General features: G+C 63.7%; 38 protein-coding genes. 19 read left to right on the forward strand and 19 right to left on the reverse strand.

The features are described from left to right. Positions 1-2,006: autotransporter domain-containing protein (locus J4P02_RS20665; RefSeq protein ID WP_426193666.1), on the forward strand; the 2,006-nt coding region annotated here is incomplete at its 5' end. 317 nt (positions 2,007-2,323) lie between these two features. Here J4P02_RS20665 and J4P02_RS20670 read toward each other — a convergent pair. The 6 genes from J4P02_RS20670 to J4P02_RS20695 all read right to left on the reverse strand — a co-directional run bounded on the left by J4P02_RS20670 (position 2,324) and on the right by J4P02_RS20695 (position 9,219). After that, positions 2,324-3,724, reverse strand: a complete 1,401-nt coding sequence (locus J4P02_RS20670) for an aspartate aminotransferase family protein (protein WP_426193668.1) — start codon at positions 3,722-3,724, stop codon at positions 2,324-2,326. Next, entirely contained in the window at positions 3,721-5,175 is a 1,455-nt protein-coding gene (locus tag J4P02_RS20675; protein WP_426193670.1) for an APC family permease, read from the reverse strand. The genes J4P02_RS20670 and J4P02_RS20675 overlap by 4 nt, the downstream gene beginning before the upstream one ends. Before the next feature lie 428 nt (positions 5,176-5,603). After that, entirely contained in the window at positions 5,604-6,761 is a 1,158-nt protein-coding gene (argE, locus tag J4P02_RS20680) for an acetylornithine deacetylase (protein WP_426193672.1), read from the reverse strand. Continuing rightward, entirely contained in the window at positions 6,754-7,431 is a 678-nt protein-coding gene (locus J4P02_RS20685) for a DUF1028 domain-containing protein (RefSeq protein WP_426193674.1), read from the reverse strand. The genes argE and J4P02_RS20685 overlap by 8 nt, the downstream gene beginning before the upstream one ends. 64 nt (positions 7,432-7,495) lie before the next feature. Further along, entirely contained in the window at positions 7,496-7,906 is a 411-nt protein-coding gene (locus tag J4P02_RS20690) for a RidA family protein (protein WP_426193676.1), read from the reverse strand. Next, positions 7,906-9,219 (reverse strand): flavin-containing monooxygenase, encoded by a 1,314-nt coding sequence (locus tag J4P02_RS20695; protein ID WP_426193678.1) that lies wholly within the window; start codon positions 9,217-9,219, stop codon positions 7,906-7,908. Before J4P02_RS20695 ends, J4P02_RS20690 begins: the two co-directional genes overlap by 1 nt. 358 nt (positions 9,220-9,577) lie before the next feature. On the opposite strand from J4P02_RS20695, the gene J4P02_RS20700 reads away from it, so the two are divergent. The 8 genes from J4P02_RS20700 (at position 9,578) to J4P02_RS20735 (ending at position 31,555) form a co-directional block, all read left to right on the forward strand. Then, positions 9,578-10,675: a carboxynorspermidine decarboxylase gene (locus J4P02_RS20700; protein WP_426193680.1), complete on the forward strand. Its 1,098-nt coding sequence runs from the start codon at positions 9,578-9,580 to the stop codon at positions 10,673-10,675. Positions 10,676-10,704: 29 nt separating this feature from the next. Then, positions 10,705-11,949 carry a saccharopine dehydrogenase family protein gene (locus J4P02_RS20705; RefSeq protein ID WP_426193682.1) on the forward strand — a complete coding sequence of 415 codons (1,245 nt, stop codon included), beginning with the start codon at positions 10,705-10,707 and terminating at the stop codon, positions 11,947-11,949. A 211-nt stretch (positions 11,950-12,160) separates the two neighbouring features. Further along, the gene (locus tag J4P02_RS20710; protein ID WP_426193684.1) at positions 12,161-13,900 is read left to right on the forward strand and encodes a dipeptidase; all 1,740 of its coding nucleotides are present in this window, start codon (positions 12,161-12,163) and stop codon (positions 13,898-13,900) included. 375 nt (positions 13,901-14,275) lie between these two features. Further along, positions 14,276-15,904 (forward strand): TolC family protein, encoded by a 1,629-nt coding sequence (locus tag J4P02_RS20715; protein ID WP_426193686.1) that lies wholly within the window; start codon positions 14,276-14,278, stop codon positions 15,902-15,904. After that, positions 15,897-16,703: an efflux RND transporter periplasmic adaptor subunit gene (locus J4P02_RS20720; protein WP_426193688.1), complete on the forward strand. Its 807-nt coding sequence runs from the start codon at positions 15,897-15,899 to the stop codon at positions 16,701-16,703. The genes J4P02_RS20715 and J4P02_RS20720 overlap by 8 nt, the downstream gene beginning before the upstream one ends. Positions 16,704-16,750: 47 nt before the next feature. Beyond that, positions 16,751-18,163, forward strand: a complete 1,413-nt coding sequence (locus J4P02_RS20725; protein WP_426193690.1) for an efflux RND transporter periplasmic adaptor subunit — start codon at positions 16,751-16,753, stop codon at positions 18,161-18,163. A gap of 4 nt (positions 18,164-18,167) precedes the next feature. Then, positions 18,168-20,336: an HlyD family efflux transporter periplasmic adaptor subunit gene (locus J4P02_RS20730; protein WP_426193692.1), complete on the forward strand. Its 2,169-nt coding sequence runs from the start codon at positions 18,168-18,170 to the stop codon at positions 20,334-20,336. A 251-nt stretch (positions 20,337-20,587) separates the two neighbouring features. Continuing rightward, positions 20,588-31,555, forward strand: coding sequence for an Ig-like domain-containing protein (locus J4P02_RS20735; RefSeq protein WP_426193694.1), 10,968 nt, complete (start codon positions 20,588-20,590; stop codon positions 31,553-31,555). A gap of 55 nt (positions 31,556-31,610) precedes the next feature. Here J4P02_RS20735 and J4P02_RS20740 read toward each other — a convergent pair whose 3' ends face one another. Then, positions 31,611-32,096 carry a sigma-70 family RNA polymerase sigma factor gene (locus J4P02_RS20740; RefSeq protein WP_426193696.1) on the reverse strand — a complete coding sequence of 162 codons (486 nt, stop codon included), beginning with the start codon at positions 32,094-32,096 and terminating at the stop codon, positions 31,611-31,613. A 601-nt stretch (positions 32,097-32,697) separates the two neighbouring features. Between J4P02_RS20740 and J4P02_RS20745 the strand changes: the two genes are divergently transcribed. Beyond that, positions 32,698-33,750, forward strand: coding sequence for an EAL domain-containing protein (locus J4P02_RS20745; protein WP_426193698.1), 1,053 nt, complete (start codon positions 32,698-32,700; stop codon positions 33,748-33,750). Here the strand turns inward: J4P02_RS20745 and J4P02_RS20750 are convergent. From J4P02_RS20750 to J4P02_RS20780, 7 genes are all read right to left on the reverse strand, one after another. Next, positions 33,747-34,700: a fatty acid desaturase family protein gene (locus J4P02_RS20750; protein WP_426193700.1), complete on the reverse strand. Its 954-nt coding sequence runs from the start codon at positions 34,698-34,700 to the stop codon at positions 33,747-33,749. The genes J4P02_RS20745 and J4P02_RS20750 overlap by 4 nt on opposite strands. After that, complete coding sequence (locus J4P02_RS20755; RefSeq protein WP_426193702.1) at positions 34,687-35,298, reverse strand: phosphatase PAP2 family protein; 612 nt, start codon at positions 35,296-35,298, stop codon at positions 34,687-34,689. Before J4P02_RS20755 ends, J4P02_RS20750 begins: the two co-directional genes overlap by 14 nt. A 63-nt stretch (positions 35,299-35,361) precedes the next feature. After that, positions 35,362-36,459, reverse strand: a complete 1,098-nt coding sequence (locus tag J4P02_RS20760; protein ID WP_426193704.1) for a hypothetical protein — start codon at positions 36,457-36,459, stop codon at positions 35,362-35,364. Further along, the gene (locus J4P02_RS20765) at positions 36,456-37,190 is read right to left on the reverse strand and encodes a hypothetical protein (RefSeq protein ID WP_426193706.1); all 735 of its coding nucleotides are present in this window, start codon (positions 37,188-37,190) and stop codon (positions 36,456-36,458) included. Before J4P02_RS20765 ends, J4P02_RS20760 begins: the two co-directional genes overlap by 4 nt. Then, the gene (locus J4P02_RS20770) at positions 37,187-38,206 is read right to left on the reverse strand and encodes a hypothetical protein (protein ID WP_426193708.1); all 1,020 of its coding nucleotides are present in this window, start codon (positions 38,204-38,206) and stop codon (positions 37,187-37,189) included. The genes J4P02_RS20765 and J4P02_RS20770 overlap by 4 nt, the downstream gene beginning before the upstream one ends. A 43-nt stretch (positions 38,207-38,249) precedes the next feature. Next, the gene (locus tag J4P02_RS20775) at positions 38,250-39,311 is read right to left on the reverse strand and encodes a glycosyltransferase family 2 protein (RefSeq protein ID WP_426193710.1); all 1,062 of its coding nucleotides are present in this window, start codon (positions 39,309-39,311) and stop codon (positions 38,250-38,252) included. Between the two features lie 128 nt (positions 39,312-39,439). Next, the gene (locus J4P02_RS20780) at positions 39,440-40,021 is read right to left on the reverse strand and encodes a TetR/AcrR family transcriptional regulator (protein ID WP_426193712.1); all 582 of its coding nucleotides are present in this window, start codon (positions 40,019-40,021) and stop codon (positions 39,440-39,442) included. 551 nt (positions 40,022-40,572) lie between these two features. Here J4P02_RS20780 and J4P02_RS20785 point away from each other — a divergent pair. From J4P02_RS20785 to J4P02_RS20820, 8 genes are all read left to right on the forward strand, one after another. Further along, entirely contained in the window at positions 40,573-41,613 is a 1,041-nt protein-coding gene (locus tag J4P02_RS20785; RefSeq protein WP_426193714.1) for an SDR family oxidoreductase, read from the forward strand. A 35-nt stretch (positions 41,614-41,648) separates the two neighbouring features. After that, a complete protein-coding gene (locus tag J4P02_RS20790; RefSeq protein WP_426193716.1) occupies positions 41,649-43,163 on the forward strand; it encodes a class I adenylate-forming enzyme family protein in 1,515 nt (504 codons plus the stop codon). Then, positions 43,153-43,764: an HAD family hydrolase gene (locus J4P02_RS20795; protein ID WP_426193718.1), complete on the forward strand. Its 612-nt coding sequence runs from the start codon at positions 43,153-43,155 to the stop codon at positions 43,762-43,764. Before J4P02_RS20790 ends, J4P02_RS20795 begins: the two co-directional genes overlap by 11 nt. A gap of 3 nt (positions 43,765-43,767) precedes the next feature. After that, a complete protein-coding gene (locus J4P02_RS20800; protein ID WP_426193720.1) occupies positions 43,768-45,537 on the forward strand; it encodes an FAD-dependent monooxygenase in 1,770 nt (589 codons plus the stop codon). A gap of 95 nt (positions 45,538-45,632) precedes the next feature. Beyond that, on the forward strand, positions 45,633-46,694 hold the full coding sequence (locus J4P02_RS20805) for a phosphopantetheine-binding protein (RefSeq protein ID WP_426193722.1): 1,062 nt from the start codon (positions 45,633-45,635) through the stop codon (positions 46,692-46,694). Between the two features lie 41 nt (positions 46,695-46,735). Then, positions 46,736-50,110 carry a beta-ketoacyl synthase N-terminal-like domain-containing protein gene (locus J4P02_RS20810; protein ID WP_426193724.1) on the forward strand — a complete coding sequence of 1,125 codons (3,375 nt, stop codon included), beginning with the start codon at positions 46,736-46,738 and terminating at the stop codon, positions 50,108-50,110. 43 nt (positions 50,111-50,153) lie between these two features. Continuing rightward, on the forward strand, positions 50,154-50,600 hold the full coding sequence (locus J4P02_RS20815; RefSeq protein ID WP_426193726.1) for an SRPBCC family protein: 447 nt from the start codon (positions 50,154-50,156) through the stop codon (positions 50,598-50,600). Positions 50,601-50,639: 39 nt separating this feature from the next. After that, positions 50,640-51,332, forward strand: coding sequence for an outer membrane protein (locus J4P02_RS20820; protein WP_426193728.1), 693 nt, complete (start codon positions 50,640-50,642; stop codon positions 51,330-51,332). Between the two features lie 311 nt (positions 51,333-51,643). On the opposite strand, the gene J4P02_RS20825 is transcribed toward J4P02_RS20820, so the two are convergent. The 5 genes from J4P02_RS20825 to J4P02_RS20845 all read right to left on the reverse strand — a co-directional run bounded on the left by J4P02_RS20825 (position 51,644) and on the right by J4P02_RS20845 (position 56,269). Next, positions 51,644-53,476, reverse strand: coding sequence for a long-chain-acyl-CoA synthetase (locus J4P02_RS20825; protein ID WP_426193730.1), 1,833 nt, complete (start codon positions 53,474-53,476; stop codon positions 51,644-51,646). A 137-nt stretch (positions 53,477-53,613) separates the two neighbouring features. Continuing rightward, on the reverse strand, positions 53,614-54,276 hold the full coding sequence (locus tag J4P02_RS20830; RefSeq protein ID WP_426193732.1) for an iron-containing redox enzyme family protein: 663 nt from the start codon (positions 54,274-54,276) through the stop codon (positions 53,614-53,616). Between the two features lie 69 nt (positions 54,277-54,345). Beyond that, on the reverse strand, positions 54,346-54,744 hold the full coding sequence (locus tag J4P02_RS20835) for a nuclear transport factor 2 family protein (RefSeq protein WP_426193734.1): 399 nt from the start codon (positions 54,742-54,744) through the stop codon (positions 54,346-54,348). Positions 54,745-54,782: 38 nt separating this feature from the next. Then, a complete protein-coding gene (locus tag J4P02_RS20840; protein WP_426193736.1) occupies positions 54,783-55,559 on the reverse strand; it encodes a hypothetical protein in 777 nt (258 codons plus the stop codon). 188 nt (positions 55,560-55,747) lie between these two features. After that, positions 55,748-56,269 (reverse strand): HIT family protein, encoded by a 522-nt coding sequence (locus tag J4P02_RS20845; RefSeq protein WP_426193738.1) that lies wholly within the window; start codon positions 56,267-56,269, stop codon positions 55,748-55,750. Between the two features lie 386 nt (positions 56,270-56,655). Here J4P02_RS20845 and J4P02_RS20850 point away from each other — a divergent pair, with 386 nt between their 5' ends. Then, positions 56,656-57,618 (forward strand): GNAT family N-acetyltransferase, encoded by a 963-nt coding sequence (locus J4P02_RS20850; protein WP_426193740.1) that lies wholly within the window; start codon positions 56,656-56,658, stop codon positions 57,616-57,618. Positions 57,619-57,671: the final 53 nt, after the last annotated feature.

Consider the following 57,671-nt stretch of genomic DNA (forward strand, 5'->3'; position numbering starts at 1 on the left):
GCGGCAGCAGCAACCTGACCATCACCAGCACCGACAACAACGGCGCCACCGGCTCCCAGGCCTATACCCTGCAGATCAATGGGCTGGCGCCAGTGGCCGGTGCAGTCAGCGCCACGGTGGCGGCCAATAGCAGCAACAACAGCATCACCCTCAACCTCAGTGGCGGTGCTGCCAGCAGCGTTGCGGTGTCCACCGCCGCCTCTCATGGCACGGCTACCGCCACGGGCACCAGCATCACTTACACCCCAACTGCCGGTTATTCCGGCAGCGATACCTTCGCCTACACCGCCACCAATGCCAGCGGCACATCGAGCCCGGCTACTGTGACCATCACCGTCAGCGCGGCCAGCTTGAGCATCAACCCGGCCAGCCTGGGCGCGGGTACCACCGGCACGGCCTACAGCGCCACCCTCAGCACCTCCGGCGGCACCGCGCCCTATACCTACAGCATCAGCAGCGGCGCCCTGCCCGCAGGCTTGACGCTCAATACCAGCAGCGGGCTGATCAGCGGCACGCCCAGCGCCAACGGCGTCGCCAACCTGAGCATCAGCGTCACCGACGCCCATGGTGCCAGCGGCACACGGGCCTACTCGATCAGCATCAGCGCCGTGCCGATCACCGTACCGGCCAGCAGCCAGATCCTCGCCGCGGGCCAGGAAACCACAGTCGACCTGACCCAGGGCGCCACCGGCGGCCCCTTCAGCCATGCGACCCTGGGCACTGTCACCCCGGCCTCGGCCGGGCGGGTGACGATGCGCGGCCTGTTCGCGATGCATTTCGTGCCCTCGGCGGCCTTTGCCGGCACCGCGGTGGTCAGCTTCAACCTGCACAACGGCGCTGGCTCCAGCGCCGCCAGCACCGTGAGTTTCATCATCCAGCAGCGTCCGGACCCGTCCCGCGATGCCGAGGTGATCGGCCTGCTCAATGCCCAGAGCCGCGCCGCCGAGCGCTTTGCCAGCACCCAGATGGACAACTTCAACCAGCGCCTGGAGCAGTTGCATCAAATGCGCTGCGACCGCAACTCGTTCAATGCCAGCCTGCGCAAGGACGGCAGCAATGTACCCCTGGGCGAGATGGCCAAGGCCATCGAACAGCAACTGGGTGCCCCGGCGAACCAGAGCGAAGAGCGCAAGCGCCAGGCCGCAGCCGCGGCGCAGGACGACTGCCAGCCAGAAGCCCTGGCGTTCTGGAGCGACGGTTTCATCAACACTGGTTCGACCCATGCCCGCGGCGCCCAGGACAACAGTTTCACCACCATGGGCCTGAGCGCCGGTGCCGACTATCGCCTGGCACCCGGTATCATCGCCGGGGTCGGTATCGGCTACGGCACCGACCGCAGCGAGATTGGCGAACACAAGACCCGCAGCGACGCGGACGCCATAGGCATCGCTACCTACCTGAGCCTGAACCCGGCCGCGCAGTTCTACCTCGACGGCTTGCTGGGCTATAACCGCATCAGCTTCGATTCGCGCCGCTACATCACCGGCAGTGCCAACGACTACGCCCGTGGTTCGCGTGATGCCGACCAGTTGTTCGCCTCCCTCACCGCCAGCTACGAGTACCGTCAGGGGCCGCTGTCGCTGACGCCCTATGGCCGCTTCAACGCCAGCAGCACCCGCCTGGATGCCTTCAGGGAAAGCGGCGGCGGCCTCTATGGGCTGTCCTACGAGGAGCAGCGTCAGCAGAACTTCACCTCCTACCTGGGTATGCGCAGCGGCTACGACCTGATGACCCGGGTCGGCGTTGTCACGCCCAAGGTCGGGCTGGCCTGGGGTCACAACTTCAGCACCAGCAGCGACTACAAGATGCGCTACACCGACCAGGGCAGCGACGGCATCCTCTACCGCCTCAAGCCCGATGCCCAGGACAGCGACTTCGCCAGCCTGGACATGGGGGTGGACTTCAACCTCGGTCGTGCCTGGCAATTGGGCTTCTCCTACAAGACCGCCCTGGGTGCCGATGAGCGCAACGACAGTTTCCGCCTGGGCCTGAACGGAAAATTCTAACGACCGGGCACAGGCTAAGGCTCGCCAGCCGGGGGATGCAGCAGGAAATGCCTCCCCCGCAAGCACAGGCAAAAAACCCGCCGCAACCAGGCTGCGGCGAGTGCTTGAGTTGAAAGGACGAGTGTTTTTTTCGATTGTCGACGGTGGTCGAGCGCTGCAACCTGAGCTGCAGCGCGTTGAGTGGCGAGGGAGCTTGCTCCCGCTCGGCTGCAGAGCAGCCGTAACCCCCGATTCTTCCTGATGCACCGCACCGGCAGGTATGGGCCGCGCTGCGCACGCCAGCGGGAGCAAGCTCCCTCGCCACGGGTGGCTGGCGCTTAGCTGCTGGGCAGAATGCCGTTCTCGATCTCCTGGGTGGTGCGTTCCACGGCGCGGCGGGTCTTGTCCACCAGTTCGTCGATATCGCCGCGGGTGGCCACCAGGGCCGGGGCCATGATCATCCGCCCCAGGGTCGAACGAATGATCAACCCCTCTTCAAAGCCCAGGGTCCGGCAACGCCAGGCGATGTCGTTTTCGTTGGCGAAACGCTTGCGGCTGGTCTTGTCCTCGGCAAACTGCAAGGCCGCCACCAGCCCCGTGCCCTGGATCTCGCCAATCAACGGATGCTGGCCGAACACTTCCCGCAGGCATTGCTGCAGGTAGGGGCCGGTGTCGTGCTTCACTCGGGTCACCACCCCCTCATCGCGCAGGGCCTTGAGGTTGGCGATTGCCACCGCCGCCGCCACCGGGTGCCCGGAATAGGTCAGGCCATGGGCGAACACCCCGCCCTGCTCCACCAGCACCTGGGCGATGCGCTTGCCCAGCACCAGGCCGCCCATGGGGATATAGCCCGAGGTCAGGCCCTTGGCGATGGACAGGGTGTCGGGCTCGAAACCGAAGTGCTGGTGGGCGAACCATTCGCCGGTGCGGCCGAAACCGCCAATCACTTCGTCGGCGCACAACAGCACGTCGTACTGGCGGCAGATGCGCTGGATTTCCGGCCAGTAGCTTTCCGGCGGGAAGATCATGCCGCCAGCGCCCTGGAACGGCTCGGCAATAAAACCGGCGACGTTCTCGGCCCCCAGTTCGAGGATCTTTTCCTCCAGCTGGCGAGCGCAGCGCAGGCCGAACTCGGCAGGCGTGAGGTTGCCTTCATGGGCGAACCAGTAAGGCTCGTCGATATGCGCCACATCCGGAATCAGCCCGCCCATCTCGTGCATGAACTTCATCCCGCCCAGGGCCGTGGCCGCCAGGGTCGAGCCGTGGTAGCCGTTCCAGCGGCCGATCATCACCTTCTTCTGCGGCTGGCCGAGGATCTGCCAGTAACGCCGCACCGTGCGGATCAGCACCTCGTTGGCCTCGGAGCCGGAGTTGGTGTAGATGGCGTGGCTGTAGTGCCCGGGCAGCAGGCTGAACAGCAGCTCGGAAAGCTCCACCACCGCTGGGTGGGTGGTGTGGAAGAACAGGTTGTAGTACGGGAGTTGCTCGAGCTGGGCGCTGGCGGCGGCGGCCAGGTCCTTGCGCCCGTAACCGAGGTTGGTGCACCAAAGCCCGGACATGCCGTCCAGGTAGCGCTGGCCGTCGTTGTCCCACAGGTGCAGGCCCTGGCCACGGACGATCACCCGCGGGCCTTCGGCGTTCAGCGCCTTCTGGTCGAGAAAGGCATGGATATGGTGCGCGGCGTCCAGCGCCTGGTAGTCCTGGGTGCTGCGCTGCGGGTTGGGGATGGAAGCGCTCATGGTCGTTCTCCTGCAGGGTAAGCGGGTTCAAGGGAGGATTCGGTAGCCGCAACGGGAGTGCCTGGCAGCAGCGGCTCGGGGACGAACAGCGGCTTGCCCATCACCCACTTGATCCACACCACGGCAATCAGCGAGATCACCCCGAGCACCACCCCGGCGCTGCCGAAGATCCGCGCGGTCATCTCCGGCGATGGCGACACGTGGTAGATCGCAAACAGCATGCCGACGATGCCCAGCACCTGGGGCCAGGGGTAGAACGGCGAACGGAACGGCCGCGGCGCATCGGGGTAGCGTCGGCGCAGGGCGATCACATCGATATGCACGATGATGTAGGCCAGCAGCCAGGCCAGGGCCGCGGCAAGCAGCAGCAGGCTGATGGAATCCGGGTCCTGGCCCAGCAGCAGGATCGGCAAACCGGTCAAGGCGGCGATAAACAGCACCGCCACCCAGGGCGTGCGGCTGCGCGAACTCAGGCGCTTGAACTGGGGAAACGCCTGGCCGTTCTGGGCCATGCCGTAGAGCATGCGCGGCAAGGCCGCCAGGGACGAGTTGACGGTGCTGCAGGTGGCGGTGAGCACCGCGCCCACTAGGCACAGCTTGCCGGTTTCGCCGAACACCGAGGTGGCGAACAGAAAATGCGGCAGCGGGTCGCTGGCCAACTGCTCCCGGGGCACGCACAACAGGGCACCGAGGCAGTACAGGGTGATCACCAGGAAAATGATGCTCAGGCCGATGATCATCGAGCGCGGGATATTGCGTTCGGGGTCGCGGGTTTCCTCCACCAGCGGGCAGACGAACTCGGCGCCGACAAAACCCCAGATGGCCATCGCCGCCAGGGCCAGGGCGCCCACTTGCATGGGGTTCCAGCCCTGCTCCAGGGGCAGTTGCAGGTCGGCCTGGGCACTGCTCAGGGCCCCCAGGCCGAGGGTCAGCAGGATCACCACCATCACCACCGCCAGCAGGGTTTGCAGCCGGGCGAAGACATCGATGCCCAACAGATTGAGCAAGGTGAAGCTGGCAAGCACCCCATAGGCCACCAGCATCGGCGGCAATGCGCCGGGGTAGACCTTGCCAATGATCAGGTCCAGCAACAGCAACTCGGCGGACAGGGCGAACATCGCCACCACCATGTAGCCGGAGAAGGTCGCGAGTATCGCCGGGAAGTGCCCGATGGCCACCTCGGTGTAGCTGCTCAGGCTGCCGGCCCGGGGCACCAGCAGTGCCAGTTCGGAAAACGACAAGGCATAGGTCAGGGCCAGCAGATAGGCCAGCGTCAGCGGCATGAAGAAGCCCAGCCCGGCCATCCCCGCCCCTTGCAGCATCAGCACCATCACCCCCTGGGACACCACCAGGCCGACGGCCACCGAGACCAGCGAGCCCAGCCCCAGGACCCGGCGCAAACCACCGCTTGGCGTGGGGCTCGAGGCCCCGATGGAGACATTTGCAGTCATGCCACACACTCCCTTTCTTATTGTTGTGGGCCTGCCACCGGGGTGGCAGGTGCAACGACCTGGTTGTCATTGGGTGCAGGGGGATGGTGCGTCACCGCGGGCCAGAGGAAAAATACTAAAAATATGCTCCAGTCCCATGAAAAAGCTCGGCAGCCAAAGTGGCGACCAAGGTGCAAGGAAGGCTGCGCCTTCCAGCGCGAGCAAGCTCGCTCGCCACCGGGCTTGTAAGCGCTTGCAGCTGGCAACTGCCCTACTGTGGCGAGGGAGCTTGCTCCCGCTCGGGCGCGCAGCGGCCGCAAACCCTGAATCCGCGAGCCACCTGACAGACCACGGATTCAGGCCCTGGGAAGGCTGCGCCTTCCAACGCGAGCAAGCTCGCTCGCCACTGGGCTTGTACAAGCGCTTGCGGCTGGCAACTGCCCTCCCGGTCATCCTTCCAGCCAGTCGCCCAGGCGCAGCAGCATGGCGTCGCAGGCGTGCAGCTGTTGCAGGCTGATGAACTCGTCCGGCTTGTGGCCCTGATCCATGCTGCCCGGGCCACAGACCACCGTAGGGATGCCGGCCTGATGAAACAGCCCGCCTTCGGTGCCGAAGGCCACCGTGGCAAATTCCCGCGTGCCGCACAGCAGCGCCAGCAGTTCTGCGGCCTCGCTGTCGGCGGCGGTGGCCAGGCCCGGGTAGGCACTCAGGGGTTGCAGCTCGATACCGCAGTCGGCGTGCACGGCCTGCATTCGCGGCAACACCTCAGCCACTGCGTAGCCTTGCAATTCATCCACCACGGCCTGGGCGTCGGCATCGGGCAAGGTGCGCACTTCGAAATCGAACTGGCACTCTTGCGGCACTATATTCAGCGCCCGACCACCCTGGATCAGACCGGTTTGCACGGTGGAATACGGCGGGTCGAAACGCGGGTCGTGGTGCTCGGGTTGCGCCAGCCGGTCGCCGATCTCCCCCAGCTTGCCGATCAGCCGCGCGGCGTACTCGATGGCATTCACTCCATAGGGCGCGTAGGCCGAATGGCAGGCCGCGCCGCGCACCTGGCAACGCATGGCCAGCTTGCCCTTGTGGCCGAGTACCGGACGCAATTCGGTGGGCTCGCCGATCAGGCACAGCAGGGGTTTGTGCGGCCGCTGCTGCAATCGTTCGAGCATTGGCCGCACGCCCAGGCAGCCCACCTCCTCGTCGTAGGAAAACGCCAGATGCACCGGCAGGCGCAAGCGGCGCCGGAGCAACCCCGGCACCGCTGCCAGCACCGAGGCGATAAAGCCTTTCATGTCGGCCGTGCCGCGGCCGTACAAGCGCCCTTCGCGCTCGCTCAGGACAAACGGCTCGACACTCCAGGCCTGACCATCCACCGGCACCACATCGGTGTGTCCGGACAGCACCACCCCGCCACGGTCCTCCGGGCCAATGCTGGCAAACAGGTTGGCCTTGGTCCCCTCCGAGTTGTAGATCAGCTCGCTTTGCACCCCGTGGCTGGCCAGGTAGTCGCGGATGAAACCTATGAGTTCCAGGTTGGAATCGCGGCTGACGGTGGCAAAACCCACCAGCCGCGCCAGCAACTCGCGGCTGCTCGGCTCATTCATTGCCCGGCACTCCATAGCTGGGGGCCGCGGTGGGGTCCAGGGCGCGGGTCAGGTAGTCGTGCATCTGCGGGCGGTAGGCCTGCCACAACGCGGACAGCTGGCCGATGGGGTCTGCATCGGCCCAGTCCACCCGCAGGTCGACAATGGGCCAGGTCAGGTCGTCCACCACCATCAGCGCCGCCGAATGCACCGGCCCGGCCTCGCCACCGGCCGCCATGGCGCCGTGCATGGCCGCCAGCAGCCGCTCGATGAGAATCCCCGGGGTGCTTTCAAAGGCCTGCACCATGGCTTCTATCACCCCCTGGTTGGCCAACAGGTTGCCGGCAGCCACGCACTGCTCGCCGGCCAGGGCATTGTGCGTGCCCAGGGCCTGCTGGCCGCTGAACAACGCGGTGCGGCCCTGGCCGTCGATCACCGTGACCTGGCGGTACTGGCTCCAGCCATTGCTGGCCAGGGCCTTGTCCAGGGCTGCGGCGGGATCCAGCCGCTGGTTCTCCAGCAGATCGAGGATCTGCGGCCCCAGGGCCGGCAAGGTGACGTTCTGGGTCGCCACCGCGCCAACGCCGGCCCGCACCCAGGGGCAGCGGGCACCGACGGCGATGCTCGAGGAACTGATGGCAATGCCCAGCTGGCCGGTTTCGGCGCAGCGTCCAACGATGGAAAAGGTCATGCAAACTCCTTGGCCCGCTCGGGCCGCTGGGCCGCCCGGGCTCGCGCCGTGGGCAGCCGTGGGTTTATTCGGGAATCACCGCGATCACATCGATTTCCATCAGCCACTGCGGCTGGCCCAGGGCAGCCACCACCAGCCCGGTGGAGATCGGGAATACCCCCTTGAGCCACTTGCCCACCTCCTGGTACACCGGCTCGCGGTAGCGCGGGTCGGTGAGGTAGGTGGTGGTCTTGACGATATGCGCAAGCTCGCTGCCGGCCTCTTCCAGCAGTTGCTTGACGTTCTTCATGGCCTGCTCGGCCTGGGCCCGAGGGTCGCCCAGGCCCACCAGGTGGCCGTCGAAATCGGTGCCGACCTGGCCGCGCACATACACCGTGTTGCCGGCGCGCACTGCCTGGCACAGGTCGTTGTCCAGGGTCTGGTTGGGGTAGGTGTCGCGGGTGTTGAACATGCGGATACGGGTATGAGTCGACATCAGTGGGCTCCCACGTGGCTGAGGTCAGGGCTCGGCGCCACGGCGGCTGCCGAGGTCGGCCGGGATAGGTTGTAGGCCTGGTACTTGCGCTGGGTGGCGATGTGGTCGGCGATATGCTTGGCGTCGTGCCACACCCCCCAGATAAACGACGAGCCACGGCGCGACAGCCAGGGCAGGCCGAGGAAATAGACGCCCGGCTCGCGGGACACGCCGCGCTGGTGCAGGGGCTTGCCCTGCTCGCTGAAGGTATCCACCTGCAACCAGGAAAAATCCACGGCGTAGCCGGTGGCCCAGATGATGGAGGCGATGCCGGCGGCGGCCAGGTCCAGTTCCAGGATCGGCCGCTTCACGCAGTCCGGGTCCGGCAGGCGCCGGCGTGCCTCGGGCTCGGGGGGCAGGTCCAGGCCGTTGCGGGCGATATAGGCATCGGCGGCGTCCAGCAGGGCCAGGTAGTTCTCGTCGCCCCGGGCCAGGTTGTCCAGCAGGTCGGGGCGGAAGGTCACGCGCTCACCGTCGAAGGCCTGGGTCAGCCCCACCAGGGTGATGCCCTGTTGGGCCAGGGCACGAAAATCAATGGTCTGGCCACCCCGGGCGCCACTCACGGCAATGGTCACGTGCTCGCGGCCGGGCTTGGCGATCTCCGCGTCCCATTCGCCCAGCACCCCGAGCCACCAGCAGAAATCCCGCTGGCGGTAGGAACGCGGCGGCCGATCATGGGCGCCCACCGAGAGGTAGACCTGGCGCCCCGCCCGCTGCAGTTCATCGGCGATCTGCACCCCGGACGACCCCGCCCCCACCACCAGCACCGCGCCTTCGGGCAACTGCTGCGGGTTGCGGTAGGCCGCGGAATGGAGCTGCTGCACCCGACCGCCCTGGGGCGCGATCGGCGGAATCACCGGGCGCTGGAACGGCCCGGTGGCGGCCACCACCCGATTGGCCTGGATCAGCCCTTCGGAAGTTTCCACAGTAAAGCCCGGGCGACCGATATTGCGCTGCACCTTGCGCACTTCCACACCGGTACGGATCGGCGCATTGATCTGCCGCGCATAGGCTTCGAAATAATCCGCCACCTCATCCTTGGCCGGGAAAGCATCGGCACCGGTGGCAAATTCCCGCCCCGGAAAACGGTCGTGCCAGGCCGGCCCGTTGGCCACCAGCGAATCCCAGCGGCCGCTGCGCCAGGCTTCGGCGATGCGGCTGCGCTCCAGCACCAGGTGCGGCACCCCGAGCTTGCTCAGGTGCTCGCTCATGGCCACGCCGGCCTGGCCGGCACCGACCACCAGGGTATCCACGTGCAGTTGTTCTTGGGTCATGGGTCTGTCCTTCTTAGGTGACTGTGGGCACCGCCCGGGGGTTGGGCGCCCCGGACGGCTACCAGGGACAAGGCGGATGCGACAGATGGTGCGACAGCGCCCGAAGAAGGAAAAATATTAAAAATGTGCTCCCTGGCTAACAAAAAACGAGGCAGGCAGGTGCCGCCAGGCCCCGGGCGACGGGGGCTTCCCGGGGCTGCCGCCGATCGGCGCACAGCCCCCTGCCAGGGCTGCGCACAGCGCTCCCCCGGGCCTCGGCAACGATGGCCCATGGAAAACCCATTTCCGCGCTTTCGATCTGCGGGCACTGAAGGCACAATGCGTACCTTTTTGGCTGGCCCTGCCGGAGAATCATCAGATGATCAAGACGCCGTACTACCTCATCGACAAACAGAAGCTGCTGGTCAACATGCAGAAGATTGCCTATGTGCGCGAGCAATCCGGCGCCAAGGCCCTGCTGGCCCTGAAGTGCTTCGCTACCTGGTCGGTGTTCGACCTGATGCAGCAGTACATGGACGGCACCACCTCTTCGTCGCTGTACGAGCTCAAGCTGGGCCGGCAGAAATTCGCCGGCGAAACCCACGCCTACAGCGTGGCCTGGGCCGACGACGAGATCGAGGACATGCTCGCCAACTGCGACAAGATCATCTTCAACTCCATCAGCCAGCTGCAACGCTTTGCCGACGCCAGCCAGGACAAGGTCCGCGGCTTGCGGGTCAACCCCCAGGTCAGCAGCTCCGACTACCTGCTGGCCGACCCGGCACGGCCCTTCAGCCGCCTGGGCGAGTGGGACCCGGCGAAGATCGAGCAGGTGATCGAGCAGATTTCCGGCTTCATGTTCCACAACAACTGCGAGAACGGCGACTTCGGCCTGTTCGACCAGATGCTGACCACCATCGAGGAACGCTTCGGCCACCTGCTGCACAAGGTCGAGTGGGTGAGCCTGGGCGGCGGCATTCACTTCACCGGCGAGGACTACGCCCTGGACGCCTTCTGCGCGCGCCTCAAGGCCTTCTCCGAGCAGTACGGCGTGCAGGTCTACCTGGAGCCGGGCGAAGCCGCCATCACCCAGAGCGCGTCCCTGGAAGTGACGGTGCTCGACACCCTGTACAACGGCAAGCACCTGGCCGTGGTGGACAGCTCCATCGAAGCCCACATGCTCGACCTGCTGATCTATCGCCTGAACGCCAAGCTGTCACCGAACGTGGGTGAACATACCTACATGGTCTGCGGCAAATCCTGCCTGGCCGGGGACATCTTCGGCGAATACCAATTTGATCGTCCGCTGGCCATCGGCGATCGACTGTCGTTTATCGATGCGGCGGGTTACACCATGGTCAAGAAGAACTGGTTCAACGGTCTGAAAATGCCGTCCATTGTCGTGAAGCAACTCGATGGCAGCGTCGAGGTGGTTCGCGAGTTTGGTTTCGACGACTACCTGTCCAGCCTTTCCTGAGCGGACAGACACGAGGAGAAGTAAATAAATTGAAGAAGAATGTTCTTATCATTGGTGCAGGAGGTGTCGCCAAGGTGGTGGCCCACAAGTGCGCGCAGCACAACGACGAACTCGGTCGTATTGCTATCGCGTCGCGCAACATCTCCAAATGCCAGGCCATCATCGACAGCGTCAAGGCCAAGGGCAGCCTCAAGCAGCCTGCAGAAATCAAGGCCTTCGCGCTGAATGCACTGGATATCGAAGCGACCAAGGCGCTGATCCGCGAGACCGAATCGCAGATCGTCATCAACGTCGGTTCGGCCTTCCTCAATATGTCGGTGCTGCGTGCCTGCATCGATACTGGCGTGGCCTACCTGGACACCGCGATCCACGAAGAGCCGGGCAAGATCTGCGAAACGCCGCCCTGGTACGGCAACTACGAGTGGCAGCACCTCGAGGAATGCCAGCAGAAGAACATCACCGCCATCCTTGGCGTGGGCTTCGACCCGGGCGTGGTCAACGCCTATGCGGCCCTGGCCAAGCAAGAACATTTCGACCGCATTGATTCGATCGACATCCTCGACGTCAATGCCGGCTCCCATGGCAAGTATTTCGCCACCAATTTCGACCCGGAAATCAATTTCCGCGAATTCACCGGACAGGTCTGGAGCTGGCAGGACAGCCAGTGGACCAGCAACAGCATGTTCGAAGTCAAGCGCACCGACGACCTGCCCGTGGTCGGTTCGCAGAACCTGTACCTGACCGGCCACGACGAAGTGCACTCGCTGTCGAAGAACCTCGACGTGCCCAACGTGCGCTTCTGGATGAGCTTCGGCGAGCACTACATCAATGTGTTCACCGTGCTGCGCAACCTCGGCCTGCTTTCCGAGCAACCGGTGAAGACCGCCGAAGGCCTGGAAGTGGTGCCGCTCAAGGTGGTCAAGGCGGTACTGCCCGACCCGGCTTCCCTGGCCCCCGGCTACACCGGCAAGACCTGCATCGGTGACCTGGTCAAGGGCAGCAAGAATGGCCAGCCGCGCGAGGTGTTCATCTACAACGTGGCCGACCACGAGGAAGCCTACGCCGAGACCGACAGCCAGGGTATTTCCTACACCGCCGGCGTACCGCCTGTGGCTGCGGCCCTGCTGGTAGCCCGTGGCGAGTGGGACGTGCAGCGCATGGTCAACGTCGAGGAGCTGACGGCCAAGCCGTTCCTCAAGGCGCTGGACCAGATGGGCCTGCCGACCCGGATCAAGGACGAGCACGGCGACCGTCCGTGGGACGCCGCCCTCTGATCCACTAGCAGCACCCGGGGGCGCCGGCAACGGCGCCCTCTGTTTCGCGGCTTTGCGCTTCTTTCATGGGTGCGTCATCAAGGCATTTTTGTGCGACAGATCGCACTTCAGGGGCTCCCGTCCCAATCCTTTGCGGTGTTAGCTTGGCCAGGCTTTCGAGCAACAGCTCGGACAGCTCCAACCCACCGTCTGCAAAGGAATGCCTTGCGTAATGGACTTCTCTCTCAAGCACCTGGCCGCGGCCAGCCTGATGCTCGCCAGCCTGACCTCGTTCACCACCACCGCCCAAGCCAATATCAGCCCGCAGCAGAACGCGGCCATCCTCAACCACTTCGCCAAGGCCCAGGTCGACGACTTCCGTGAGTTCCTCGGCAGCCTGGCCAAGAGCCCGCTGGCCAAGAGCGAGCACCTGGCGCCAAGCATCGACGCCTTCCTGGCCAACCAGAGCCTCAATAGCGAACAGCAGAACGAGATCCATCGCCTGCTGGGCCTCTATGCGCGCATCAAGTACGGCGCGGCGGCCACCGAAACCCTGCGCGAGCTGGTAGCCATTCCCACCGTCCGTGTCGACGGCGTGGAGCAGCACGACAACCCCGAATTCCACAAGATCGCCGACAAGATCAAGGACCTGGCCCAGGGCTTCGGCCTGAAGTTCCGCAACGTCGACAACCGGGACTACGAGATCTCCCTGGATGGCAGCGGCGACGAGCTGGTGGGCATCCATGCCCATGCCGACGTGGTGCCGGTGACCCCGGAGAACTGGGTGCTGGCCGACGGCACCCGGCTCGATCCGTTCAAGGTCACGCAGATTGGCGAGCGCCTGTATGGCCGTGGCACCGAGGATGACAAGAACGGCATCGTGGTGACCCTCTACGCCATGAAGATCATCAAGGACGAGAAGCTGCCCCTGGCGCGCCACTTCAAGCTGCTGGTGGACACCACCGAGGAAACCAGCGGCGATGCCATCCCCTACTACCTGGAACGCAACCCGACGCCCGACTACAACCTGGCCCTGGATGGCACCTACCCGGTGGTGATCGCCGAGAAAGGCTACGGCACGGTGATGGCGAGCTTCCCGCGTCGCCCCGCCGAGGGCCAGGGCGCCGAGATCACCGGGCTTACCGGTGGCCTGGCCACCAACCAGATCCCCTCCACTTCGGTGGCCAGCTTCAACACCGAGCAGCCGGCACAGCTCGCCGCCGCCCTGCAACAGGCCGGCAGTGAATACGCCAAGCGCAACGGCGGCAACTTCCAGGTGACTGCCAAGGTGCTCGACCAGGGCGTGCAACTGACGGTGACGGGGGTCTCGGCGCACTCTTCGAAACCGGAGTCCGGGGTCAACCCGGTGGCGCGGATGCTCGACCTGATCAATCGCCTGGACGGCAAGGTGGCGCTCAAGCACAACGCCTTCACCGATGCCGCACGCTACGCCGCCGACAACTGGGGCCTGGACTATGAGGGCAAGCAACTGGGCATAGGGTTCAGCGATGCCCTCATGGGCCCCTTGACCACCTCCCTGACCCAGGTTGCCGTGGATGAGCAGACCCTGAAGCTGGCAGTCAACCTGCGGGTGCCCAAGGGCAAGACGCCAGAGGTGCTCAAGAGCGAGATCGACGACAAGCTGGCTGCCTGGCGCAAGAACCACCAGGTAGCGGTAAGCATCGAGACCAAGGTCGACGCCGCCATGTACCGCAACCCCGAAGGCGAATGGGTCAAGGCGCTGCTGGCGGTGGCCAGCGAAAACCTCGGCATGCCGCAGAAGTTCGGCACCTCCCCCGGCGCCACCTCGGTGCATGAACTGCCCAACGGCGTGCAATTCGGCCTGGCGCGACCCGAGTTCAAGTACACCGGCCACAACGACAACGAGTTCAAGACCCAGGAGCAGTTCCTCCTGGACTTGCAGATCGTCACTGAGATGATGGGCCGCATCGGCCAGTTGCCCAAGCTCTGAGCCTCACCGGGCCCCGCCACCCGGGCGGGGCCCTGCTCGCCTGCGCGCCTCTGCCCAGGGTCGCGCAGTACCTGCATCAGCAACCCGCAAAATTCTTCCCTGTCCGTGCGTAACGAAGCCCGAACCTGCGACGTATACATATCCAAGCCCTGGGCAATTGCCATCCTGGCAATCGGCAGGGCGCGGACAGGCTTGTGCCGCCTCGTGCAACTCGGGGCGGTCAGGTCCGCAGCAAGATAACTTGAAGGTTGCTGTCTCGAGTTCCCCCACCCGTCCCCAGGGAGCCGCTCGACAATCCATCACGGGTCGCTGACACGCGACCGGCGCGACTGCGTGCGAGCCAGAAAAAGTGAGGCATGATGAGTACCCCAAGCCATGGCAGCGAATAAACAGCGGTTGTACGCCTGCCTCAGGGCACCCGGCATTCGCAACCTGAGCAGCCTGTTGCTGGGCCTGACCCTGGTGGGTTGCGCGGTCCACCCCAGCGCCTTCGACAACAGCCAGAACCAGGCCCGGGCCGACGACCTGATCGCCCGAGCCAACGCCAACCAGGAGCCCATCAACTGCCCCATCGACCTGTACCAGGCCATGGCCCGGGCCATCAAGTACAACCTGGATTCGCGGGTGGAACTGATGAACACCGCACTGGCCCAGCGCGAGCTGGACCTGCAGCACTATGACCTGCTGCCCAAGCTGGTGGCTTCCCTCGATTACAGCGGCCGCAACAACGATGCAGGGGCCAGCAGCCGCTCGCTGCTGACCGGCCAGACCTCCCTGGAACCCTCCACCTCATCGGACCGCGATGTGCTGGACAGCAACCTGCAACTGAGCTGGGACGTGCTGGACTTCGGCCTCTCCTACATACGGGCCAAACAGGCAGCGGACCAGGTGAGCATCGCCAAGGAACGCAAGCGCAAGGTCATCAACCAGATGATCGAGGACGTGCGCACGGCCTACTGGCGTGCCGTCAGCGCCCAACGCATGCTGGGCAAGCTAGAGGAGTTGCAGCACTCGACCCAGCAAGCCCTGGACCTGGCCAGCCAGCAGGAACAGGCCGGGCTCACCGCACCGCTGGCACCACTGAGCTACGAGCGCGAGCTCCTGGGTATCCAGCGGGATATCCAGGCCCTGGGCGGCGAACTGGGGGTGGCCAAGCAACAGCTGGCGGCCCTGATGAACCTGGCGCCCAACACCGCTTACGACGTAGCGCTGCCGGCGGACTCCAGCCCCTGGCAACCCCTGAGCCTGCCCGGGGTGGACAACAACGACCCGGCAGCCTGGCTGCGCCTGGCCATCGAGAACCGCCCCGAGCTGCGCGAAGTGGCCTACCAGTTGCGCAGCAACCAGAGCGAAAACACCGCCGCCCTGCTGCGCACCCTGCCGAACCTGAAGCTGTTCGTGGGCCTCAATAGCAGCAGCAACAGCTACCTCTACAACAACAACTGGGTGAGCTGGGGCGCGCAGACCAGCTGGAACCTGCTGAATGTGTTCCGCCTGCCTGCCGAACGGGCGAAGGTCCAGGCCACGGGCCAGGTGCTCGATGCCCGTCAGTTGGCCCTGACCACGGCCGTGGCCACCCAGCTCGAAGTCAGCCGCGCGCGCTATGCCCTGCGTCGCCAGGAACTGGATACGGCCCAGCGCTACTACCAGGTGCAGGAGCGCATCCAGGGGCAGATCGAAGCCGGTTACCAGGCACAGAAACTCAGCCGTCAGGCGCTGATACGCGAGCAGATGAATTCGCTGGTGGCACGGGTGCGCTACGACATCGCCCAGGCCGACCTGCAGAACGCCTACGCCAACGTCTTCGCGTCGCTGGGCATCGACCCGGTGGATGCCTCGATGCGCAGCAGCGACTCGGTCAGCGCCCTGACCGCCAAGCTGCGCAGCTTGTGGAATCAGCGCCAGGAACAGGTCACGCCCTTGGCCAGCGGCCCGCTCATGTTGCCTGCATCGTCGTTGCCGCTGGCCAGCGGCCCCACCTCCAGCGAGAACTATCATGAGTAAAACGTTTGTGCTGTTCACCAGTGTCTCGGGTTGCCGGGCGCTGTTGCTCGGCGCCTGGCTATTGCTGCTCGCTCCAACGGCCTGGAGCGCCGAACCGGGGTCCACACCGGGCGCCGACGAGAGCTTGGCACGGGGCGTACTGCGGGCGCAGAACGAGGCGCTACTGTCGTCCGCCCTGTCCGAGCGCATCGTCAGCATGCCGTTTCGCGAGGGCGAGCATTTTCGCAAGGGTGAGGTGCTGGTAGGGTTCGACTGTGGCCGGCTGACCGCCGAGATGCGTGCAGCCCGTGCGGGAGCTGCGGTCGAAGCGCGCAACGCCACGGTGCAGGACCAATTGCTGCGCATGGCGGCCACCGGCCAGGCCGACGCCGACATCGCCCATTACAAGCAGCAGGAACGCCAGGCCCAGGCCGAGGTGATCCAGGAACAGATGAAGGGTTGCCAGATTGTCGCGCCCTATTCCGGGCGTGTGGTGGAGGCGCTGGCCCGTGTCAACGAGACCCCAACCCCCAACGAGAAGCTGCTCAATATCGTCAGCGACGGCCAGCTGGAGCTGTACATGATAGTGCCGTCCAAATGGCTGGACTGGCTGAAGAACGGCTCAGAATTGCAACTGACCGTCGACGAGACCGGCGACGTACTGCCGGCCCGGGTTGAGCGTATTTCCGCAGCGGTGGACGCCGTGAGCCAGACAGTCAAGATCGTCGCCCAGGTAGAGCACTCGCCCGCCTCGGTGCTGCCGGGCATGAGTGGACAGGTGACGCTCACCGGCAACCGGCCACCCACCGCAGAACGCTAGCCCACCCTCTTCTTGCCACAGGATCGGAGCTGATCCCGGAGTCGTCCATGGCCCTGCATATCGCCTCATCCGGCAACGCTGCCGGTGGCCCCGCCGAGCGCCCGAACCACAGCGGCGCGGTGCTGATCCGCCTGGAGGGCGAACTGCGGCGCTGCGCTTCAAGTGAAGAGCTGTGGCTGCACCTGGCCAACGAGCCGCTGGCCTTGCTGCCCTTCGCCCAGGCGCTGGTGTTCGAGCCCAACGTGCGGCAGGCCGATGGCGGCGCCAGGGCGGGCAGCTCATGGACCGCGGTGGCCGTGTCCGGGCTGCCCCGGGTGAACCCTGATGCGCCCATGCTGCGCTGGTACGAGCGGCTGGTCGGCACCCTGTGGCGGCAGGACAGCAGCAGCCGCACGCTCCAGTTGTTCGACGCCACCCGGCATGCCGCCCCCAACGATCCCTGCACCGACGACAACGCCTTCCCCTACCTGATGTGGGTGCCCCTGGCCGACCACCAGCGGCCGGTCATGGCCGGCTGGCTGCTGGCCCGAGCGCAGCCCTGGGAAGAGGCTCACCTGACCCTGGCCGCGCGCCTGGGCCTGGCCTATGCCCATGGCCTGAGCGCCATTGCCGGCCGCGGCCGAGCTCCGGCAGCCTGGCGCCGGCAGCGCCCCTGGCTGTACCTGGCGCTGTTGCTGGGTGTGCTGGCACTGGCCCTGGTGCACCTGCCGCTGACCACCCTGGCGCCGGTCGAGGTCACGGCCCAGGCGCCCTTCGTGGTCACCGCGCCGATGCCGGCGGTGGTCGAACGCATTCTGGTGGCGCCGGGCGCGGCGGTCAGTGCCGGTACGCCGTTGGTGCAACTGGTGGACACACAACTGCGCAGCGACTACGAGGTGGCCAGCAAGAAACTCGAAGTGGCCCGGGCCAAGACACTGCGCCTGCAACAGGCCTCGATCGCCGACCCGGCCGCCAAGCGCGAATTGGCCATTGCGCAAACCGAGGAAATGCTCGCCCGCACCGAGCAGGACTATGCCCAGGCAATGCTGGCCAAGACCCTGTTACACGCGCCCCAGGCCGGTGTGGCGCTGTACGGCGACCCACGGGACTGGCAGGGCCGGCCGGTGGCGGTGGGCGAAGCCATCATGCGCATCGCCGATCCGCAACGGGTGGAATATCAGCTGAAGGTGCCGGTGGCCGATGCGGTCAACCTGCATGAGGGCGCCAAGGTCCGGGTGTTCCTCGATGCCGCGCCGCTGCAACCGCTGGATGCCAACCTCAGCCGCGCCGCCTACCGCGCCGAAGCCGACGCCGCGGGCATCGCCAGTTTCAACGCCATCGCCCAGGCCAGTGACTCCCAGGCCGCACCCGAGCGCCTGGGCCTGCGCGGTACGGCGCGCATCTATGGCGAACCCGTGACCCTGTTCTACTACCTGCTGCGCCGCCCGCTCACGGCGTTGCGTCAGGCCAGTGGAATCTGACGCCATGCACCTGAGCCCGAGCCCCACCGCAGATCAGCCGGATGCCGCCAACGACGGCACACTCGATGCCCTGCCCTTGCCACCGCTGCGCCAGGACCTGCGCCTGCTGCCAGCCCCGAGCGTTGGCCGGCCCCTGGCCCAGGCAGGCGCGTGGCGCATCTACGATCCGCTCAAACACAGCTTCTACGCCATCGACCATCAGGTGCTGGATATGCTCGGGCACTGGTCGCTAGGCACGCTCGGGGCCATGCGCAGCGCCGTGCAGCAAGACACTGGCGCCCGCCCCGAGGACGCCAAGGTGATGGCGCTCATCCAGTTCCTGCAGCAGCACGATCTCTGCCTGCCGCCGTCGCTCCAGGGCCATGCACGGCTGCTGCAGCGCCGCACCAGCAACCGGACCTCGCTGGCCAGGCGGCTGTTGCACCACTATCTTTTCTTCAAGGTGCCGCTGGCCCACCCCGATGCCTTCCTGCGGCGCACCCTGCCCTGGGTGACGCTGCTGTTCCAGCCGGCGTTCTGGTGGAGCATCGCCGCCCTGGGCGTGGTCGGCCTGTACCTGGTGTCGCGCCAGTGGGACAGCTTCCTGCATACCTTTCCCGGGCTGTTCTCGGTCAGCGGCGCCATCGCCTTCGGCCTGAGCCTGGCCCTGGTCAAGACCCTGCACGAGCTGGGTCATGGCTACACCGCGGTACGCCTGGGTTCGCGAGTCACCAGCATGGGCGTGGCCCTGGTTCTGATGACGCCGATTCTCTACACCGATACCACCGATGCCTGGCGCCTGCCGAACCGCCAGCGGGTGCTGATCGACGCCGCCGGCATGCTGGTGGAGCTGCTGGTGGCGGTACTCGCGACCCTGGCCTGGGTGTTCCTGCCCGACAGCCCCTGGCGCTCGGCAGCCTTCGCCCTGGCCAGCACCAGCTGGCTGCTGAGCCTGGGGGTCAATCTCAACCCGCTGATGCGCTTTGACGGTTACTACCTGTTCGCCGACCTGCTCGGGGTGCCGGGCCTGCAGCAACGAGCCTTCGCCATGGCCCGCTGGTGGTTGCGCGAGAAGCTGTGGGACTTCGGCGACGAGCCGCCCGAGCCCCTCGACCGGCGTGCCACGCTGATTTTCATCGGCTATGCCTGGGCCACCTGGGTGTATCGCCTGTTCCTGTTCCTCGGGATCGCGCTGCTGGTCTATCACTACTTTTTCAAGATTCTCGGGCTGTTTCTGTTCGCGGTGGAGATCGGCTGGTTCATCGTCAATCCGATCGCCCGCGAGCTGCGGATCTGGCTGCAGCGCCGGGGCGACGCGGGCCGGCGCGCCTATCTCAGCCTGGCGCTGATCGGCGCGGCACTGGCCATGCTGCTGGTGCCCCTGCCCTACCAGGTGCGAGTGCCGGCAGTGCTGACGGCAGCCCAGCAGACCCCGGTTTTCGCGGCGTACCCGGCGCGCATCGACTGCCTGCAGGTGGGTTACGACCAGCGAGTCAGCGCCGGCCAGCTGCTGTTGACCCTGGACGCACCGGAGCTGGACAGCCAGTTGCAAGCAGCCAGAGACCGCGAGCGGCTGCTGGTCGAGCGCCTGGAGCGGCGCGACGCGGACAGCCAGGACCTGTCGCAGAGCCTGGTGCTGGAACCTCAGTTGAGTCTGGAACGCGACCGCATCGCCGGCCTGCAGCGTGAACAGGCGCGCTTGCAGATTCGCGCGCCGGTGGCCGGGGTGGTGGCGCAGCTAGCGTCGGAGCTGTCGCCCGGGCGCTGGGTGGACGACAAGACCCAGCTGCTGCTGATCATCGAGCCCCAGCCCTTGCAGGCCCGTGGCTATGCCTATGCCGAAGACCTGCAACGCCTGTCGGCAGACGCCAGTGGCCACTTCGAGGATGAACAGCACCTGCTGCCGGACCTGAAGCTGCGGGTTTCACGCATAGGTGCCGCCGCCAACGACACCCTGGAGAACTGGATATTGGCTTCCACCTTTGGTGGCGAGGTGGCCTCACGGCCATTCGAGGGCCAGCAACGGGCCGAGCAATCGGTGTTCGAAGTCACGGCCGAGGTGCTGCAGGCGCCGCCTGTGGCGCCCTTGAGCGAAGTGCGGGGCGATATGTGGCTCAAGGCCAAGCCGGTCAGCCTGGCCAGCCGCGTAATGCGCCAGGTGGCCAGGGTGTTGCTGCGGGAGGCCGGAGCCTAGGGGCAGAGGTGAGCTTCGAGCTTCAAGCTTCAAGCGGCAAGTGGTCAGTGGATAGCAGTAAGCGGGTAGCGTGGCGGGCAGTGGGCAGGAGGCCGGCTGGCTTGTCGGGCGACTTCTTGATCAATCGCGCGGAGCTGTCCGCCGAAACCTGGGTGAGGTGTGAAGTGAAGGGCAAGTCCACCAGAAGGTTCAAAAACCACCACCAGCAGCGGTCAACTCCCTCGCTGTTTCTGCAAGCCCTGGAGCCGCGTGTGCTGCTCGATGCCGCCGCCGCCAAGACCTTGCAACAGGCAGTCAAGACCACACCGGCCGCGCCAGCGGACACGGCGGACACTCAAGCGCATGCGAACCTGGTGGCGGCGCTGGGCAGCGTCGGCACTGCCGCGCCCCAACCTGCGGCGCCAACCGCGGCGGCCCACGAGGTGTACTTCATCGACATGACGGTGGCCCAGCCTGGCGTACTGGCCCAGGACCTGCCCGCCGGCGCCGAGGTTCATTACATTCCCCAGGGCGTGGACGGCGTCCGCTTCATCGCCCAGACCCTGGTCGGGCGCAGCAATATAAGCGCCATCCAGATCATCAGCCACGGTGAAGAGGACATGCTGTTCCTCGGCACCGACACCCTGACCCTGCTGAGCATGCAAAGCACCTATCGCGCCGAGCTGGCGCAGATCGGCGCCAGCCTCGCCCCGGGCGGCGACATCCTGCTGTACGGTTGCGACTTCGGCAAAGGCAGCGATGGCGCGCAGGCGGTCGAGACCCTGAGCAGCATCACCGGCGCCAACGTCGCCGCGGCCACTGGCGATGTCGGCGCTGCCAACCTGGGTGGCAGCTGGACCCTGGACCGCCAGAGCGGGCCCATCGACGTGGCCAGCGTGAGCGCGCCGGACTGGGAACACCTGCTGGCGCCACCAACCCTGACTTCGACCAACAGCCTGAGCTACAGCGGCACCGAGAACAGCGGTGCGCCGGTCAATGGCACGGCTGCCGGGGTGCTGGTTTCCAGCTATACGGTGAATGAGACCGACAGCAACCCCGGCTCGCACCCGGGCATCGCCCTGACCGGCGCCGACACCACGAATGGAACCTGGTGGTACAGCCTGAACGGCGGCAGCACCTGGAACAGCGTCGGCGCGGTGTCCAGCAGCAGCGCCCTGCTGTTGCCGGGCAACGCCTCCACCTATCTGTATTTTCAGCCCAACAGCAACTTCTTCGGCAGCGCCGGCAATGCCCTGACCCTGCTGGCCTGGGACCAGACCGCTGGCACCGCAGGCATCCAGGTCAACCCCAATAGCATTGCCGGCGCGGTTTCCACCGCCTCCAACACGGTGGCGGTGGCGGTCAACGAGGTGTTCTACGCGCCCACCCTGACCCCACTGAACCAGACCATCTGGGCCACTATGCTTAACGACGGGGTGCCGCAAGGCGCCGTCGGCAGCCAGGTGTCCAATCTGCTGACTGGGGTCAGTGATGTGAATGCCGGCACCGCCGAGGGCATCGCGATCACCGGTGCCAGCAGCCAGGGCACGCTGTATTACTACGGCAGCTCCAGTGGAACCTGGCAATCGGTCAGCAGCTCCAGCCTGTCCAATACCAATGCCTTGCTGCTGGGCCCTACCAACCTGATCTACTTCATGCCCAGCAGCTACGCCAATGGCAATATCGCCAATGCGCTGACCTTCCGCGCCTGGGATCAACAAAGCGGAACGGTGTACCACTTCGCCGATACGTCGAGCAACGGCGGCACCACGGCCTTTTCCAGTGCCACCGATACGCTGAACATGGTGATCAACACGCGGCCGGTGATCAATGCTCCGCCCCCGACCTTCAATGCCCCGGACAATACCAGCGGGCCACTCAATGGCACGGCGGTGGGCGTACCTGTGTCTGCGCTGACCGGGAACTTCTCGGACACCGGCCAGGCCACTCAGATGGGCATCGCGATTTCCGCCTATAACGGGGCCCTTGGAGTCTGGTGGTACACCGCCAATAACGGCGCCAACTGGTACCAGCTGCCCAGCAATCTGGGCAGTACCAATGTCCTGCTCCTGGGCGGCAGCGATGCACGGATCTATCTGCAGTCGTCCAGCGCCACCGCCAGTGGCAACCAGGGTATCGGGCTGTACATGTACGCCTGGGACATGACCGCCGGAACATCGGGCAATCTCTTCAATGCCTCGGTGAACACCGCGTTCTCCAGCAGCTACACCACCATGAACCTGAGCAGCGGCCAGTATCCGCCGGTGGTCGACCTCGACAGCACCAGCCCAGGCATCAACTTCAACGCCGCTTACTACGATGGCCGCAACAACGCGGCCATCGCCCTGTTCCCCACGGTCAGCGATCCCGATGGCGCCAATATCGCCTCGATGAGCGTAACCCTGTCCAATCCCACCGCGGCCGACAGCCTCTACCTGACGCAGGCAGTGGCAGGCATCAGCTCCAGCTACAACGCCAGCACCGGGGTGCTGTCCCTGAGCGGCAGCAGTGCCCCGGTCAACTACCAGATCGCCTTGGGCAATATCCGCTTCAGCACCAGCAACACCGCGCCCATCGCCCACACGATCACGGTCAGTGCCGTGGCCTCCGATATCGCCACCCCGTCGGCCACTGCCAGCGCCACGCTCACGCTCTACGACAACAACGGCAGCGCACCGACGACCAGCGTGGTCACTCCCGCCACAGCGGCCACCACGGGGGCCAACCCCTCGGGCAACACCATCGCCACCACCATCGACGGCGCCAGCGGGGCCAATGTGCCCTACTATCGCGACGCTGGCCCGATCGCCATGATCACCTATACCTTCAGCACGCCGCTCAACGACCTGCGCACGGTGCAGATCTTCAACAACGGCGGCTCGAATCTGGGCGACAACCAGGCCATGGGGGAAATCGGCACACTGGAGTTCTTCAATGCCAGTGGCGGCCTGATCACCTCGACCACCGCCTATTACACCCCCAATGCGTTGCCCGACGGTGCAACGGGGGGCGAGCCTTATCAGATCGATGCCGGTTCGCTCAACGGCGTAGCCAAGATCGAGCTGCTCAATACCTCGGGGCGCGGCGATCAGTATGTGGCCTTCAACGAGTTCAACGTGATTACCGGGAACGACATACCCCAGCTACAGAACCCGGGCATCACAGGCCAGAGTTTCAATGCCAGCACCGGCAACTACGCCGCCACCACGGCCCAGGACGTGGCCTTCAATGGCCAGGTATTGGCTGCCGATCCTGATGGCGAAGCACTGACCTATGCCATCAGCAGCCAGCCCAGCCACGGCACCCTGACCCTCAATGCCAGCACTGGCACCTACATCTATACCCCGACCCTGGACTACAACGGCGGTGATACCTTCGTCGTCACCGCCAATGACGGCCATGGGGCTACGGTGCAGTCCACCGTCAGCATGACGGTCACTCCTGTGACCGATATCGCCAATGACACGGCCAGCACCAATGAGAACACCCTGGTCAATATCAATGTCCTGGCCAATGACAGCTTCCAGAACCCCAGCCATACCATTACAGCCATCAATGGCACGGCGGTATCGATGGGTACTCCGCTGGCCGTAAGCAACGGCGCGGTCACCCTGCAAGCCAATGGCACGCTGAACTTCCAGCCAGCAACCAACTATTACGGCAGCACCAGTTTCACTTACACGGTCAGTTCCGGGGGAGTGAACGAGACGGCCACAGTGACCGTGGCGGTGGATGCCTTGCCGCAGCAGCAAGATCCCGGTTTGGCAGGTCAGACCTTCAATGCCAGCACTGGTAACTACAGCGCTACCACCACCCAGGATGTGGCCTATAACGGACAAGTGTCGGCCACTGATCCCGATGGCAATACCCTGACCTATTCGCTGGTCGGTCAACCCAGTCATGGCGCGGTCAGCCTTAACTCCAGCACCGGCGCCTATACCTACACACCAACCCTGGACTACCACGGCAGCGACAGTTTCAGCGTCAGCATCAGTGATGGCCAAGGCGCTACCGTGCAATCCACCGTCAGCATGACAGTCACCCCCGTGACCGATATCGCCAATGACAGCGCCAGTACCATCGAAAATACCGCCGTCACTATCAATGTCCTGGCGAACGACAGCTTCCAGAATCCCGGCCATACCATTACAGCCATCAATGGCACGGCGGTATCGGTGGGTACACCGCTGGCCGTAAGCAACGGCAGCGTCACCCTGCAAGCCAACGGCACCCTGAACTTTCAGCCCGCCAATAACTACTACGGCAGCACCAGTTTCACCTACACCGTCAGCTCCGGTGGGGTGAATGAAACCGCCACGGTCAGTGTGCTAGTGGATGCCTTACCGCAACAGCAAGATCCCGGTGTAGCTGGTCAGAATTTCAACCCCAGCACCGGTAACTACAGCGCTATCACCCCCCAGGATATGGCCTATAACGGCCAAGTTTCAGCCACTGACCCCGATGGCAATACCCTGACCTATTCGCTGGTCGGTCAACCCAGCCATGGCACGGTCAGTGTTAATGCCAGCACCGGCGCCTATACCTACACCCCAACCTTGGACTACCACGGCACTGATAGCTTCGCCGTCAGCATCAGCGATGGACATGGCGCTACCGTGCAGTCCAGCGTCAGCATGACCGTCACTCCAGTCACCGATATCGCCAATGACAGCGCCAGCACCGTCGAAAACACTGCCGCCACTATCAATGTCCTGGCGAACGACAGCTTCCAGAACCCCAGCCATACCATCACAGCCATCAATGGCACGGCGGTATCGGTCGGTACTCCGCTGGCCGTAAGCAACGGTACGGTCACCCTGCAAGCCAATGGCATGCTGAACTTCCAGCCTGCAACCAACTATTACGGCAGCACCAGTTTCACTTACACGGTCAGTTCCGGTGGGGTGAATGAAACCGCCACGGTCAGCGTCAACATCAATGGCGTACCGCAGTTCGAAAGCGTCAATGTCACCGGAGAAAGCTTCAACGCCGGCACCGGCAATTACGCGGCCACCACCGAACAGAACACAGCCTTCAATGGCCAGGTAATGGCCGTGGACCCGGATGGCGAAACGCTGACTTATGCGATCAGCAGCCAGCCCGGCCACGGCACCTTGACCCTCAACGCCAGCACCGGCGCTTACACCTACACCCCAACGGCGGACTACAACGGCAACGACAGCTTCGTCGTCACCGCCAATGACGGCCATGGCGCTACCGCGCAATCCAGTGTCGGCCTGACCGTGACCCCAGTCACCGAGATTGCCAATGACACGGCCAGCACCAATGAGAACACCCCGGTCAATATCAATGTGCTGGCCAACGACAGCTTCCAGAACCCGGACCGTTACATCAGTCAGATCAATGGCACCGCTATAACCCAAGGCACCCCACTGACCGTTGGCAATGGCAGCGTGACCCTGGAAGCCAACGGCACTCTGGACTTCCAACCAGCGACCCACTTCTACGGCACCACCAGCTTTACCTATACGGTGAACTCCGGCGGGGTGAACGAAACAGCCACAGTAACCGTGACGGTGAACGCCCTGCCGGTACTGCAAGACCCCGGGCTGGCCGGGCAGAATTTCAATGCCAGCACTGGCAACTACAGCGCCAGCACCCCCCAGGATGTGGCCTACAGCGGCCAGGTCGAAGCCACTGACCCGGACGGCAGTACCTTGAGCTACAGCGCCAGTGCTGAACCGAGTCATGGCTCCCTGACGCTCAACGCCAGTACGGGCGCCTACACCTACACCCCAACCCTGGACTACCACGGCAGTGACAGTTTCAGCGTCACCATCAGCGACGGGCATGGCGCCACGCTGCAATCCACGGTCAATATGACCGTGACTCCAGTCACCGATATTGCCAATGACAGTGCCAGCACCCTCGAAAACACCGCCGTCACCATCAATGTCCTGGCCAATGACAGCTTCCAGAACAGCGAACGCTATATCAGCCAGATCAATGGCACGGCGATTACCCAGGGCACGCCACTGGCCGTGAGCAATGGCACTGTCACTCTGCAAGCCGATGGCACGCTGTATTTCCAACCCAGCAGCAACTACTACGGCAGCACCAGCTTTGCCTACACCGTCAGCTCCGGCGGGGTGAACGAGACGGCTACAGTGACCGTGGCAGTGGATGCCTTGCCGCAGCAGCAAGATCCTGGTGTGGCAGGTCAGACCTTCAACCCTGGCACTGGCAACTACAGCGCCAGCACCACTCAGGATGTGGCCTATAACGGACAAGTCTCGGCCACTGATCCCGATGGCAATACCCTGACCTACTCGCTGGTCGGCCAGCCCGGCCATGGCACGGTCAGCCTCAATGCCAGCACCGGCGCCTATACCTACACACCGACCCTGGATTACCACGGCAGTGACAGTTTCACCGTCGCCGTCAGCGACGCTCAGGGTGCCACGGTGCAGTCCAGCGTCGACATGACGATCACCCCCGTGAGCGATATCGCCAATGACAGCGCCAGTACCATCGAAAACACCCCGGTCACCATCAATGTGCTGGCCAATGACAGCTTCCAGAATCCGGGACGCTATATCAGCCAGATCAATGGCACGGCCGTTGGCCAGGGTACGCCGCTGGCCGTGAACAATGGCACTGTCACCCTGCAGGCCGATGGCACTCTGAACTTCCAGCCCGCCAATAACTACTACGGCACAACCAGCTTCACTTACACAGTCAGCTCAGGCGGGGTAAATGAAACCGCTACGGTCAGTGTGCTGGTGGATGCCTTGCCACAGCTGCAAGACCCCGGTACCACAGGCCAGAGCTTCGACTCCGGCACTGGCAACTACAGCGCCAGCACCACCCAGGATGTGGCCTACAGCGGCCAGGTCGAAGCCACTGATCCGGATGGCAATACCCTGAGCTATACGCTCAACGCGCAACCGCTGCATGGCAGCGTATCGATCAACTCCGCGACCGGGGCCTACACCTACACTCCAACCCTGGACTACCACGGCAGTGACAACTTCACCGTCGCCATCAGCGATGGCCATGGTGCCACCGTGCAATCTAGCGTCAGCATGACCGTGACCCCAGTCACCGATATTGCCAATGACAGTGTGGTCACCCAGGAGAACAGTCCGGTCAATATCGATGTCTTCGCCGCCGACAGCTTCCAGAACCCTGACCACAGCATCATCGCCATCAATGGCACGGCGGTGGCGGTAGGCGCACCGCTGGCAGTGAGCAATGGCAGCGTGACCCTGCAGGCCGATGGCACCCTGAACTTCCAACCAGCGACCCACTTCTACGGTTCCACCAGTTTCACTTACACGGTGAGCTCCGGCGGGGTGAACGAGACGGCCACGGTCAGCGTGACGGTGAACGCCCTGCCGGTGCTGCAGGACCCCGGGCTGGCCGGGCAGAGCTTCAATGCCAACACTGGCAACTACAGCGCCAGTACTCCCCAGGATGTGGCCTACAGCGGCCAGGTCGAAGCCACTGACCCGGACGGCAGTACCTTGAGCTACAGCACCAGTACCCAACCGGGCCATGGCACCCTGAGCCTCAACGCCAGTACGGGCGCCTACACCTACACCCCAACCCTGGACTACCACGGCAGTGACAGTTTCAGCGTCACCATCAGCGACGGGCATGGCGCCACGCTGCAATCCACGGTCAGTATGACCGTGACTCCAGTCACCGATATCGCCAATGACAGTGCCAGTACCATCGAGAATGCTCCGATCACTATCAACGTCCTGGCCAATGACAGCTTCCAGAACAGCGGGCGCTATATCAGCCAGATCAATGGCACGGCGATTACCCAGGGCACGCCACTGGCCGTGAGCAATGGCACTGTCACTCTGCGAGCCGATGGCACGCTGTATTTCCAACCCAGCAGCAACTACTACGGCAGCACCAGCTTTACCTACACCGTCAGCTCCGGCGGGGTGAACGAGACGGCTACAGTGACCGTGGCAGTGGATGCCTTGCCGCAGCAGCAAGATCCTGGTGTGGCAGGTCAGACCTTCAACCCTGGCACTGGCAACTACAGCGCCAGCACCACTCAGGATGTGGCCTATAACGGACAAGTCTCGGCCACTGATCCCGATGGCAATACCCTGACCTACTCGCTGGTCGGCCAGCCCGGCCATGGCACGGTCAGCCTCAATGCCAGCACCGGCGCCTATACCTACACACCGACCCTGGATTACCACGGCAGTGACAGTTTCACCGTCGCCGTCAGCGACGCTCAGGGCGCCACGGTGCAGTCCAGCGTCAGCATGACCGTGACCCCAGTGACCGATATCGCCAATGACAGTGCCAGTACCATCGAGAATGCCCCGGTCACCATCAACGTCCTGGCCAATGACAGCTTCCAGAACAGCGGGCGCTATATCAGCCAGATCAATGGCACGGCGATTACCCAGGGCACGCCACTGGCCGTGAGCAATGGCACTGTCACTCTGCAAGCCGATGGCACGCTGTATTTCCAACCCAGCAGCAACTACTACGGCAGCACCAGCTTTACCTACACCGTCAGCTCCGGCGGGGTGAACGAGACGGCCACAGTGACCGTGGCAGTGGATGCCTTGCCACAGCAGCAAGATCCTGGTGTGGCAGGTCAGAGCCTCAATCCCAGCACCGGTAACTACAGCGCTACCACCACCCAGGATGTGACTTATAACGGCCAGGTGTCGGCCAGCGATCCCGATGGCAATACCCTGACCTACTCGTTGGCCGGCCAGCCCGGCCATGGCACGGTCAGCCTCAATGCCAGCACCGGCGCCTATACCTACACGCCAACCCTGGATTACCACGGCAGCGACAACTTCACCGTCGCCATCAGCGATGGGCATGGCGCGACCGTGCAGTCCAGCGTCAGCATGACGGTCACACCCGTGACCGATATCGCTAACGACAGCGCCAGTACCATCGAGAATACGCCGATCGATATCGAGGTCCTGGCCAATGACAGTTTCCAGAACAGCGAACGCTATATCAGCCAGATCAATGGCACAGCCATTACCCAGGGCACGCCGTTGGCCGTAAGCAATGGCACGGTCACCCTGCAGGCCGATGGCAGTCTGTATTTCCAGCCAACGACCCACTATTACGGCAACACCAGCTTCACCTATACCGTGAACTCCGGAGGGGTGAACGAGACGGCCACAGTGACCGTGGCGGTCGATGCCCTGCCACAGCAGCAAGATCCAGGTGTGACAGGACAGACCTTCAATGCCAGCACTGGAAACTACAGCGCCACCACTACCCAGGATGTGGCCTATAACGGCCAGGTGTCGGCCACCGATCCCGATGGCAATATCCTGAGCTACTCGCTGGTCGGTCAACCCAGTCATGGCGCGGTCAGCCTTAACTCCAGCACCGGCGCCTACACCTACACGCCGACACTGGATTACCACGGCAGCGACAATTTCACCGTCGCCATCAGCGATGGGCATGGCGCGACCGTGCAGTCCAGCGTCAGCATGACCGTGACCCCAGTCACTGATATTGCCAATGACAGTGCCAGCACCATCGAAAACACCGCCGTCACTATCAATGTCCTGGCCAACGACAGCTTCCAGAACCCCAGCCATACCATTACGGCCATCAATGGCACGGCAGTATCGGTAGGCACGCCACTGGCCGTAAGCAACGGCACGGTGACCCTGCAAGCCAACGGTATGCTGAACTTCCAGCCAGCAACCAACTATTACGGCAGCACCAGTTTCACTTACACCATCAGTTCCGGCGGGGTGAATGAAACCGCCACGGTCAGTGTGCTGGTGGATGCTCTACCGCAGCTACGAGACCCCGGCGCCACGGGGCAGACCTTCACCCCCGGCACCGGCAGCTACAACGCCACCACCACCCAGGATGTGGCCTATAACGGACAAGTGTCAGCCACTGATCCCGATGGCAATACCCTGACTTACTCGTTGGCCGGTCAACCCAGTCATGGCACGGTCAGTGTTAATGCCAGCACCGGCGCCTATACCTACACCCCAACCCTGGACTACCACGGCAGTGACAGCTTCGCCGTCAGCATCAGCGATGGACATGGCGCTACCGTGCAATCCAGCGTCAGCATGACCGTCACTCCAGTCACCGATATTGCCAATGACAGCGCCAGCACCAACGAGAACACTGCGGTCAGCATCAATGTCCTGGCTAACGACAGCTTCCGCAATCCGGACCACAGGATCACCGCCATCGATGGTGTCGCGGTATCGGTGGGCACGCCGCTGGTGGTGAGCAATGGCAGCGTCGTGCTGGAAGCTGATGGGACGCTGACCTTCCAGCCAGCGGAACACTTCCACGGCAACACCCGCTTCAGCTACACGGTGACCTCAGGCGGAGTCGAGGCAATGACCAATGTCGAGATCAGGGTCAACGCCACGACACCGACTGTCGTTGACAGCACACCGACAGCCCCGGCCAATAGCGCCCCCAAGGGGCTGCCCGGCGAGAGCATCAGTGTGCACAACGACAGCGCGATTGAGTCACGCGCCAGGCTCGACATCGGCGAAACGCCAGATGCGGCATATGCCATGGACAACAGCGTGATCATCGACAGCGCGGTCAACGCCATCGCTTCGTTGAACGGGCAGGCCGCGCCAGAATCGATGGAGGGAGCCGTGTGCCGCGTGGTGAACGAGATCGACCATCTGGCCGGTATCGAGGCGCTGCCGGAAAAGGGTGTCGTCCTGCAGGCCACCCATGCACTCTCGGCATTGCACGGTATCAATGAACACCGCGTGCACGACACACGCAGCAACCCCGCCAGCCTCTTGCACCGAGGTCTGGAGTGGAATCCCATGGCCTCGGCCACGGACATCCTGTCTTCCCTCAGGCCCGCCAGCGGACCACACCTGGAGCTGCTCGGCCAGGGCAACGACTTCTGGCTGACGGCCAGCGGTGATGGCGAAGCAGGTCGTATCGTGCGGGTCGAACTGGAGGGCGCGCGCGCCCTGCCAGAGTGGATACGCAGCGACCAGGGCACGGTGTTCATCAACCGGCCGGCCAACGTCGAACAGCTGCGTCTTCGGGTCACCACCGTCTCGCCAGCACAGCGGATGACAAGCCGGGTGATCGAGATTGACTTGCTCTCAGGTCAGATGCGCGACGTGCACGACACACCGATTCGAAGCGTCGGCAAGATCGCCGCAAGCACTGCCGCACTGCCGTTCAACGCGCAACTGGAGCGGGCACTCCAGTCCCGCAGAGCTGCAGACGCCACGCTGCTGGAGCTGTTGGGCAAGCCCTAGCCACAGGCGGCTGGAACGCCAATGGAGGGGTTCCAGCCGTCTGCTTCAGGTGCTCTCAGGAGTCCGGTTTGGCCAACTGGCCCAGGCGCTTCAACCCGCGATGCACCTGTGCACGCAAGGCCACTTCGGACAGCCCGGTACGGGCCGCAGCCTGCGCGACACTCAGCTCATCGAGCTTGATCAGCTCGATGGCCAGACGCTGGGCCGGGGTCAGTTCGAGCAGCAGCCGGCGCACGTCCACCTCGGGTACCGGGTGAACCTCGGCATCGACAAGAAGAAACTCGGGGACCTCATCTAGCGGCTGGAGCAGCGCTTCGTGACGGAGGGACTGGCGCCAGTAATCGATGAGTTTGTGACGGGCAATTGCGAATATCCAGGCGGTAATGGGCAGGGAGGAATCATAACTGCTACATCGAAGATGCAAGGCCAGCAGGCTCTCCTGCACCAGGTCCTCGATGTAGCTCTGGTGCCTGCCCAAGCGGCGACGGTAATAGGTACGAATCAGGCAGGCCATGCGGCCCAGGGCCTTATCGCGGGCCAACTGGTCCCCCGACTGGGCGCGTATCCACAACTCACGGAGCCCTGACTCGATTTCATGCCAACGGGAAGAGGGACGATCACCAGACATATCGTTCAGCGACGCTCATCTCAAAGGCCATGCATCCACGTTGCAACGCTGCCTGCCCCCGGGCGGCAGCGAGCCTGAGTATAGCCAACAACGCCTGTGGCCCATGCTCATGGCGGTTGCACTGACAATGCTGCGAAAAGCAATTCCACGAAGGAAATACTCCCAAAGAGGTGCAACAAAGGCTCAGCAGACGGCGAATTAATAAATGCAATCCCGATCACTCAATTCGGCTGGCACTACTCCGGCCTCAGGTTCATGGAGCCCGGCTCAAGCCGCTTTCAGACGATAGACTGACACAAGATGTCCTAGCTTGATTCCAACCTTGCTGGAGATGAATATGACGCCATCGCTGCACCTGATGCCTGCCGCTGTCCTGCTCTGCGTTCTGCTCCCGACAATAAGCGAAGCCAGCCCGCCTCCCCCGCCGCCCTCTGCTTGCGCAATCTTCCTGCCTCCCCATGAGCCTCCCAGGCCTTGCGCCCTGCGGCCATGCACACCGCAGGCAGCAAGACCCGTGGCGCTGCGAGGGCGTCGTCTGCATCCACTTTCGGGTGCCTGCCACAGCGAGGAACCGCCGTCGCTGAAATCCCGCGGCATCATCCTGAAACAAAGCGCCCTGGATCTCTCCGCCAAACCCGCAACGCCGTTGCCCGAAACCCAGCCCGGCAACCAGAGTTCAGGTGCCGAGGCGTCAGCCCTTGCCCCGTCGGTTGCCTGGTGCATCCCTTCGGCCATCGCCGGCCTGCTGAGCGGCATACTGCTGAGCCTGGTGTACTACGTCTGGCGCCACAGCCCTTTCGGCCTGCGCTTTCGGCTGCTGGCAGCGATGCGCAAGAAGCGCATCTACATCGTTTACCAACCCCTGGTGGAAATGGCTTCCGGCAACATGGTCGGGGTCGAGGCGCTGGCACGCTGGACCCATGACGGCCTGGGCCCGATCTCCCCGGAAACCTTTCTGAAATGGGCAGAAGCGGCCGGCGTCGGCCGACGCCTGACACGCTACATAGTGCGCAACGCCCTGGCGGGCGTCAGCCACCTGCTGCGCGAAGACCAGAACTTCTACATCAGCATCAACGTCACCCCGCGGGATGTCGAAGACCTGTCGTTCTCCAGCTACCTGCTAGGCGTAGTGAAAGAGTTCGACATCCCGACGGGCCAGGTGGTGCTGGAGGTGACCGAATCCCTGGAGTTTCTCATCGATGAACCACGGGCCCTGCTCAGCCATTACCGCCGAGCCGGGTTTCGCGTGTTCATCGACGATTTCGGCGCCGGCTACGCCAACCTCAACAACCTGCTGAACTGGGAGGTGGACGGGATCAAGCTGGACAGCACCCTGGTGCGTTTCATCAACGCCAATATCTGGGCCGGGGCCATTCTCGATTCGGTGTTCGCCATGACTCGACGGCTGAATATCCGCGTGCTGGTGGAAGGCATCGAGACCCAGGCCCAGGCCCTCTATGTGTTGCAACATGCGCCGGAAGCCATAGGCCAGGGCTGGCTGTTTGGCCGCCCCTGCGCACCCAGCCTGTTGCCGGAAATAACCATCGCCCGGGAGTTCGCCAGCTAACGCGACGACGGCCGAGCGACATCCCTCAACACCCCGAAATAGCCCTGGTACAGATTGCCGGCCGGCAACAACTGACGCGCCGCCAACTGTCGATGCAGGCTGGGCAAGTGGTAGTACGGCATGCGCACATAGAGGTGATGTTCGATGTGGTAGTGGATCGCGTGGGGGCCGAAAAAAAACGTCTGCCAGTTGGGCCGCACTATGCTGCGGGCGTTCTGGCTCTGATCGGCGGTGGCCGGCAAGCCGGCATGCTCCATCAGCGCACGCACGCGCCCCATCAGGGGCAGCAGGGTGATGGCCGGCAACAGCCACAGGCCCAGGTAAAGCCAGGGGTGACCGGACCAGGCCAAGAGGCCGAACAGCACGCCGTTGCCCAGCAGCATCGAGAGCACTTCCTGCAGCACCTGGGCGCGGGTTTTCTTCACCTTGGGCAGGCTGTTGGCGAAGTCGCCACGGGCCAGCCTGAACGCGCTGATGCAATACCCCACGCCACACAGGTCCGCCAGCAGGCGCATCACCAATCGACCACGGGGCAAGGGGTAATCGCCCAGGCCGAACACCGCCGCCACCGGGTCATCATGCTGCATCGGGTTGCGGTGATGTATCAGGTGACCGGCACGGTAGCTGCGCAGGGAAATGAACAGCGGGCCGGCGGCGCACCATTGGCCGATTCGCTCGTTGGCCCGCTGCCCATGCACCAGCAGGCCATGGGCGCATTCGTGCATGATCACCGCCAGCGCCAACTGGCTGCGGGCGATCACCAGCGCCGCTGCCAGGTAGGTCAGCGGATGGGGCCAGAGCGCCGCGCAAACAAAGGCGCCGCCGATCAGCAGCCAGTCGGCCAGCAGCGCCAGCAGGCCGATCCAGGGTTTGACCACGAACAGTTGCGCGGCGGGAACAAAGGCCTGCAGCGCGCGGTTGTCGCCGGCGCGAGATTCAAGCTGGGACACGGGTCTTGCTTCCTTGCGGTTGAGTGAGCCAAGCACAGGCCAGGGCCAGCAGCACGCCGCCGGTGACATCGATCAGGGTGTGTTGCTTGAGGGTCAGGGTCGAGAGACAGATCAGCAACCCCAGGCCGGCGATCAGCCATTTGCCACGACGCTCCCAGAGCGCGCAGCAGGCCAGGCAAGTAACGGCCACATGCAGGCTGGGACAGCCATTGGCGGCCAGATCCAGCTGCCACATGCGGCTCAGGCGCTGCTGCAGAAAACCCTTGTCGAGGGCGCCCAGATCCGGTCGCGGCAGGGATTCGGGGAAGGCATAGAAACAGCAGACAGCGACCACAAAGGCCAGGCCGCTGGCGTTCCTCAATGCCTTGAATGCCGCCCCGCTGGCATAGCCCGCCGCTAGGGGCACAAAGGCAAAGAACAACACATACAACCACCAGGACTGGGCGATGAAGGGGATCTGCTGGTCCAGAGCAGTGACCCAGTTGTAGCGCGGTATCACCAGCCGCTGCACCCCGAGGAACAGCGCCAGGCCCAGCAGCATGCCCACCAGACCGAGCAGCGCCTGACGTGGCTCGAACCCCCGTTTCAGGCTCGACAAGGGCTGCTCCATGGGAGCTCCCAGGCGGTGGTCGATGATGAGTGAAGGAACATCAGCGCGACCTCAGAGGTTGAGCAAGCGCTGGACCCAGGCATCGATCCGCAGTCGCGCACGCTCGCGCCCTGCCCCGCTGCTCTCGGCCGCCAGCGCCTGTTCGGCGCAGAGTTGCACCGCGGCCTGGGCCACCTGCTGCTGGAAATCCATGGCGTCGCCGCGCCAGGTCACTACCCGGTGCAGCAACTGCAGGCTGGCGGCTCGCGCGGCATTGCTGGTCTGTTCCGGCTGGTCGCTGAGCACCAGGATGATCGGCCGTCGATAGACCCGGGCGATCGACAAGGCCGCCATGCCCGGCGCCGACACCAGCAGTTGCGCAGCCGCCGCGCGATCAGCCCACAACGGGTCGACCGCCAGCCAGCCATCACGCCCGGCATAGCCCTCGCCCACCCGATGCGCCGCCAGCCCGGCCTGCGCCAGGCCGGCACTCAGGGCGTCGGCCAGGGCCGGCTGGCGAAAGTGCGGATTGAGGTACACCGCAGCCTCCACCGCGGGTTGCTGCGGGGTGTCGGCGGCCAGGGCCACCGGGGTCGGCAAGCGGTACAGCGCGGGGGCTTGGGCGTCGTCTACCCCATAGGCGAAATCATGTTCGATACGCGCCCGCGCAGCGTCGACCTGGCGCTGCACTATCCAGGCGAACAAGCGCCCGAACTGCGGCGGCCACATCCCCTGGAAATTGCTCAGCAGCGCCACCTTGAGGCTGGCGCCGTACACATGCACCACCTTGCGCCGCCAGCCCGGCAGCATGCCCATGTAGAGCAAGGCCGGGTGGAAGGAGTCGTTGATGATCAGGTCGGCATGCCGCAGGCGTCGCCCGAGGTGCAGCATGTCCCGCAGCATGCGCCCGGGGCGGAACAGGTAATGGGCGACATTGCGATTGGTGGCCCGGCGTTGCATGTTCTGCTGGTCGTCGAACTGCACCGCATAGTGCTCGGACAAGAGTTCGGCCTGGATCGCGAAGCGTTGCAGAAACACCTGGCCCTGCTTCGAGGTGGTCAGCACCTGGACCTCGGCACCGGCCTCGCGCAAGGCATGCACCAGCAGTTGGGCACGCATCAGGTGGCCACGGGCATCGGCGGTGGCCAGGTAGAGAATCCGTGAATTCATCGAGCCTTGGGTCCCACTCCGCCCAGCAGCCAGCCGGCCAGGTACATGGCCAGCGCGCCGCTGACGCCGAAGCTGGCGTCCACCGCACGAATCTCTTTTAGCAGCCGCGCCAGGTGCACCGTCTCATGGGGCGCCACCAGCCGCCGCAGGGTGTTCTGGCACAGGCGCACATGGGCTTTCTCGTCGGCCAGAACCCGCGACAGCAGCGGATACCAGCCATGCTCGGCGCCTATCACCGCGCAGTGCCGGCTCAATACCCGCTGGGCCATCTGCTCGGCACAGAGCCCGGTGGCGTAGGCCGGCACCAGCAGCCCCTGTTCGAAATGCGCTGCGTATTGATGGGCCAGGCGTTGCCAGCGGCGGATCTTGCGTCGGCTCAGCCAGTCCGGTTGCAGGCGATTCGCACCATCGTCACCGAGCCCTTGCAGGGCTTCGGCAAACAACGTCACGTGGCGCTGCTCATCGGCCAGGTGCTGCTGCACCTGGCGTTCGAGCCAGGCTGGGGACTGCGGCAGTAAGTCTTCCAGCAGGGTGCGTTCGGTGGCGTCCTCGCCAGCCAGGTAGACCCGCAACAGCAAACGTTCACCACGCGGGCTGTGGTGCAGGCGGCGCAGTGCGGCGCGCTTGATGCGATCCACCAGGCGCGCCTGCAACGCCCCCAACCCCTGCGCCTGGGGCGGACTCAGGCAAGTGAAAGGCGCCTCGTCCAGAGTGATTTGCCCCAGGCTCATGGCGCGGGCTGCACAGCAGCGCCCGTTGTCTTGGCCGCGTGCTGGTAATGGTGCCAGGCGAGAATCAGGCCGATAAAGCTGTCACGCATAAAGGCCGAGCCGGCGGCATTGGCCTGGGCAAAGCTTTCCTCGCGGCCGTTGTAGCGCAGGTAACCCTGGCCGTTGAGCGCACCCAGCTCAAGCGTGTCGTGCTTGTTCAGACCGCGCTGGCGAACCTCATTGAGCAGCGGGCTGTCCTCGAGGCCGAAGACGAACAATTGGCGTTGCACCACCCACAACGGGATCTGCCCGCTGAGGGCCTGCAGGTTGAGGTTCCAGGTGCCCTGGGCCGACACCGGGTCGAGTTCCCCGGCCTTTGCCGACTCGCTGCTGAAGCGGGCGCGCATCAGGGCTTTGGATACCTTGCCCAGGCCCAGGGCAATGGTGATGTCATCGGCTTGCGGATGCTTCACATCGCTGGGTCGAACCTGCACAAAGTAACTGGCCAGGCGCTTGGCGATGGACGGCTGGGCCAGCACATTGCGCGCCTGCTCGGCACTGAACAGCAGGCGCTCGCCAGCTTCTTCGCTGACGCTGATGCGGTACGGGTCGAGGCGAATATCGCTGAACTTGCCGCGCACCGGGGCATGCACATAGGTGTCGGACTTCCACACCTTGCCCGAGCGCCGCAGCAGCACTTGCAGGCTAAGCGGAACGCGCCGGCCATCACTGGCGATGCCGCTGCCATGCAACAGCACATCACCGATCACGGTCTTGCTGTCATGGTTGGCCGCGGCGTCGATAACAATGCTGTGGGCTTGCGGGTCGACCGTGGCGCGGGCATCGGCCACGTCCAGGGCGATGCGGTTGCAGTCATTGGCCTCACCGCTGAAACCGGCCGCCGCACAGCCACTGGCCGAGGCGAAATGAAACACCCCACGACCGCTAAAGGCGTCGGCGTTGGCCTGCCCCGCCAGGGCCAGCAATGCCAGGCACGCCAGGGAACGACGGAATGAAGCAGACAAGATGATGTGCATAGAGACTTCCTGTGGGCATGCGGCCTGAGTGCGGCGTTGCGGGTCAATCCAGGTGACGGTGGTAGGACAGCGCTTCACTGTGCCGGGCACTGGCGCGACCCAGGTTGATGCCCAGGCCACGGACCACGGCACCTGCGGTATCGATCAGGGAGATGCCCACCAGGGCGGCGATGGCGCCCAGGTAACGCACGCCGCGCAGGGGCGGCAAGTCTTGATGATTGAGGGCGCGCAGGCTGTAGCCCAGGCGCCCGAGCATCACGCACAGAGGGCCGATCGGCCCGCTGCGCCCGAGCCATTGCAGCCACTGCGGCATATAGGCGCGTACCAGGTAAGGTGTCAGATCGACGCTGTCACCACCACGCAGCCAGCGCAACTTGAACACCTCGCCCTGGCTGTCGGGCAGCCGGTGCTCGGTGTGCGCATCCGGCGCATAGGCCACGGCCACGCCCGCGTCTTGCAGGCGCAGCCCCATCACCTGGCAATGTGCGCGGTACACGCCGTCCAGGGGTTGGTAGCGGTAGTGCTCGAAGGTGGCGCAGGCAAAGACCACGTTGTTCGCATAGAAGTTGCGCGTGGCGCCAGGGCGCAAGGGGCTGGGGAAATACATGAAATCGATGGTGGTCAGCGCGCTGCCAATCACCCCGGGCGCGTAGCTGGTGCGCCCGGCCACCGCCAGCGGCGCATCGGTCCGGGTCAGGGGCAGCAGCAGTTCTTCCAGCCAGCGGTTGCAGGGCAGGCAATCGGCATCGGCGAACAATGCATAGCGGCAGCGCTGCTGGTCGACCTGCTCGAAGCCCACATTCTTCGCCGCGTAGTAACCGGTGCTGGCGTCGATCTCGACAAAATCCAGGGAGCGTCCGGCCAGGGCACACAGCGCTTGGCGTGCAGCCAGGTCGAGGCCGTCGTGGGTGATGATCCATTGGCCCAGCAGTTGCGGGGACAGGCTCTGCCGGGTCAGCCGCACGATCAGGTTCTGCAGGCTGACAAGGGCCGCCGCGGGGTCGTTGCCACCGCGCAGGTTGTTGGTCTCGAGCACCAGCGCGGTGCTTGCGGCGATACGTGCAAGCTGCGGGGCTGCGTCATCGCAAAGAGACTCTTGCGACATCCTGACTGTCGTTTCCTGGCTATCCATTTCGCTGTGTCTCGAAAAAAACGGGGGCGCCTCGGGGGCGACAAGGGCGCAATCACAGCATTATTCGCGTGATTATTCAAACGCCGGCTGCAGGTTCCCCGCTACAAGGGCGAAGCCTTTTCGATCATGGCTTCGAGCACCAGCTTGATCTGCTGCGCCGGGTCGTCATGGCCCTGCAGCACCAGGCCTTCGGACAAGGCGGTAAAGAGCATGGCCAGCACATCGCGGCTCATCGGCGCCTGCTTGCCGCAGTGGTTGAAGATCAGCTCGATCAGGGCGCCCAGCGCTTCGCTGTTTTGCTGATGCAGCTGGTAATAGTGCTGGGCGAATTCTGCATCGCGGGCGGCAATCAGTTGCAGTTCCACATCGAGGATCACGCAAGACTTGTTGTTCTTCAGGTTGTCGATGTACATCAACAGGCCCTGGCTCAACTCTGCGGTGGAGGCACCGGAGTTCAGCGCATTGCCCAGGCGCTCGATCTCCACGCCCTTGAAACGCTGGGTCAGGGCGACCAACAGATCGGCCTTGCTGGCAAAGTTGGAAAAGAACGCGCCTTTGGAAAAGCCGGCACTCTCGGCAATATCGCTGACACTGGCAGCGTGATAACCCTTGCTGACCATAAGTTCAGTGGCCGCTTCGAAAAGTTTCTCCCGGGTATATTGCTGTTTCTCTCCTCGGCCCATCCTCGTTTTCGTCAACTCTTCAACTCCAGTCCTAAACTTCGAAAGGGTGAATATCGGCCAGACACCCCATAACTAGAACACCAAGCTTGTAACCGTGCATTTCGCCGCCGCAGCATAACGCATCACTCCCGGGCCTGGTTGCAGCAGATGATAAATCGATTCCGCAACTGATCCCGAAAAACTCGCCAGTGCATTCCCCAAGCCAGATCGAAGCCCTCGCGCGGGGCCAATAGTGGACCATAGTACCAAGTCATCCAAGCCCCTTCGAAGCCCCGCTTCACATGTCGCAGCGATAAAAATAAATCGCTGGAAGCGCCGCGCAGAGCATCCGAACAGCTGCTGAAAAATCAAATAAATTGCTTATAGATCAATCAAATAACCACCTCACTGACCCTCAAAAAAGCACCTTTGTGACACTTTGAATACCGCTTGCTTTTTGAATACCGAATGGTTTTTAATCCGCTCCGCCAGAACCCCGGAAGGAATCCGGGGCTGCATTCGGCAGAAGAACGGAAGCCTCTCAACCACGTTTGCAAACAGGCGTTTTTTCCATGAAATGTGCATTTGTCACCGGCGCAACGGGTCTCTTGGGCAATAACACCGTACATGCACTTGTGCGGCGTAATATCAAAGTAAAAGCACTGGTGCGTTCTATCGACAAGGCAAGAAAGCAATTTGCTGACATGCCGGTTGAATATATTCAAGGGGACTTGCAGGAAGTTGAGAAGTTCAGCACAGAATTGCACGGCTGTGATGCACTGCTTCATACCGCCGCCTATTTCCGTGACAGTTACAAGGGCGGTAAACACTGGGCGGCGCTTTACAACACTAACGTTGTTGCCACCGAGCAATTACTCGCCGCCGCCTATGCCGCCGGTATTCGCAAGGCCGTGCATGTCTCGTCGATTGCCGTGTTGCAAGGTGCCCAGGGCCAATTGATCGACGAAAGCATGTCGCGCCCGGAACAGGGCGCCGACGACTACTACCGCAGCAAGATCCTTTCGGAACAGGTGGTGCAGCAGTTCCTGCAGCGTCATCCCGATATGACGATCACCATGGTGCTGCCCGGCTGGATGTTCGGCCCGGGGGATATCGGCCCCACTTCCTCGGGGCAGTTTCTCCTCGATTTCGTCCAGCGCAAGCTGCCCGGGGTGCTGCCCGGCACCTTCTCGGTGGTGGACGCCCGGGATGTCGCCGAGCACCTGCTGGCGGCCCTGGAGCGTGGCCGCAGTGGCGAACGCTACCTGGCCGCCGGGGTGCACATGGACATGGGCAGCATCTTCCAGGTGCTGGCCCGGGTCAGCGGCGTTGCGGCACCGCAGCGCCAGGTGCCGCTGGCCATCCTGCGGATGATCGCGGCGCTGTATGAAGTGCAGCACCGCCTCACCGGCAAACCCGTGCTGATCAGCAGCTCCACCATCAAGCTGATGGCCGGGGAACGTGAGCGCACCCACTTCAGCCACGAGAAAAGCGCCAGGGAACTGGGCTGCCAGTTCCGCCCGGTGGAGCAGACGCTCGCCGACACCCTCGACTGGTATCGGGCCAACGACTACCTGGCCTCTGCCGGCCACCCCGTACCCGCAATCGACTGAGTCTTTCCTGCCGCTAGAACGGAGTGTCTACAGCCATGGCTCGCCTTTCGAATCCATCGGGCTTTCTGCATCGCTTTATCAATTTCGCCCATTCACAACCAGACCAATGCGCCATCCGCAACCTGGACCAGACAGACGCCGACTTCAGCTATCGGCAGTTGCTGGAGCACGCCTGCCGGCGCAAGGGCGCCCTGCAGGCGCTGGAGCTCGGCGTCGGGGAACGGGTGGCCCTGGCCCTGCCCAACGGCGTCGAGTTCATTGCCTGCTACATGGCCCTGCTGGGCAGTGGCGCGGTGCCGGTGATCCTCAACTACAGGCTCACGCCCCACGAGATGGCCAAGGTGATAGAGGCGGCAACGCCGACCCTGGTGATCACCCTGGCCGAGCTGGCGCAGTTGCACGCCGGTGCCTTCGGCGATGGCGATATCCGTCACTGCCTGCTGCTCGATGTGGCACAGGACGCTGCCGCGCTGCCCGGCAACGCCGTTGCGCTGCACAGCATGGTCAGCCAGCCGGCGCCGCTGGAGCCGCCGGCGGGTAACCCGCTGGCGTCGATCCAGTACACCTACCGCGGCTTGGGCCGCCCCTTGGGCGTGCCCCATCGCTACCACGACCTGACCCTGTCCAGCGACGGCCTGCATGAGCATTTCGTGCCCCAGGGACCGGGCTCGGTGCACCTGGTGACCCTGCCGCTGTACGCGATTTTCGGGCTCTCGGTGATGCTGGTGTTTCCGTTGAGCGTCGGCGCCACGCTGCTGATGACCGACACCCTGCTCAACCGCGACCTGGCCCAGGTGCTGGCCGAGCACCAGGTGAGCTTCGCCTGCCTGGTGCCGGACGTGATCCGCTATTTCAACCTGCGGCTGGCCAAGCGCAAAGGCCCGCCGCCCACGCTGCACCCGCAACTGATGCTGTATTCCGGCGGCAGCCACCTGCCCGCTGATGAAGGCCAGAAGCTCGGCGAACTGCTGGGTTGCCGGCCAGTGCTGCAGGGCTACGGCCTGACCGAAAGCATGCCGATGCTGGTGCAGAGTTCCGTCGCCGCGGTGTCCCGCGGGGCCATGGGCGCCCCCATCCGCAATGTGCAGTTGCGGGTGGTGGACAGCCACGGCGAGGACGTGCGCTGCGGGCAGATTGGCGAGCTGCTGATCCGTGGGCCCATGGTCATCGAGGGCTACGACCGCGAGCCCGAGGTCAGTGCGCGCTTTATCCGCGACGGCTGGCTGCACACCGGCGACCTGGTGTGGCGCGATGAGGCCGGGCAGCTGTTCTTCTACTGCCAGCGCCTGCGCATTTCCAAGATCAAGGCGCAGATGATCGACTTCACCGAGATCGAAAACGTCGCTCGCCTGCACCCGCATGTGGTGGACGCCCGGGCCTATGTGGTGCCCGATCACAAGGAGGTGAACGTGCTGCACCTGAGCCTGCGGTGCCGCCAGCCGCTGAACCAGAGCGAGCTGACCGCCCTGCTCGGCCAGCACCTGTCCGGCTTCAAGCTGCCTCGGGTGTTTGAATTCCTCATGCTCAAGGAGAGCGCCCATGCAAGCTGAACGCTCACGTCCGGTACTGGCGGTGTTCGATTTCGACGGCACCCTGACCGACCGTCATACCTTCTGGCGCTACATGCGCTATATCCACGGCCCGGCGAAGTTCTGGCTGGGAATGATCCCCTTGCTGCCGAAAATGGCCGGGGTGCTGCTCGGCGTGGTGCCGCTGATGCAGGCGCGGCTGGCGTTTATCGAGCGCTACCTGAAGGGCCTCGGCCTGGAGCAGGAGCAGGAACATGCGCGCTACTTCATCAGCGAGCACCTGGCGCTGTGGCTGCGCCCTGAAGCCCTGCGTCGCCTGCAATGGCATCAGCAGCGCGGGCATGTCACGGCGCTGGTGAGCAACTCCCCGGAAAACTACCTGCAGCCCTGGGGCCGCCTGGTGGGCTTCGACCATGTCTGCGGCACTCGGCTGGCCAGCGACAAGCGTGGCCTGAACGGCGCCATCGACGGCCGCAACTGCGTCGAGCAGGAAAAGGTCGCCCGCCTGCGGGCCTGCGTCGGCGACCTGCAGCACTACGACATCTACGCCTACGGCGACTCCTCGGGCGATGCCGCCCTGCTGGAAGCCGCAACCACACCCTTCTACCGCAACTGGTACTGACCGATGAACCGCCAACCTTCTGCCCTACAGGGCGCTACCGCCGTGCCCGCTGGTTCACCCGCCGTGCTGATCGTCGGTGCCGGCCCCATCGGCCTGACCATGGCCATTCTGCTCAGGCAGCGCGGCGTGCCGTTGCGCATCATCGAGAAAAATGCCGGCCCGTCCACGGCCACCAAGGCCATCGCCATCCACTCGCGCACCCTGGAAATCTTCCGCGCCATGGGCGTGGCCGAGCAGGCCGTGGCCCAGGGTTTCGCCATCAAGCGCTTCAAGGTGCAGTCCCAGGGCAAGCCAATTCTCGGCTATGACTTTGCCCAGTTGCAGGCGCCCTACCCCATGCTGCTGAGCCTGCCCCAGCCGCAGACCGAGGCCATCCTGCTGGAGCGCCTGAAGTCCCTGGGGGTGGAGGTGGAATGGAACACCGAACTGCTCGAACTGCACAGCGGCGACAAGCATGCCGATGTCCAGCTCAAGACCCCGGACGGCCAGCAACAGGCGCTGCGGGCACGCTGGGTGGTGGCCGCCGATGGCGCCCGCAGCCCGATCCGCAAGCAGCTGGGCCTGAGTTTCGAAGGAGCCTTCTACAACCGCTTCTTTATGCTCGCCGATGCCGATATCCAGTGGTCGGGCAGCCAGGACGAAGGCGCCTTCTTTCTCGGTGACAGCCAGGGTTATGTAGCGCTGGCGCCGATCAGCGGCCAGTCGCGCTACCGGCTGTTTATCGAGATGCCCTACGACCTGCCGGCCGATGAGGCCGACCGTCCGCCACTGACCCTGGAGCATTTCCAGCGCCTGTGCGAGGGCCGCGGGCAGCAGATGACCCTGTCCAACCTGTCGTCCACCACCATCGCCTCGTTCCAGCATCGGCGCGTGCAGAAGATGCAGCAGGGGCCGGTGTTCCTGGTGGGCGACAGCGCCCATATCGGCAGCCCGATCGGTGGCCAGTGGATGAACCTGGGGGTGTCCGAAGCCTACAACCTGGCCTGGAAACTGGCCTTCGTGCATCAGGGGCTGGGCGACCCGGCGCTGCTCGACAGCTATCACCAGGAACGCTACCCGGTGGCCCTGGAAGTGGAAGACACGGCGCACCGCCTGACCACCCTGATCACCTTGCAGAAACGCCCGCTGGTGTGGCTGCGCGATAACCTGCTGCCGCTGATCACCCGCCGGCGCAAGGTGCAGCAGGTGCTGCCGTCGATGATCTCCGGGCATCAGTACCACTACCCGCCGAGCGAGCATATCCAGCAGTCGCTGCAGCCTGCGCAACGCAACAGCTGGAAGCGCAAGGGCGACCCGCGCACGCGCCGGGGCAAGGCGCCCCTGGCCGGGCAGCTGGCGCCGGACGTGGTGCTCTGGCAAGCCCGCGCCCAGGAGCCGGCCGGGCACCTGATCGACCTGTTCGAGCAGGGCTTCACCCTGCTGATTTTCACTGGTGCCGACCAGTTCTCGCCGCTGCTGCCGGGCTATCGCCAGCTGGCGGCCCAGGTGGAAAGGGAATACCCCGGCCTGCGCGCGTTCTGCGTGGTGGATGCCCTGGACCACGGCGACTTCGAGCGCCAGCAACGCACCTTGCTGGACCCCGACTGGCGCCTGCACCAGCGCTACCACGCCCCCGCCGGCAGCCTGATGCTGGTGCGGCCGGACGGTTACATCGCTTTCCAGGGGCTGCAGCCCACGGCCCTGAATGGCTACCTGCAGTTGCGTTCGGGCCTGCTCAAGAGCCCGCAACCGACCCTGGTCGAGAGCCCGCTAGCGGTGCCGCTGCCGGCCTAGTCACCCGCTCGTTCGCTGTTTTCTAACCATGGACTGCCGCCCAGCGTCGGCGGCTTGTCTGTGGATCAACGTCAAGTATTCCGAGGTTTACCCACATGAGTTTGGCACTGGATAACGTGGTTCAGGATTTCATCAACGCCAACGGCAAGATCGCCCAGGGTTACTTCGACCTGTCGGGCAAGATCATCGATTCGATCTGCGCCTCCCATTGCTCGCGGGAGCAGGTGCTGCTGCGGCTGCTGGAGCAGGCACAGGCGGTGACCGCGCAGTACCTGGATGCCCACCAACAAGTGGTGCAGAGCCTGTACCTGAAGAACAGCAGCGGTGCCCGCTTCAGCGCCCCGGCCCTGGCAGCACCGACGCTGCGGGCGGTGACGCCAGCGGTGCAGCGCGAGGCCGCCAATACCGCCGCAAGCATTACCGTGCCCAGCCCTGTGCCGGCCTATGAGTCGTGGCTGCGCAGTGAAATCAGCGCCGTCAGCGGCATGGCCGCCGACGCCATCGACCTGCGCCAGAACTTCGACAGCCTGGGCCTGGATTCCTTGAACCGGGTCGAGCTGTTCGACGCCCTGGCCAAGGCCTTTCCCGAGACCCGGGAACAGGCCACGGGCTTCTTCGACCTGGGCAGCCCGGCCGCCGTGCTGGCGGAGCTCGAAGGCGCACCCGCAGCCGACAGCGACCCCGTGGCCAGCCGGGTGCTGGCGCACCTGGCGGCCCTCACCGGCTTTGCCCTGGACGATCTGGATGCCGGCCAGGCCTATGAAGAACAGGGCCTGGATTCACTGATCCGCCTGGATTTCCTCGACCTGCTGCTGGGCGAATGGCCACAGCTCAAGGCCCACGAAAACTTGCTGGGTGAAGCCCGCTGCGCGCAGCAGAGCATCGAGCAGATCCGCCGCTTGCTGGCCGCCGACAGCCAGGCCGCGCCCGCCCATGAACAGCGCCTGCAACAGGCCATCGCCCCGCTGCTGGCCCCGGGCACCCAAGCCGCGGACCACCAGCAACCCTTTGCCGAGCTGGGGCTCAACGGCTTTGACCGCGCAACCCTGTGCCAGGCCCTGGCCGCGGATTGCCGCAGCAGCGAATTCGCCGGCGAGGCACTGATGTCGCGGCGCAATCCCGAGGAAGCCCTGGCCTTGCTGCAACGCATGGCCTGAGCAGCACCCAGAGTTTCCGCAGCCGCGACAAGGAGAGCGTCATGACGGCAAGCCACCGCAATCATCCGCCACTGGTGTTCAGTGCCATGGCCGGCACCTTTCCCGGTGCCAAGAGTATCGAAGCACTCTGGGAGCTGCTGGCCGAGGGCGCCAGTGCACCGAGCCACTGCATGCTGCAACGCTGGCAGCTGGACCGCGAACACATCTATCACCCACGGCCCGGCGAGAAGGACCGGGTCTACCTGCATCGGGCCCACTGCCTGGAGGACGATGAGCAGACCCCCTCCTTGGAACAGGGCCGGCAACTGGGCATCGGCCTCAAGGTGCTGCAGCAGTTGCTGGCCCAGGCCGGCCCCCTGCAGCGCCAACGCACCGCGCTGATCGTCGCCACCTCCTGGAGCGACGAGAGCTACTTTGTGGCCAGCGCCCACCCGCAGCGCGCACCACGGCCCGGGCATACCCCGGCCGGGCAGATTGCCGAGCTGGCCCGCCAGTGCGACCTGGGCGGCCCGGCGTTGACGGTGGACACCGCCTGCAGCTCGTTCACCTATGCCCTGGACATGGGCCGCGCGCTGATGGCCAGCCAGCAGGCCGACCAGGTGATAGTGATGGCCCTCAACACCCTGATGCCAGCGCCGCTATTCCTCGGCTTCTCCCAGCTCACGGCCTTCTCGCCACGAGGCCATTTGCAGGCCTTCGGCGCCGAGGCCGACGGCATAGTGCCGGGGGAATGCGCGGTGGCCTTCCTCCTCGAACCCCTGGAACGCGCCCTGGAGGCCGACCGCCAGCCCTTGGGGGTATTGCGGGCGCTGGGGCTGTCGGCCGATGGCGCCGAAGGCTCGACCTTCGCCCCCGGTAAGCAGGCCCAGTTCAGCGCCTACCAGCGTGCCTGGAGCGGGCTCGACCCGGCCAGCGTCAACTACATCGAGTGCCATGGCACCGGCACGCCCCTGGGGGATGCCACCGAGCTGGGGTCGTTGCAGCATTTCTTCGGCCCTTACCTGGGCGCCGAGGACAAGATCCGCCTGGGCTCGATCAAGAGCCATATCGGCCACCCCCTGGCGGCGGCCGGCGGCCCGGCGCTGGCCAAGGCGCTGATGATGCTGCGCCACAACTGCATCCCGCCCCAGGCGGATTACCCCATCAGCGCCAAGCTGGCACCGACCTGCCTGCAACTGGCCGAGCCCATCCAACAAGCGCTGGGCAGCCAGGAACAGCCATCGCGCATCGGCATTTCCAGCTTCGGTTTCGGCGGCGCCAATGCCCACCTGGTGCTGGAGCAATACCGCCCTCAGGCCAAGCTGGAAAGCACCGGGCCGGCGCTCGAGGCGCTGATCCCCCTGGACCTGATGGTGGTCGAGGCGGAAGCCGCCCTGGGCGGCGCACCTTCCCTGCAGGGGCTGCGCCAAGCCTTGCAGCAACCCGCGCCGACCCGGGCCTTTCCCCGCAGCCGCTTCGGCCGCCAGGGCACGACGGCGCCGCCGCTGCGTGGGCACTTTCTCGCCGAAAACCTGCAGATCGACACCGAAGGCTACGGCATGGGCCCCAAGCCCCTGGGGCATATCGACCCGTTCAAGCTGTTGCTGGCCGACCGCGTGGGGCAACTGCTGCGGCGCCTGCCCGGGGTCGCCAGATCGGACCGCAGCGCCATCGTCATGTGCTGCAACATGGGCGGAGAAAGCTTCACCAATGCCTACAGCGCTGCCGAGCACTTCTTCCGCCAGGGCCAGGGCCAGGCCCCGGGCATCGAAGTGGCGGATGTCGCCAGCATGCTGCCAAGCCTGCTCTCGGGTTACCCGGCGAAGTTCTTCGACCTGCGCGGTTTCCACCAAACCCTGGCCGGCAGCGCCGGACTGTTCTGGCACAGCCTGCTGGCCGCGCCGCAATGGCTGGACCAAGGCATCGACACCTTGCTGCTGGGGGCCGGGCGCTTTATCAGCGGCGCCACCGAGCTTGCGGCATTGCGCGATGAGCCGCTGCTGCAAGGCGAAGGCTTGGGGGTGATCGCCCTGCGCCGCTACCGCGCCGACGGGCCGCAACCGGCCTTGCTGCGCCTGCACGCCGGGTTGCCGGGCAGTGCCGCCAGCGATCCGCAGCAGGCCCGCACCCGCCTGGGCATAAGCGACGGTGCATCACTCAGTTGCTGCCAGTTGCAAGGGGCCCGGGCCCACCAGGACAACATCCTGCATGCCGCCACCGGCTACCTGGCTGAAGCCAGCGGCATGGACACGCTGCTGCAGCTGCTATTGCAAGCACCGGGCGAACACCTGATCGAGGTCCGTGACGGCGAGCGCGTGCTGTTCTGGCTACATGCCGAGGGCCTGGCGCCCTGGCAGGCCCCGGCGCCCAGCAGTGCCAAGTCGCCCTTCACCCTGCGCTTTGCCGACCCACAGGCACAGGCGCTGGCGCCGATCGACCATCCACTGGCCAGCATCGCTGTGCCGCAACTGCCGCTGGCCGAAGGCGTCGACCTGCTGGCCCTGAGCGACACCCTGGCGCAAACCCTGGCCAGCAGCCTGGAGCTGCGCTGTCGCGCCCTGCGTGAATTGCTGGCGGTGCAACCGCAGGGACAACAGGCGGTGCCGAGCCCGGACTGGCGACGCGAGGAGCGTAACTGCGTGATCAGCCATGTGCTGCGCCGCAGCGCCCAGAGCCTGAATGCGCAATTGCGGGTGGACGAGGGCCATGGCTATTTCTTCGATCACCCACTGGACCATGTGCCCGGCATCCTGCTGATCGAAGCGGTGCTGCAATTGATGGAATACGCGGTGCCGGAACTGCAGGGCGAGCACTGTTTCATCCAGCACCTGAACATCAAGTTCCAGCGCTATGTGCTCAAGGAACGGCCGGTGGACATCGAGTTGCAGGAGGACAACGGCCAGTTCGTGGCCCGGGTGATGCAGAACGAGCAGTTGATGTGCGTCTGCACCCTGCGGGTCGCCGCCGGCCAGCCGAGCCAGCGCTTACCGGCTGCCGAGCCGGTGCTGCCGTGCCGGCGCCAGGACTGGCTGCACAAGGCTCGCGGGGAAAATGTGCTGGTGGGCGATATCGACCCACAGGCCAGGGTCCGCAGCCTGCCGGTGCCCGCCGGGCAGTTCTTCGAGGACGGCCACCCGCGCTACCACTCCATGGTGTATTTCCTGGAAATCGCCCGGCAGGCCTATATGCAGATCGCCCACGGCGCCCTGGCCATTCCCCTCAACACCCCGATGAACCTGCTGGTGCTGAACTTCGACCTGGCACGCCCCCTGGAGCGCGGGCAGACCCTGACCCTGGCGCCGCAAGACCCACTGGGGCAGCAGGCCCAGGCGTTCAAGACCAACCGCATGGTGATCGAACTGTTCGCCGCCGGCCAACTGATCGGCAGCGCCGGCCTCACCGCCCAGGTGCTCGGCAAACAGGCACAGCCCGCATGAAAACCACAGTGCTGCCTCCCCTTCTGCCCAATGAGAGCCATACATGAGCGACATTCGACTGGAAATCCGCGTCCAGGCCCCCGCCGACGCCATCTGGAACCTGTGGGCCGACTTCAGTAACGCCCCGCAATGGGACACCGACGTGCGCAACTGCACCCTGGACGGCCCGTTCCAAAGCGGTACCCGCGGCCTGTGCGTGTTGAAGAACGGGCTGCAGATGCCCCTGGTGCTGGAGCAGGTCAACCCGCGGCGCAACTACAGCAACAGCGCCCGCCTGCTGTGGGCGCGGCTGACTTTCAACCACTACCTGACGCGCATCGGCGCCCATGAGACCCACGTGGTGCACAGCGTGAGCATCGACGGCCGCCTGAGTTTCCTCTATCGCGGCCTGCTGCGTGCGCTGTTGCGCCCGGCCATGAACCAGGCCCTGCGCAACCTCGGTCGCCTGGCCGAGCAACGGGCAAACCAAGGTTTGGCGCAAGCCTGCTGAACCGCCGCACAACACCCCTCAACCTGATACGAGCCAAACATGAATCCAGTGTCTCTACGTTTTGCCCTTCTGCCCCTGTTGGGCCTGGGAATCGCCCACAGCAGCCTGGCCACGGCCGATGACAGCGGCCTGTATGTCAGCCTGCTGGGCGGCCTGAACTGGGTCCAAGCCCAGGACCTGCGCCAGCACTCCACGGACTTCGTGCGCATGAACTACAACCAGCCGATGACCTCCGGCTACGCCGCGGACCTGGCCCTGGGCTGGCGCTCGCCCATCGGCCTGCGCCCGGAGCTGGCCCTGGCCTACCGCAAGAACTCCCTGGACCACTTCTCCAACCGGATCTACGACGGCAACAACAAAGCCCCCGGCAAAGGCCAGGAATCGGCCGGCAGCCTGATGGCCAACCTCTGGTACGACCTGCCGATGCCCGACGGTTTCTCGCGCATCAAGCCCTATGTGGGCGGCGGCCTGGGCTACACCCGGCTGGTGATCAAGGACCTATCGGCCGCCGGCGTATCCTTCGGCCCCACCCATCGCGACGATGTCGCCACCTGGCAACTGGGCGCAGGCGTGGCCGTGCGCCTGGACGAGCACTGGTCGGCCTCCGTGGACTACCGCTACCTGCAAACCCGCGATGCACACTTTGGTGATATCGACGGCCTGTACCCGGGTGATGTGAGCACCCGCTACAACGCCCAGTCGCTGCTGCTCGGGGTGCAGTACGGGCTCTAGGCAGCGGATGGAGAAAGGGCCTTGAGCAAACAAAAATGACCTGTGGCGAGGGAGCTTGCCCCGTGGGACCGGCCGGCGCTCCGGGACGTAGCAGTCCCATTTTTTGCGCCGCTGCGCGCCCCGGCGGGAGCGAGCTCCCTCGCCACAAATACAGTGCGCCTTGGCCGGCGGGATGTTTGTGGATCACCGTCCAAGGCCCTCAACCGAGGACGGTGAAGCTAGCAAAGACCGGGTTGCCGCTGGGGCCTAAGGCTGCTCCGCTTGAGTGAACAGCCTTAAGCACTTAGGCCTGACTCTCGCGCAGTTGCCCTTCAGTAACGGAACTTGCCGCCATGAATGTCCTGCAGCACCTGTTCAGTCACGCGCACGTAGGTTTCTGTGCCCGGCAGCCAGGCGTAGACCGGGTCTTCGCCGGTCTGGTTGGGGTCGAAGGCTTCGGTCTTCAGTTTGGTTTTCTGGTATTTGAAGGTGCCGGTGGTTTCCATGCGAGTCTTGATGCGCAGGAACATCGGCACCGCGTAGTGAGGCATCTGGCTTTTGACGAAGCGCAGCAGGTCGCAAAAATCCAGTTGCTCCAGCGGCGCCGAAGGAGTGATGGCGGCCATCCCGGCGCGACCGTTGGTGTTTTTTATTTCCACCCCGTAGGCCACGGCTTCGGCGATATGGGGGTGTTGCACCATGATGTTTTCAACTTCGGTGGTGGAGACGTTCTCGCCTTTCCAGCGGTAGGTGTCCCCCAGGCGGTCGACGAATTGGGCGTGGCCAAAGCCGATATTGCGAATCAGGTCGCCGCTGTTGAAGTAACGATCACCCTTTTCGAACACGTCGTGCAGCACCACTTTCTTGTTCTTCTCCGGATCGGTGTAACCGTCGAACGGGGCATCGTCGTCGATCTTGGCCAGCAACAAGCCTTGCTCCCCCTTGCCGACTTTCTGCATGAAACCGTTGGCGCTGCGCTTGGGCTCGCCGGTGTCATGTTCGTACTCCACCAACTCCCAGGCGTTGAGAGAAAAGCCGATGGTGTTGTCGAAGTTGAGGATGTTGGTAAAGCCGATGTTGCCGTCACTGGCGGCATACAACTCGCAGACCCGCTCGATGTTGAAGCGCGCCTTGAAGTCGAGCCACACGCCCGGGCGCAGGCCGTTGCCAATCATCTTCACCACCGGGTTGTCGCCATCATTGCCGGCGGGAGGCTGGTCGATCAGGTAGCGACACAATTCACCGACGTAGCAAATCGTGGTGGCCTTGAATTTGCGCGCGTCAGCCCAGAACTGGCTGGCGCTGAACTTGCGGCGGATGGCGAAACCCGAGGCGCCGGCCAATGCCGAGCCCCAGCTCACGCACAGCCCGGTGCCGTGATAGAGCGGCAAGGTGCAATAGACGATGTCATCGGGGCGCATGTCCAGGGCGATCATGCCGAAGCTGCCGTAGGCTTTCATCCAGCGCCCGTGCTTGAACACCCCAGCCTTGGGCAAACCGGTGGTGCCGGAGGTGTAGATGTAGAAGCAGGCGTCGCTTGCGTAGACCTGCTGGGTGGTCGCCGGATTGGCAGTGGAATGCTCTTCGCTGACCCGGGTCAGGTTGACGTAACCCTCGGGCGCGATACCCGCATCGCGAGTGGTGTCGGTATCAGCCAGGAAGAAAGTCCTCAGCTCATCGATGGCAACGTCGTTACGCACCCCATCGAAGGATGGCACCAGCTCTTCGCCAACGATAATCGCCGAGGGATTGACCAGGTTCAAACTGTGGATCAGGACGTTGTTGGTCTGCGAGGTGTTGAGCATGGCGCAGATACCGCCGATCTTGCTGACCGCCAGCACACTGACCAGCAATTCCGGGCGATTTTCAATAAAGAGGCCGACCACATCGCCTTTTTTCAGGCCACGGGCAAGCAAGTAGTGGGCGAAACGGTTGGCCCACTGGTTGACCTGTTCATAACTGAAACGACTGTCCTTGTAGAGCAGCGACGGTCCTTGAGGGTTGCGCGCAACTGCCTGCTCGAAGGCCCAACCCAGGCCACAGGGCTGATCGACCTTGAGCTTGGAAGCCTTGACGCCCCTGACGAGCCGAGGAAGGGCCCGGGTGATCGTAGGGACTTTGCGCAGCATCATGCCCCAGGTAATCATGTCGTTGTTGCTACTCATGGCACCTCCTAGTGGATTGACCGGGGCAGCCAGGCGGTTCGACAGACGCCATGACCAGCCGATCTTTTTTACGTTGTGCACGCCATGTAAAAACGTCCTCGCGCAGCGTGGTGCGCGAGGACGCCTTAGGCCAAGACTCAGAACTCGTCGGCGACCGACTCGAGAATCTTGCCCATCAAGTAGACCGTGGTGCGTGCAACTTGCTTGACCGACTCTTTTTCTTCGTCAGTCACGACCCAGCGGTCGATGGCGGCGTTGACTTGCTCGGAGTGTTTCTCATCGATGACTGCGTGGGCGACAAAGAAGGTCAGTTCTTGATCGGTCAGCTTGAGCTGGTTCTTGCATACGTCCATCAACGGCTCGAGGTGCTCGTAGCAGTCCTCGGCCCAGAAACTGTAGCCCAGGCGTGGAATGATGCCGCGGCATACAGAGACAAAATCCAGGTAGCCGTAGAACGCCTCGGTGGCCGGCAGCATCGGCTTTTCGAACTCGGACTTGTCGACGCCAATGGCGATCAGGTCGTTGTAGGCCATGTTTTCATGGCCCAGTTCTTCCAGCGCATGCCTCATCGCAAAACGCAGCAAGCCGACCTTTTTGTGGTCCTGGTTCCAGCACGCCACCGCTTGGTTGATCGAGTTGTTCTTGGTGTAGTGATACACCTGGACAATGGCCTTGATGTAGAGGTCACGCTGCAACTCGGGGCGTTTCATCATCTGGAAAAAACGGCCGATCTTGATCTTTTCCCATTCGGCATCACAGATAGCTTTCAGCTCTTTGCGGAACTCGGTCACTTCAGTCATTTCACTCTCTTCCTTGGCGGGTTGATAAATCGTTTATGACACTTTTTATAATTTCAGGCGGGCACCGACTTACAGGCGCAGCACGGACTTGATGATGTAGATGAACTTGGAGAAGAAGCCCAAGCCTTCGATGGTGTCCCAGTGTTCCATCAGCACGCCGTTTTCCACACGGTAAATATCGATCACCTTGTAATTCACCGTAAAGAACCTGTGCTTGGCCCAATGCTTGGCATACAGGAAGACATAATCGCCTTCGGCACACACTCGCTCAATACTGGTGCCCGACTCGGGAAAGGTCTTGAAGAACTGCGTAAAGTAGGTCTTGAAGCCTTCACGGCGCGGCGGAATAAATACGTTGTTGTGTTGTACATATTCCTCAGCGATCAATGTATCGGCGACCGCCAGTTCACGCTGGCCAAACATGCGCTCGTAAAACTCAATGACCACTTCTTTGTTCCTGGCTTCCATCTTGGATCAACCTCAATGTTGTGGTTATTTGGGGATACTCATACCGCCAGCGAGTGCCTCGCGGTACGGGCGGCCAAGGCATAGCGCATCAAGTCATCAATGTCCTTGAGGTCTGCGGGGCAGCTTTGCAGGCCGAAGAAAGGCGTGACCGACGGCAACAGGTCGCCCTTGTACAGGGCGTAGTAGTGATCGCCACGGGCTTTGATCTGGAAGAAAATGCCGTCCTGATCAAAGACGAAACTGTCGAACTTCGGCGCCAGCCGTGGCTTGACGTAGGTGATGAAGGTTTTGTAGCCGCCCTTCAGGGCAACCAGCGAGGCGCCGGTCATGGCCAGCCCGTTGACTACGTTCTTGACCGGGGAATGCTTGTCGACAATCAGTCGCGAGAGTTCGACGCACTCATTCTCGTAATTGGGCCCGGAGAACTGCAGCAGTTTTTCATGGCTGATGAACTCACCCGACTCATGAGGGAAAGGCGTAATACGCTGGGTGCCGATAATTTCACCGTCATAATAGAAGGCGAACACGTAAGAGCGCGAGTCGTACTCATCCAGGCATACTGCTTCGTCGACCGAGTTGCCAAACAAGGTTTTATAGTAAGTCTTGCGTTGCCCGTACAACCGGCTGCGAGCACGAGACAGTTCGATAAACTGCGCAGGAGTAACTACCTGTCTGACTTTGACCTTGTCGGACTGGCACAAGTCCTGAAGTACCGAATCATAGAAACTGTAGATTGCCGAACCGGCTGGATCATCTTTGAGCAGCTGCATGCTTGCCGAAGGCAAGGCCGCCTTGTTACTTGCGAGTGACAGCATGAGAATTCCCTTCTTATTGTCATTTGTAGTTCTAGCTCAGCCCAACGCACAACTTCAGTTCCCGCAGTTCAATACATGGCTTCGCCCCCCTGCGTAGATGTCTACAGGTTGATGATTTGCTTATTGCGCAGAGCAAGGCACTCAATCCTCTTGTTGCGGACGTGCCTTTAAACTAAAGCGACTTGCAGTTAAACCACTGGCAGCGAGGACAAGGCTCGACGGATCTGCTCGGCCCGCTCGCCCAACACTTGGGGCGTAGCCAGTGGAAGGTCTGCATGACCCAGGTTGAAACCGTCACCGACAAAGCGAGCCAACACATGCAGGTGGGCGTGGCCCACGGTTTGCCCGGCCACAGCGCCATCGCACAGCAGCAGGTTGATACCTTCGCAGGGTTGTTCTTTGAGGCTCAGGCCGCTTTCACGCAGGGCGGCCGCCACCCGTTGACCCACACGCATCATGTGGCCACAGGTTTGAGGAGGGATATCACCCAGGCCGGTTGCGTGGGCCTTGGGTATGACCAGGACATGGCCGGGAGTAATTGGCTGGATAGAGAGAAAGGCCAGGCACTGCTCGTCTTCGTAAACAACAGCAGCCGGTGATTCTTTCTTGGCGATTGCACAGAAAATGCAGTTCACGGGTAACTTCCTTATTGTTGTAGATGCAAACCCGGTGAAGGCATGAAGACCCGGGATGCACAGGCTGAATTCCATTGCAGACCTAACATCGTTGACCGCACAGCTTGAGGGTGAAATTACGCTTGGCGTTCCACACCTGTACACGGGACTTTTGAAATGTTTTGTATCTGAGCCCCTGAAAACCACCTAATAGATTGATTTAGATGAGCTTCTTCAGCTGAGCTTGTGTATCCGTCCTGAAGGCCGCACAAGCCATGACTGGATGCCACACGGGGCCGCCTCCGGCCTGGACAGTGGCCAACAGTGATAACGGTGCACCCACTTGGCATTTGCGCTCTACGCGGAGTGGGTGGTGGACGGGATGACCTGTCGCCCATGCCGGCAGCAGCCCTCGAACGCTACAGGCTGTTCGGCATTACTCAGGTTATGCCGTACAATGGCCGGTTGCCGAAAGAACCGTCATGGCTAAAGCCATGAAGGGCTTTCATCCTTTACATATAACTGTGGTGAAGATGAACAAGCCTTTCATTTCGTTGTGCCCTGAAGTGACTCGGGCACATGCGCTGACTCTGATGGATTGGTTGGAGGATGAGCGCGTCACCTGCTACCTGAGCGATTCGCGTCATGTCTCTCACTCCATCGAGCAAACCATTGATCGAACTCCATTACCGAGCCTGACCCATCTATTCAACCGGGACGGTCGATTCTTCATGGCCTATGACCGGCAAGACACACCGGTGGGCTTTGTCCGCCTGATCAAGACCGGCTCAAATTGCGAGATAGTTCTGGCCATCGGAGACAGCGACAAATGGGGCCAAAACCTTGGCGCCCGCACGATCCGCGAAGGCATGAAACGGGCCTTCCTCGACATGAGGGCCAAGAAGCTGATCGCCAAGATCCACCCGGACAACACGCGCTCGCTGAAAGCCTTTCTGCGCAGCGGCTTTTTGCTTGAGGGCGAAACGCCGGCATTGAAGACATTCGCCATGACGGCGGGGCGCTATCTCCAGCTGTTGCGCGAAGGTGCCGTTGGCGACTCCACTGAGATCTACATCACTGAAATCGACAAGGCCAGGCTCGAGTATCTGATCGTGTTGGAGCAAGGCCCAGCCGTTGTCGAGCTCGAACATGAGCTTGAGCGAGCCATTGTGGTCAAACCGCAGCAGGTGGCGCGCAATGTTGTCACCATGAACTCCAGAACCTTGCTGCAGCTAGACGACGAAGAGATCGAAGTTGCCTTGGTCTACCCTGAAGAGGCGGACAACGGCGCTGGGAAGTATTCCGTGTTCTCCGACATCGGTGCCGCCATCCTGGGCTATCAGGAGGGGGACACCATCGACTGGCGAGTTTCTAATCGAACCCGCCGTATCGGGATCAGCAAAGTGCTTTACCAGCCGGAGGCTGCGGGCGACTTCCACCTGTAAGTGTGCCCTTGGCTCGGTATTCGTCCATCAGCCGCGAGGCCTCCAAAGGTTGG

Source organism: Pseudomonas sp. NFXW11 (assembly GCF_049887815.1).
Lineage (GTDB): Bacteria > Pseudomonadota > Gammaproteobacteria > Pseudomonadales > Pseudomonadaceae > Aquipseudomonas.

What these genes read in the sequence shown, in the direction of transcription:
- J4P02_RS20670 (WP_426193668.1), bottom strand. Translation starts at nt 3,724, where the DNA reads ATGAGCGCTTCCATCCCCAACCCGCAGCGCAGCACCCAGGACTACCAG.
- J4P02_RS20675 (WP_426193670.1), bottom strand. Translation starts at nt 5,175, where the DNA reads ATGACTGCAAATGTCTCCATCGGGGCCTCGAGCCCCACGCCAAGCGGT.
- argE (WP_426193672.1), bottom strand. Translation starts at nt 6,761, where the DNA reads ATGAATGAGCCGAGCAGCCGCGAGTTGCTGGCGCGGCTGGTGGGTTTT.
- J4P02_RS20685 (WP_426193674.1), bottom strand. Translation starts at nt 7,431, where the DNA reads ATGACCTTTTCCATCGTTGGACGCTGCGCCGAAACCGGCCAGCTGGGC.
- J4P02_RS20690 (WP_426193676.1), bottom strand. Translation starts at nt 7,906, where the DNA reads ATGTCGACTCATACCCGTATCCGCATGTTCAACACCCGCGACACCTAC.
- J4P02_RS20695 (WP_426193678.1), bottom strand. Translation starts at nt 9,219, where the DNA reads ATGACCCAAGAACAACTGCACGTGGATACCCTGGTGGTCGGTGCCGGC.
- J4P02_RS20700 (WP_426193680.1), top strand. Translation starts at nt 9,578, where the DNA reads ATGATCAAGACGCCGTACTACCTCATCGACAAACAGAAGCTGCTGGTC.
- J4P02_RS20710 (WP_426193684.1), top strand. Translation starts at nt 12,161, where the DNA reads ATGGACTTCTCTCTCAAGCACCTGGCCGCGGCCAGCCTGATGCTCGCC.
- J4P02_RS20715 (WP_426193686.1), top strand. Translation starts at nt 14,276, where the DNA reads ATGGCAGCGAATAAACAGCGGTTGTACGCCTGCCTCAGGGCACCCGGC.
- J4P02_RS20720 (WP_426193688.1), top strand. Translation starts at nt 15,897, where the DNA reads ATGAGTAAAACGTTTGTGCTGTTCACCAGTGTCTCGGGTTGCCGGGCG.
- J4P02_RS20725 (WP_426193690.1), top strand. Translation starts at nt 16,751, where the DNA reads ATGGCCCTGCATATCGCCTCATCCGGCAACGCTGCCGGTGGCCCCGCC.
- J4P02_RS20730 (WP_426193692.1), top strand. Translation starts at nt 18,168, where the DNA reads ATGCACCTGAGCCCGAGCCCCACCGCAGATCAGCCGGATGCCGCCAAC.
- J4P02_RS20760 (WP_426193704.1), bottom strand. Translation starts at nt 36,459, where the DNA reads ATGAATTCACGGATTCTCTACCTGGCCACCGCCGATGCCCGTGGCCAC.
- J4P02_RS20765 (WP_426193706.1), bottom strand. Translation starts at nt 37,190, where the DNA reads ATGAGCCTGGGGCAAATCACTCTGGACGAGGCGCCTTTCACTTGCCTG.
- J4P02_RS20770 (WP_426193708.1), bottom strand. Translation starts at nt 38,206, where the DNA reads ATGCACATCATCTTGTCTGCTTCATTCCGTCGTTCCCTGGCGTGCCTG.
- J4P02_RS20775 (WP_426193710.1), bottom strand. Translation starts at nt 39,311, where the DNA reads ATGTCGCAAGAGTCTCTTTGCGATGACGCAGCCCCGCAGCTTGCACGT.
- J4P02_RS20780 (WP_426193712.1), bottom strand. Translation starts at nt 40,021, where the DNA reads ATGGGCCGAGGAGAGAAACAGCAATATACCCGGGAGAAACTTTTCGAA.
- J4P02_RS20785 (WP_426193714.1), top strand. Translation starts at nt 40,573, where the DNA reads ATGAAATGTGCATTTGTCACCGGCGCAACGGGTCTCTTGGGCAATAAC.
- J4P02_RS20790 (WP_426193716.1), top strand. Translation starts at nt 41,649, where the DNA reads ATGGCTCGCCTTTCGAATCCATCGGGCTTTCTGCATCGCTTTATCAAT.
- J4P02_RS20795 (WP_426193718.1), top strand. Translation starts at nt 43,153, where the DNA reads ATGCAAGCTGAACGCTCACGTCCGGTACTGGCGGTGTTCGATTTCGAC.
- J4P02_RS20800 (WP_426193720.1), top strand. Translation starts at nt 43,768, where the DNA reads ATGAACCGCCAACCTTCTGCCCTACAGGGCGCTACCGCCGTGCCCGCT.
- J4P02_RS20805 (WP_426193722.1), top strand. Translation starts at nt 45,633, where the DNA reads ATGAGTTTGGCACTGGATAACGTGGTTCAGGATTTCATCAACGCCAAC.
- J4P02_RS20810 (WP_426193724.1), top strand. Translation starts at nt 46,736, where the DNA reads ATGACGGCAAGCCACCGCAATCATCCGCCACTGGTGTTCAGTGCCATG.
- J4P02_RS20815 (WP_426193726.1), top strand. Translation starts at nt 50,154, where the DNA reads ATGAGCGACATTCGACTGGAAATCCGCGTCCAGGCCCCCGCCGACGCC.
- J4P02_RS20820 (WP_426193728.1), top strand. Translation starts at nt 50,640, where the DNA reads ATGAATCCAGTGTCTCTACGTTTTGCCCTTCTGCCCCTGTTGGGCCTG.
- J4P02_RS20825 (WP_426193730.1), bottom strand. Translation starts at nt 53,476, where the DNA reads ATGAGTAGCAACAACGACATGATTACCTGGGGCATGATGCTGCGCAAA.
- J4P02_RS20830 (WP_426193732.1), bottom strand. Translation starts at nt 54,276, where the DNA reads ATGACTGAAGTGACCGAGTTCCGCAAAGAGCTGAAAGCTATCTGTGAT.
- J4P02_RS20835 (WP_426193734.1), bottom strand. Translation starts at nt 54,744, where the DNA reads ATGGAAGCCAGGAACAAAGAAGTGGTCATTGAGTTTTACGAGCGCATG.
- J4P02_RS20840 (WP_426193736.1), bottom strand. Translation starts at nt 55,559, where the DNA reads ATGCTGTCACTCGCAAGTAACAAGGCGGCCTTGCCTTCGGCAAGCATG.
- J4P02_RS20845 (WP_426193738.1), bottom strand. Translation starts at nt 56,269, where the DNA reads ATGGAATTCAGCCTGTGCATCCCGGGTCTTCATGCCTTCACCGGGTTT.
- J4P02_RS20850 (WP_426193740.1), top strand. Translation starts at nt 56,656, where the DNA reads ATGGCTAAAGCCATGAAGGGCTTTCATCCTTTACATATAACTGTGGTG.